Raw genomic sequence first — 56,492 nt, forward strand, 5'->3', positions numbered from 1 at the left:
GGGTCTAGGGAGTTGACAGTGCCTCTGTTGGGGAAAGGCGGGAGGCGCGGATGGCGGGGTAGAGGCCGGCCATGGCGCCGATGGCCAGGGTCGCCGCGAGGCCGCCGATGGTGGCCCAGGCGGGCACCACCGATGGCCAGCCACTGTAGAACGCGTACCCCATGGTGACGGCGGTGCCCAGGAGGATTCCGCCACCTCCGCCCATCGCGGACAGGAGCAGCGACTCCGCCAGGAACTGGGTGCGGATCTGGCCCCGGGTCGCCCCGAGCGAGCGGCGCAGGCCGATCTCCGCGCGGCGTTCCAGCACCGAGATGACCATGGTGTTGGCCACCCCGACGCCGCCCACGAGCAGGGCCACCGCGCCCACGCCCAGCAGCAGGTTGGCGAAGGCCTGGCTGGTCGCCTGCTTGGCGGCCAGGGCGTCGGACGGGCGGGAGACGTCCACCTCGTTCGGCGCCTCCGGGTTGGCGGTGCCGGCCAGGACCTGGCGTACCGCCTCCAGCTTGGGCTCCTCCGCGCGGGTGTAGAGGATGGTCGGGTGGCCGTCGAAGTCCAGCCGCTCCTCCGCCACCGGCCAGCCGACCATGACCCCGCTGTCCAGGTCCGTGGCGAGCGCGACCGGGTTCAGCACGCCGACGACGGTGAACCGCTGGCCACCCACGATGACCTGCGTGTCCGGGCCGGCCGAGCCGATGCCGAGCCGCTGGGCGGCGGCCGAGCCGAGCACGGCGGCCGGGTAGCGTTCGGTGGCCTGGTTGAGCCAGGTCCCGCTGCGCAGCGTGGCGCCGACGGTGGCGGGCAGATCGAGGCTGGCGGCGTAGGTGTTGATGCCGCCGGTCTGGGCCTCGGGGATCTCCTCGGACCGGTAGACCTTGGCCTCGGAGACCTTCCCGATCGACGAGACCTCCTCGACGGGGCCGATCCGCGCGATCATCGCCTCGGCGTCCCTCGGCATCTGCGCCGCCTCGCCCGTCAGCGTGGTGCCCGACGAGACGGTGAGCAGGTTGGTGCCGAGGGAGGAGAGCGTACGGTCGAGCTCGGCGCCCGAGGAGGACGACAGCCCGACCACGGCGACCATGGCCGCGATGCCGATGGCGATGCCGAGCGCGGACAGGAACGCGCGCAGCGGCCGGGTGCGCAGGCCGATCGCGCCGACCCGCATCACGTCGCGCGGCCGCATCCTGGCCGGGGCCGGCTTCGGCCGCCGCATCTCGACGGCGGCCATCACGCCACCCCGGATTCGGCCAGGGATTGGCTGGGCGTGGCGGAGTCCGCGATGATCTCGCCGTCGCGCATGCTCACCTGCCGGGGCAGGCTGGCGGCGATCTCCCGGTCGTGAGTGATGATCACGATCGTGGTGCCGCTCGCGTTCAGCTCGTGCAGCAGCTCCATCACCCCCGTTCCCGACACCGAGTCCAGCGCGCCGGTCGGCTCGTCGGCCAGGAGCAGCGGCGGGTCGCCCGCCACGGCCCTGGCGATGGCGACGCGCTGGCGCTCGCCGCCGGACAGCTCGTGCGGCTCGTGGTCCATCCGGTGCCCGAGCCCCACCCGCTCGAGCGCGACCGCCGCGCGGCGGCGCCGCTCGGCCCGGCTCAGGCCGGTGTAGACGAGGCCGTCGGCCACGTTGTCGAGTGCCGGTACCTTCGCGGCGAGGTGGAAGGACTGGAAGACGAAGCCGATCGTGGTGGCCCGCAGCGCGGAGAGCTGGTTGTCGGACAGCTTGGACACGTCGTACCCGTCGATGTGGATGGTCCCGGAGGACGGCCGGTCGAGGGTGCCGACGACGTGGAGCATCGTCGACTTCCCCGACCCGGACGGGCCGACGATGGCGACGAGCTCGCCGTGCTGGATCCGCAGCGACACCGACTTCAGCGCCGCCACGCCGCCGGGGTAGGTCCTGGACACGTCCGTCAGCTCGATCATGGGGTACGTCACTTCGGCATCCCCACCGTCATGCCCTCGGTGAGCCCGTCGCCCTTGACCTCGACCCGCCCACCTGCGAACAATCCCGTTTCAATTGCGATATATCGGGACTTGCCGCCTTCGATGACCTCCAGGCCGAACCCGCCCTCCTGCAGCGCCACCAGCGCCGCCACCGGCACCGTCAGCACGTTCTTACGCTGCGACGCCGTGAACGTCACGTCCACCGACGCCTTGTCGAGCCCCTTGGCGGACTTGGAATCGCCGATCGAGACCAGCGCCTCGACCCGCGTCTCGGGGTCGGCGTTCTGGCTCTCGCCCGGCACGATGACCGTGGCGACCTCCGTGACCTTGCCCTTGACACTCTTGCCGTCCGGCAGCGTCACCTCGACCTTGGCCCCTTTCTTGGCCATCCGCTGGTCCTCGGCCTCCAGCTGGACGGTGACGACCTTGGACGTGCCGGTGTAGGTGAGGATCTTCTGGCCCGGGGCGGTCGGCTGGCCCTTCTCGGCCTCCAGGCTCTCCACCCGTACCTTGCCGGGGGCGAAGACGATCCGGCCCAGCTCGACTACGCCGGTCTCCCCCAGGCCGCGGTCGTCCTGCCATTCCATGACGGCCTCGGCCGTGTCGTAGGTGTACTCGTCGTCGACCGTGAAGCCGTCGTAGCCGAGCTTGCTGAGGTTCCGCTCCAGGTTCTCGACGTCCTTGCCCTCCGCGCCGATCTTGAGGTCGCGGTAGGCGGGCGTGTCGCCGTACATGAGCATCACCGGCTCGTTGTCCACCCGGTACAGCGACTTCCCGCGCGTGATCGTCGCGCCGCTTTCGGGCAGCCAGGTGATCGTGCCGGGCTTCCTGCTCGTCGCCGTGGTCACCGGGCCGTAGCCGAGCTCGCCGTCGGCGTCCGTGGTGTCGTTCAGGGTCTGCCTTTCGACCGTGGCGGTGGCCGGAGGCAGGGCGGCGGCCGGCTGTGTGGGGCCGGAGCCGCCCTCCAGCAGGCCCGCGCTGTTCACCGCCACGAACCCGCCGCCCGCGGCGACCAGCACGATGAGGAGCACGGCGACCGCCTTGCCCCGCCCGCGGCGGCGGTTCCGAGAGGGCGTCGCGTCCGGCTCCGCCCTTCCGTCAAGGGTGACCCTCTCCGTTGCTGGGCCCATCAATTACCTCCCATCCCGGCCTCGGCCATCTCCTTCTGGCACTTCTCCTGAGCCGGCTTGAAGTCGGGGTCCTCGCCGACGTCGCCGGTGATGCGCATGTTGCCGCCCTCGGGGTCGGGGTAGCTCTCCACGCCGTTGTCGCGCATGCACTGCGCGACCTTGCGCAGGGCCTCGGCCCTCTTGGGGTCGCCGCCTCCCGCCCGCTGGCCGCTCGGGGCGTATTGCTTGCAGGCCTCCTGGGCCTTCTTCATCGTCTCCTGGGGCGTGTTCTTGTCGAGCCTGAGCATGACGCCCTTGCCCGGCTCGGGGTCGTCCATGTCGATGCCGTTCTCGCGCATGCACTGGGCGTACTTGAGCGCCTTCTCGTGCGGGTCTTCGCTCGGCTTCGCGCTGGCCGCCGCCTGGGGGCCGGTGCCGCTCACCGACGCCACGTCGGAGCCGCCGCCGTCGTCGGAGCCGCAACCGGCCAGGAGCAGGGTGGCCGCGGCGAGTGCGGTGAGGACTCGTCCTCGCATGAATGTCTCCTCCGTCGAATGAACATCGTTCGAGGAGAGATGCAATAGGGGCCGCTGTTTCCTCAGCGTTTCCGTCCGCGGCTTATTCTGACCAAATGCCACCTAGGCCACACTCAGCTCTGTAAGCGGATGAAAGGGCCTAGGTACGCCATGCGGGTGCTGGTGGTTGAGGACGAGCGCATGCTCGCCGACGCGATTGCCGAGTGGCTGCGTGAGGAGACCCACGCGGTCGATCTGGCACACGACGGCGAGGCCGCGCTGGAGCGGATCGCCGTGAACGACTACGACGTGGTCGTGCTGGACCGGGACCTGCCGCGCGTACACGGCGACGAGGTGTGCAGGGAGCTGGTCGCGTCGGACTCCGACGCGCGGGTGCTGATGCTGACGGCCGCCGCCCAGCTCGACGACCGAGTCATGGGGCTGTCGATGGGGGCCGACGACTACCTGTCGAAGCCGTTCGCGTTCCCGGAGCTGGCCGCCCGCGTCCTGGCGCTGGGGCGGCGCTCGCGGCCGGCGGCGCCGCCGGTGCTGCGCAGGGCCGGGATCACGCTGGACCCGGCGCGCAGGGAGGTGTTCAGGGACGGGCGCTTCGTGCCGCTGTCGAAGAAGGAGTTCGCGGTGCTGGCGGAGCTGATGCGCGCGGGCGGCAGTGTCGTCTCGGCCGAGCAGCTCCTGGAGAAGGCGTGGGACGAGCACGCCGACCCGTTCACGGGCGCGGTCCGGCTCACCGTTCTCAAGCTGCGCCGCAAGCTCGCCGACCCGCCGGTCGTGGAGACCGTGCCGGGGGTCGGGTACCGGATCACATGAGCCTGGCGCGGCCGTCCTTACTGACCCGGCTCGCGCCGCAGCCGACGCTGCGGCTGCGGCTCACCCTCGTGTACGGCGCCGTCTTCATGCTCGCCGGGCTGGCGCTGCTCGGCGTCACCTATCTGCTGTTCAACCAGCAGCTGACGCAGTCGTTCGAGAGCCGGTTCACGGCCGAGCCGGGCAAGACCAAGCAGCTGTTCCTGGTCAAGGACGGCGTCATGCTCAGGGGCGAGGACGCGCTCGAGTGGATGCGGCAGCAAGAGGCGGAGCTGCGCAGCGCCGCCGTCACCTCGCTGCTCACGCAGGGCGCGATCGCGCTGGTCGTGGTCGGCGGCGCGGCGGTGGGCGCCGGATGGGTGGTCGCGGGCCGGGTGCTGGCCCCGCTGCACCAGGTCACCGACACGGCGCGCAAGATCGCCGCCGCTCCCATGGCCGAGCGCGGCCTGCACGAGCGGATCGCTCTGGAAGGGCCGGAGGACGAGGTCAAGAACCTCGCGGACACGTTCGACACCATGGTGGAGCGGCTGGACCACTCCTTCGACGGGCAGCGCAGGTTCGTCGCGAACGCCTCGCACGAGCTGCGCACGCCGCTGACGCTCAACCGGGCGCTGGTCGAGCTGGCCATGTACCGCCGTACGGCCTCGCCCGACGTCAAGGAGCTGGGCGAGAGCCTGCTGGAGATCAACGCCCGGCACGAGCGGCTCATCTCCGGGCTGCTGCTGCTGGCCAGGTCGGAGCAGGAGATCGCGGACCGGTCGCCGGTCGACCTGGCCGACGTGGTGACGCACGTGGTCCGGCAGACCGCCCCGGCCGCCGCCGAGGCGAAGCTCACCGTGTACGAGGTGACCGCCCAGGCGCCCACCACCGGGGACGCGCTGCTGCTCGAACGGCTGGTGCACAACCTGGTCGAGAACGGTATCCGGTACAACGTGGACGACGGCACCGGGTGGGTGCGGGTGGTGAGCCGTACCGTGTCGGGGGGGAAGGTCGAGGTGGAGGTCAGCAACACCGGGCCGGACGTGCCGCCGTACGATGTGCCGCTGCTCTTCAAGCCCTTCCACCGGCACGGCGCCGAGCGCGTGGTCACCGCGCCGAGCGCGGGGCTGGGGCTGTCGATCGTGCGGTCGGTGGCGCTCGCGCACGGCGGCGACGTCAGGGCGCGGCCCCGCGAGGGCGGCGGCCTGGTGGTGACCGCCGCTCTCCCCCGCGCCCATCACTAGGCGATCGAGCCGGCAGCACGGTCGGCCCCGCGGGTGAGCATCCCGTCCATCAGCCTGAGACGCCGCCGATCCGGGCCCTGACCGGGCTCAGCTGACGCAGTCCTGCGTGTCGAGCCCGATGGACACCCCCTCGAGCTCACCCTTCGAGTTGGGGAAGAAAGCGTAGTAGGCCTTGGGGCTGCGAGGGACGGAGACGTAGGGGATCCCGCCCGCCGAGGTCTTCAGGCGGGGGTAGGCCCTCTTGACCTGCTTCATCGTGGAGCCGATGCCGATGCCCTCGGGCGTCTTGACGCTCTTCGGGGCGGCGATCACGGCCACGCCGCGTTTCTTGGAGATGTACAGGCCCACGCTGTTCTTGCCGGTGGGGTGCGCCTTCAGGTCCCAGCCTGAGCAGGAGCCCGTCCCGGCGGCCTGTTTGAGCACGATCTTCCCGGTGGCCTTGGCCTTCTTCGCGCTCATCCCGAGCTTGACCTTGCCGTAGCCGTACGGCCCCAACGTGGTCTTCGCGGTCTGGGCTAGCGCGGGCGTGCCGGCGAGGAGCAACGCCCCGCCTGCCAGGATCACAACGAGCGCATTTCTCATGACGGCCTTCCTTGTCGTCGCGAACCGGACCCCTGTTTCGAGTGCCGCTCGCGACGAGAAGTTCGACGCCATTCCGTATCCGTATCGGCCTCGCGCGTCGGCGTGCCACGGACGCGCCACACCGACGGCGCCAGCAGCGTGGCGGCCGTGATGAGGACGGCCGTCGCGGCGCCCGCGGCCAGGACGGGGCGGGTGCCGAGCAGCGCTGCCGCGGGGCCGGCCAGGCCCATGCCGAGCGGTGCGGCCACGAGCGAGCCGAGCATGGTCACAGAGGTCGCGCGGGCCACGAACCGTTCGGGGAGGTGCTGTTGCAGCGCGGTGGTCTGCAGGACGTTGTAGACCACGACCTGCGCGCCGGCCGCCATCGCCGCGAGCACGAGGTGCCAGACCTCGGCGGGCACCGCCAGCAGGGCCGGGAACGGCGCCATCAGGAGGAAGACCAGGATCGCCGCCACCATGGGACGTCCGGGCCTCCAGCGGGCGCTGAGCAACCCTCCGGCGAGGCCGCCGGCGGCGTACGCGATGCCGATCGCCGACCAGGCCGGAGCCCCGCCCAGGTGCTGCTCGGCGACGTACGGGCCGAGCACCAGGATCGGAGCGACCACGATCACGTTGGTGACCGCGACGTGGATCGTCCAGACCCACAGCCAGGTGTGCCGCCGCACCTCCGCGATCCCGCCGCCGATGCTGGCCAGCAACCCGCCCTGCTTCCCGGGGCGCTCGGCGGTGAGGGTCCGGGGAAGCCGGTAGAGGAAGGCCGCGCTCACCAGGAACGTCAGGGCGTCGGCCAGGATCGCCCAGCCCGGTCCGGCCAGCGCCACCAAGGCTCCGGCCGCGCCCAGCGCCAGGATCGAGGACGCGCTCCGGGAGATCGAGATGAGGGAGTTGGCCGCCTGCACGCGTTCCTTGCCGGCCAGCGAGGCGATCAGCCCCACGGCGGCCGGGTTGAAGAACGCCGATCCCGCGCCGGCGACGAGCTGCAGGACCACCAGCATCCAGATGTGCGCGGTGCCCGTCAGCAGCAGCGCCGCCGTCACGCCGTGCGCCGCGAAACGGGTCAGGTCGGCGATCAGCATGACGGCACGGCGTGAGAAGCGGTCGCCGACCGCGCCGCCCAGCAGGGTCAGCAGGACGATGGGCAGCCGGGTGCTCAGCACCACGATCCCCAGGTCGACCGGCGATCCGGTGAGGCCGAGCACGGCGAACGCGATCGCGATCGGCGTCAGCGAGTCGCCGAAGGCGGAGGCCGTCTGGCCCAGGTAGTAGCGGCGGAAGTCACGGACCGCCAGCGGCGCGAACATCGACCAGGCCGAGCTCACAGACCGCCGCCGGCATCCAGCGGCCCGGCCCCATGTCCGCCGCCGCCGGCATCCAGCGGTCCTGCCCCATGTCCGCCACCGCCGTCCAGCGGTCCGGCCTCATGGTCGCGGCCGAGTGGCCCATCCGCGTCGAGCACAGCGCACCTCATTCCAGCCGGTCCCCGCGACGTCGGCGCCCGGCCGTGGTGGCCGGGAAGATCCGTGGCCACCTTGCCAGGCCACACCGACAGAATCCGGCCGGTGCCGCACCGGCCGTGGTCAACGGCGCAGTACCGGCCGGTGGTCGATGTCGCGGCATCGGCAGCGGTGCTCGTTCCGGGGGCGGTTGCGGACGTCTCGTCCTACGGGCGGTCGCGTACGTAGTAGTGCCCGAGCGCGTCGTCGTACCTGCCGCTGGAACGGCAGCAGCGGCGGAAAGCGGCGTCCGGAGCCGCAGGGGCACAGGTCGTTGGCGCCGAGCTTCTCGATCAGCTCCTTGTCTCTGCCGACGCGCCGGTCGCCGCGCTTGACGTGGGTCTCGGTAAGGGGAACCCCCGGCGGCGCTTGCTGGTCGGCTCAAAAGGACATCTCGTCGCGGTCCATGGCGGGCCTCCTCGATCCGTGGTCGACGCCGCTCACGATAGGCCGCCTGTACGCTGCCGCGCGATCGTTTTTCCGACCGGGGCGTAGTGCGAGTCGACGGCGGGCTGGCCGGTGTAGTTGGGGCCGGCCTGGTCGTCGGCGCCCAGGTAGCGGTAGGGGAGGTCGATGCGGGCGCCTCCGGTGCGGCTGATCCTTCGGCTACGCCCGTCGTAGGCCAGGCCCGCTGCGCGGAGGGCCGTCGTCAGGCGGCGGCCGGCTGGGGCGCCGTCCGGTAGGCGGATGCTTCGGGCGTCGAAGTTCGCGACGAAGACGCCCTCGTCGGTGAGCCAGCCGGCGATCTTTGTGAGGAGGCCGAGCTTGTCGCCCACGTAGTGCAGGCCGTGGACGCAGGTGATGAGGTCGAAGCGGGTGCCGGGATGCCAGGTGGCCACAGAGGCGGTGATCAGGCGCAGCCTGGGGGTCTGGGTCGGCAGGTGAAGAGGTCGACCAGGTCCACGCCGACGATCTCGGCGTCGTCTCCGAGCAGGGCGGCGGCCTCGTTGAGGGCGTTCGCCGTGCCGCAGCACAGGTCCAGCCGGCGGGTCGGCCTGCCGGGCGCGGCGCTGAGGACGTTGACGATGTCGATGCCCAGCTCGCGGTTGTAGCTCCGGAGGCGGCGCTCGCGGTTCATCAGTGAGTTGGCCACCACTGATGAGTTCTCGAGTTCATCGTCCGTGGTCAGAGGCATGATCTCGACACTCTACGGGCGTTGCTGGCGATAGTGGAGATTTTCTCCAGCTAACTAACTTCACCACAAGTCCGAATATGAGTCGCTATCGTACGTAAAGATCCACCGCAACCGTCTCAGGAGTCACTTCTCTCATGGCGCATGTTGAACCGCTGCGGGGGGACGATCCGGCGGCGGTGGGGGCATATCGCCTGCTCGGCCGGCTCGGCGCGGGCGGGCAGGGGACCGTCTATCTCGGTCAGGCACCCGGCGGCCGGCCCGTTGCGGTCAAGGTGCTGCGTGACGGCGCCGGGTTCGACGACCGGTTCGCCAAGGAGATCGAGGCCGCGCGGCGGGTGGAGCCGTTCTGCATCGCGCAGGTGCTGGACGCGTCGCTGGGGCGGCAGCCGTACATCGTGACCGAGTACGTCGAGGGCCCCTCGCTGCAGCAGGCCGGTCGGCACACCGGGGCCGACCTGCAGCGGCTGGCCGTCGCCACCGCCACCGCGCTGGTCGCCATCCACGAGGCGGGCGTCGTGCACCGGGATTTCAAGCCGGCGAACGTGCTGCTCGGTCCCGGCGGACCCCGGGTCATCGACTTCGGCATCGCCCGGGCGGCGGATGCCGCGGCCACGGTCGCGAGCGGCATCGTCGGCACGCCCGCGTACATGGCGCCCGAGCAACTGGCGGGGCAGGCGGTCGGGGCGTCCGCGGATGTGTTCGCCTGGGCCTCCGTCATGGTGTACGCGGCCACGGGTACGCCGCCGTTCGGGCAGGACACGCTGCCTGCGATCATCAACCGGATCCTGCACAACGAGCCGCAGCTCGGCGATCTGCCGCATCCGCTGCGGTCGATCGTGTACGACTGCCTGGCCAAGGATCCACGAGCGCGCCCGGCCATGCGTGATGTGCTGCTGCGGCTGCTGGGCGAGCCCGCACAGGGGCATGCTCCAGTGCAGGGGCATGCTCCAGTGCAGGGGCATGCTCCAGTGCAGGGGCAGAGTCCTGCGCGGACCCCCATGCCCGGCCCCATTCCCTGGCATGGCGCCATGCCAGGGGGCGGCGCAGGGCCGGGCATGCGGGCTGGTGGGCGTAAGGGGGTCGGTCTTCCGGTGGCCATCGGCGTGTCGGGGGTCGTCGTGGCGGCGCTGGTCGGTGGGGTTGTTTGGCTGGCCCCGTGGACGAACGGGTGGCCGGGGTCGGCGTCCTTCGCCGTCGGTTCCCCCAGCCCGTCCACGCAGGTGACCCAACGCCCGGAAACGACACCGCCGCCGCGCAAGTCCACGCGCAAGCCCACACGCACCCCCACGGGGAAGGGCACAGGGCGGACCACGCCTAGGAACACGGCCACGTCCTCGCCGTCGTCCTCACCGACGCGGAAACGTACGACCACGCAGCCGACCCCCACTCCCACGCGGAGCACCAAGAAGCCTGTCACGAGCGCCAGGCTCAGCATCCTGGAGATCGAGATATCCGGCGGCCCCGGTCAGGGTAGTGCGGACGGCTGCTACATGCCGCCGGTGCACTTCCAGACCAACGTGGAGTCGTCCAAGCAGGGGATATGGGTCTCCTTCGTCTGGGAGGTGGACGGCAAGGCCATCCACCGCGGCAGGTCATGGGTTCCGGAGGACGGCTACACGGCGTTCGCGACCACCGGGCAGTACATGCTGAAGACCGGAAGCCACCGGGTCACCCTGCGGGTCACCTCGCCCTCCACGGTGAGCAAGAGCGTCTCGATCGACGTCTGTGCCTTGGAGACCTGGTGACGCCGGACGCGATCGGCCCGTACAAGGTCATCGGGCAGCTCGGCGAGGGCGGGCAGGGGGTGGTCTACCTGGCCGAGGCCCCCGATGGCGCCCGCGTCGCGGTCAAGGTGCTGCGGGAGGGCGTGAGCGGTGACGGCCGTTTCGCCAAGGAGATCGCGGCGGCGCGGCGGGTGGAGCCGTTCTGCATCGCGCAGGTGCTGGACGCGTCGCTGGGCGCCCGGCCGTACATCGTGACCGAGTACGTCGAAGGACCGTCCCTGCGGGAGGCAGGCCTGCACAGCGGGGCCGACCTGCAGCGGCTGGCCGTGGCCACCGCCACCGCGCTCGTCGCCATCCACCGGGCCGGCGTCGTCCACCGCGACTTCAAGCCCGCGAACGTCCTGCTCGGGCGGGACGGGCCGCGCGTCATCGACTTCGGCATCGCCCGTGCCATGGACGACGGGGTGACCCGTACCAGCAGTGTCCTGGGGACGCCCGCGTACATGGCGCCCGAGCAGTTCGCGGGCGCCGTCGTCGGACCGGCCGCGGACGTGTTCGCCTGGGCGTCCGTCATGGTGTACGCGGCCACCGGCGCCCCGCCGTTCGGCAACGACTCCCTGCCGGCGGTGCTCAGGCGGATCCAGTACGAGGAGCCGCGGCTGGACGGGGTGCCCGAGCCGCTGCGGTCGATCGTGTACGCCTGCCTGGCCAAGGACCCGCGCGCCCGTCCGGCCATGCAGGGCGTGCTCTTCCAGCTCATCGGCGGCCAGGCTCCAGCGGCACAGACCCCTGCGGCACAGGCGGGCTTTCCCGGAGACCTGGGGCGGGCGGGCTCCGGTGTTCCGGGATTCCGGCCCTCGCTCTCGCATGACCTGACCGGGCGGAGCGCCGGCTCCCGTCGCCCGCGCGGTCCCGCGCTCCTGGCCGCCGGGGCGGCGCTGGCCGTGACCGGGGCGCTGGTCGCCGCCTGGGCGTGGCTGCCCGGGTTCCCCGGCCGGACCAGCACGGCCGCGATCGCCACGGACTCCTCCGGCGCCTCCGCCTCCGCCACCTCCAGCCCGGTCACCGGGGCGAAGGAGTCCGCCAGAGCCCTGCGTCCGAGCGCTCGCCCGAGCCCCGCCAAGACGACCAAGCCGAGCACCACCGCCAAGCCCAGCGCCACCGCGCCGTCCGCCACCCGCACGACCGCCGATCCCACGGCGACGCGGAGCAGCAAGCCGGCCACGACCGCGACGAGCGGCGGAGGCGGTGTGACGTCGGTGGCGTTCAGGTACGAGGGCATCAAGGTGGGCGACTGCTGGCGCAACGACACGAACATCTGGGCCACCGTCTCGGCCACCGGCACCTACAGCTACCGGTGGCTGGTCAACGGCCAGAACCAGGGCAGGCAGCAGGGCACGCCGTCGTCGAAGCCCCTGCTCCCGTCCATCACGTGGAAGGGGGGCGGCAAGTACAGCATCGTTTTCGAGGTGATCACTCCTAGGAGCGTCCGGAAGAGCGCCGGTGTGAAGATCTGCAGCAACAGCGAAAGCTGGGGCGAAGGCTGGTAGGGCCGGCCTGATCTCCTGCAGCGCCCTCGGGTACGCGGATGCTAGCCGGCCGCGGCGGTGCGGAGCGCGCGGTACAGCAGGCGGGCGTCGCCCAGGTGGTGGCGCAGGAGTTTCTCCAGGCCGCCGATCGGGACCAGATTCTGTGGCGCGCGCGGGTCCTTGTAGTCCACTCCGGCCAGCGGCGGCAGGGCCAGGGTCACCGCGTCCGCCAGCCGTACGACCTGGGCCGGGTCCAGCTCCGCGCTGGCCTCGCAGCGCGCCACGCCCGCCCACGGGGCCGTCGACTGGACCGGGAGCCGCACGTACCAGGCGTGCCGGCGCCAGCTCGTGCCCATGAGGAAGACCGGCGTGCGCTGCCCGGGCGTGAGCGCGGCGACCACCGCCGACTGCGGCGCCGGCAGGTACGCGGTGTGGTGGGTCTTGATGTAGCCGACCGTCCGCGGCAGGTGCGTACGCCCCCGCAGCGGCCCGTCCACCAGCAGCAGGTCGTCGCTCCTCGACCGGTGCCGCACCGCCAGGTCCACCTCCAGCTGAGTGACCTGCCGCTGCAGCGCCAGGGACAGCTCCTCGAAGCTGGCGTCGGCGGCCTTGCCGGGGTGGTAGGTGGCGTGCCGGGTCTTGACCTCGGGCGCGTGCGGCGAGGCGGAGATCAGTGACCGGTTGACCTCGATCTCCGCCAGTTCGGCGCCGTCCGGGCCGCAGCTGACGATCCCGGCCGCGTACGAGGCCGCGATGCCGGGCACGGGCATGGGCGCGTCGGGGTCGTCGACCCAGACTCGGGCGTCGATCCTGCGTACGCCGTCGGCGACCAGCAGCGTCTCCGGGGCGGCGGCGTCGGGCCCGGGCGTGACGGGTTTCCAGTCGGCGGCCGGCCGCTCGATGTCCAGCACCAGCTCGGCACTGGTGGCTCCCAGCTCGGAGAGGGCCTCGACGGCGAGGGCGGCGGCGTAGCCGGGGTCCCACGGGTCAACGGTGAAGCCCGCCATCGGCCCCTCCGTTCTCGAACGATCCTGCCTTCCGCACGTGGGAGCCCTTGCCGTCACGCCTGACCTCGAAGCGTACCGGCACCCGCTCGGCCAGCGCGGGCACGTGGGTGACGACGCCGATCATGCGGTCCTGGCCGGCGGCGAGGCGTTCGAGCGTGGTGGCCACGGTGTCGAGCGTGGCGGGGTCCAGGGTGCCGAAGCCCTCGTCGAGGAAGATCGAGTCGAGCCCCCTCGCGACGGCGCCGGAAAGGGCCAGGGCAAGCGCGAGGGCGGCCTGGAAGGTCTCGCCGCCGGACAGCGTGCGGGCGCTGCGCCGCATGCCGGCATCGCCGTAGTCGATGACCTCGATGTCGCCGGTCTTGTCGCTGAGTGCGAGCTCGTACTGGCCGTCGGAGAGCTCGCGCAGCGTCTCGGAGGCCGCGGCGACCAGCACCGCGAGGGCCTCGGCGCACAGCCAGCGCTCGAAGGCGTTGGCGCGCAGGCGCAGGGCGAGCTCGTGGGCGACCTTGGCCTCGTGCTCCTTCAGGGCGATGCGGGTCTCCAGGTCGGCGGCGCGCTTGCGCTCCTCCTTGAGGCGTTCGAGCGCGCTGTCGGCACGGGCGACGGCTCCGGCGACGGCGGCGCCGAGCTGGTCGGGCGAGGCGTCGCCCGGGGTGACGACGCCGTGCTCGGCCAGGCGCTCGGTCAGCCTGCGGCGGTCGGCGGCGAGCCGGGTGCCGGCCTGGGCGAGCTGCTCCTCGCGCGCGGCCAGCGCGGTGCGAGCGGCCTGCGCGGCCCGGTCCCGCCAGCCGAGCAGCTCGGTCCAGGCTCGGTGCAGGTCTCCGCGGACCAGGGGCGGCGGCGGGTCTTCCTGTCCGCCGGAGACGAGGAGCCGGTCGCGGGCGGCCTCCAGGGTGCGCCAGGCGGTCTCGGCCTGGCGTTCGACCTGTTCGGCGTCGGCCCGGGCGCGCTCCAGCCGCCCGCGTGCGGCGCGTACCGCTTGTCGTGCCTGGGCGGCGAGCTCGTCGGCCTTGGCGATCGCGGCCAGCCGTCCTTCGATCTCGGCCCGGTCGCCCGGTGCGGGAAGCGCGGCCAGCTCGGAATCCAGCCGGGTGACCTGCGCGGCGAGCATCGACGCCGACGTCTCGGCCCTGGCGTGGGCGGATCTGGCGCGGTCGGCCCGCTCGCGGGCGTTCGCCAGGGCGCGGTCGGCGGTGCGGATGTCGGCGGGCGGTTCGTGGCGGGGCAGCTCGGCGATCGGGTGCCGGCAGACCGGGCACGGCTCGCCCACGGCCAGCCGCTGGACCAGGTGGGCGGCGGCGTGGGCGTCGCGCAGGCGTTCCCGCTGGGCCTCGGCGGCGGCCAGGGACTGCTCGGCCGTGGCCCGGTCGGCGGCGAGGCGCTCCAGCGACGCGGCCGCGGAGGCGGCGTCGGCGCGGACACGGGTGGCCTCGGCCGCCAGCCGTTCGCGGGCGTCCAGCGCGGCCAGCGCCGCCCGTGGCGCGCCCCGGTCGCCCAACGCGGCGAGCGCCTCGTAGGCCTCGTGGTCATCGGCCTCCAGCGCGGTCACCTCGGCGGCCAGCGTCTCGGCCGACTCGGCGGCGGCGCGGCGGGCCGAGGCGAGGGTGGGCACCGCGGCGGGCATGCGCAGCGCCGACAGCACCGACTGCCGTTCGGCCACGGCGGCCCGCTCCTGCTCGGCGCGCCGGATGTCGGCCTCGCGCGCCCGCAGCAGGTCCAGGTCGGCGCCGATGGTCTCGGCCAGCCGCCGCAGCGCCGTCAGCCGCTCCGCCAGCTCCCGCTCCGCCTCCGCCGTCGCGCCGGAGAGCTTGGCGAGCTGGTCGCGGGCGAAGGAGGCGGCCTGCTTGGCGGTCTCCTCCTCGCGGCCGGCCTGCTGCCTGATCCGCTCGTAGACGTCGGCGTCGAGCAGCTGCACCAGCAGGTCCTGCCGCTCGCGCGGCGCGGCGTGCAGGAACTCGGCGAAGCGGCCCTGGGGCAGCACCACGCACTGGGTGAAGAACCGGTACTCCAGCCCGGTCACCTGCTGCGCTTCGGGGGTGACGTTCTCGCCCTCGGCGAGGGGTTTGACCACCGCGTCGTACGCCTGCTCGAGCGGGGCGGCGGGATCCAGCTCGTCGAGCCGGGCCTCCTTGGTACGCACCGCGCCCTTGGCGTCGCGCACCATGGCGCGGACCACGCCGTAGCGCCGCCCGTCGGCCTCGAACACCATCGCCACCTTGCCGGCGCTGACGGAGGGAGCCAGGGCGTGGGCGATGGCGCCCTCCCTGCCCCAGCGCGGCACCGTGCCGTAGAGGGCGAAGCAGATCGCGTCGATGATCGTGCTCTTGCCCGCCCCGGTCGGCCCGATGAGCGCGAAGTAGTCGGTGTCGGAGAAGTCCACGGTCACCGGCTCGCGGAAGCTGCCGAAGTGGTCGAGGTGGAGCAGCAGGGGACGCATCAGCCGGTCACCTCGTCGTAGAGCCGGTCGAACAGCGCGGCCACCTGGTCGTCGTGGCGGCCGGTGGCGGCGAGGTAGTCGCGGAACAGCTCGCGCGGGCTGCGGCCGGCCGAGCTCGCCCGCCGCGTGGCGGTCACCGGCCGGAACTTCTCGTCCAGCATGACGTCGACGGCGCCGGACAGCAGGTCGCGTACGTCGTCGGCCAGGCCGACCCGGGGTTTCTCCTCCACGATCACCTTGAGCCAGTCGTCGCCCGGCTCGATGGCCTCCAACTGCTCCAGCGTGCCGCGCACGGTACGCAGCCGGCGGGCCGAGGAGAACGTCAGCTCCCGCACCACCGCGGGCCGCCCCGGCGAGAGCTCGACCAGCAGCGCGCCCGGGGTGTTGCCCTCCTCGCCGAAGTCGACGGCGAGGGGCGAGCCGCTGTACCAGATCGGGCAGGGGCCCGGGATCTGCTGGCGGCGGTGCAGGTGGCCGAGGGCGGCGTACTGGGTGGAGGTCGGGAAGGCGGTCGGCTCGAAGTAGTAGGAGAAGATCGACTGCGCCTCCCGCTCGCCGCCGCCGAACGCCCCGCCGGGCAGGGTGCCGTGGGTGGTGACGAGGTTGACGGTGTCGGCGTGGAAGCCGGCGGTGAGCGCGCCGATCAGCTCGCCGATGCGGGTGGCGTAGTCGCGGTTGTGGTCGGCGGCGGTGCCGGTGAGGACCTCGGCGGCGCGGACGACGTACCGGTGCGACAGGAAGGGCAGCACGGCCAGCCGCACCGGCTCGCCCGAGCGCGCGGTGAAAGCGAGCGTGCCGCCCGCGTCGGGGCGGCGGAAGGCGCCGATCACGTGCAGGCCCAGCTTGCCGAGCACCGGCCGGTAGACCTCCAGGAGCTGCGGGTTGTCGTGGTTGCCGGCCAGCACGATCACGTCCCTGCCGTCGCCGCGCAGCGCCATGAGCGCGTTCAGCACCAGCGACTGGGCCTCGGGCGTGGGCGCGGAGGTGTCGAAGAGGTCGCCGGCCACGATGACGGCGTCCACGTCGTGGGTGCGGGCGGCGGCGACCAGCTCGCGCAGCACGTCCCGGTGCTCGTCGAGGCGCAGACGGCCCTTGAGCACCTTGCCCACGTGCCAGTCCGCGGTGTGCAGGATCTTCACGAAACCACCTGGGGTCAGAAGGGCGGGATGTCGTCTTCGATGCCGGGCAGCCCCTTGAACGGGTCGGCCGAGACCTTCCCCGTCGCCGGCGCCGCCGCCTCGGAGGGCCGGGTCGCCCACGCCGGGAAGGGGAAGGCCACGGCCAGCGGGACGGGGATCTCCGGCTGGGCGACGAACATGGTGCCCGGCTTGGCGATCGTGGCGCGCTCCCGCATGGCCGTGGGCAGCCAGCCGTACTCGGACCTGGCCGCCTCGGCGGGGTCCAGGCGGCCGGCGACGCGTACGGCGCTGTTGGAGACGATGCGCCGCTCCACCTCCGAGGCGGTCTGCTGGGCGCCGATGAGGATGACGCCGAGCGAGCGGCCCCGCTCGGCCACGTCCAGCAGGATCTCCTTGATCGGGGAGTCGCCCTCGCGCGGTGCGTACTTGTTCAGCTCGTCCAGCACCACGAACAGCAGTGGCCGGGCCGTGCCGGAGGACTCCTTGCGGTGGAACTCGCCGCGCAGCACCACGCCCACCACGAACCGCTGCGCCCGCTCCGGCAGGTTGTGCAGGTCCACGATCGAGACCTGCGCGTCGGAGGTGCTGACCGAGTGGCTGCGGTAGAACGGCAGGTCGCCGCGGATGATCGGGGACAGCGGGCGCACGGCGCTGCGCAGCCGGCGCAGGAAGGCGTTGACGGTGCCGAGCGGGGTCTGCGCGCCGGTCCACTGCTGCCGGCTGGCGTCGTCCTGCAACTGGTCGGACAGCAGCTCCACCAGATCGGCGAAGGTACGGCAGGCCGTGCCCTGCACCATGACGGCGCCGCCGTCGCCCACCGGCTCGGCCCACGCCTTCAGCCGGGCGGCGATCTGCCCCACGAGCAGCGAGTATCCGGCCCGCTCGTCGTCGGCGTCGGCGAAGACGAACCGCAGCAGCTCCTCCTCACAGAACTCGACCAGCGTCCAGTAGAAGGCGCTCACCCCCTGGGTGCGGGCGGCGACGTGGGGCACGCCGTTGGGGTCGTTCGGCCGGGGCGGGGCGAAGACGTGGACGCTGCCGAACGGCCGGGCGGGCAGCCCGAGCCGGGCGTAGACGCCGCGGGCGCGCTCGTCGAGCCGGAGGTTGTCGTGGTCGAGGAAGAGCAGGTCCTCGCCCTTGACGGAGAAGATCAGCGCCTTGGTGTTGGCCGACTCCGCGTCCAGCACGCCGGAGTTGAAGATCGAGTAGAGGAGGAAGGTGGCGAAGGAGGTCTTGGTGGCCACGCCGGACACGCCGGAGATCGACACGTGGGCGCCGCGGGTGCCGTCGAGGAAGTCGAAGTTGACGTAGAGCGGCTGGCCGTCGCGGCCCATGCCCATGGGGATCCGGCGGTCCATCACGTCGAAGTACAGCGCCTGGTCGCGGTCGCCTGCGCCGGCCAGGTAGACCTTGGAGCCGGGCAGCGGCGGCACGAACACCTCCGGCTCGACCCTGGTCACCCGCACCTCGGCCACCTCGAACACGGCGGCCGGCAGCGCGCCGTCGGCGATCAGGAACACGTCGGAGTCGTAGGCGGCGCCCTCGTGCCTGGCCTCCACGGTCGTCACCACGCCCGCGACCAGCACCGTGCCGTATCCCGGCACCTCGCGCCTGGTCACCACCACGTCGTCGAGCTGGACAATCTTGCCCGGCTCCAGGCCGACCCAGAACGACAGCGGCGAGGCCGCCTGCGTGCCCAGGACCCGCCCGACCGCCTCGCCGGCCACCTGCGCCGCAGGAGTCGCCGGCGTCGCCTCCCGGCTCGCCGCCCCGTTGACCGTCACAAATCCCTCCGCCCCCATGAATGCCCTTCTATGGGAGCGTAGTCGGGCTCGGGGGGTGCGTCCGGTTCATTCTGCCGGAACCCGGAGGACGCGCAGCTCATGTGCGCCGTCCGCGCGGGTCATCTCGTAGTAGAACCACCAGTGGCCGTCGAGGATCAGCGCGTCGAGGTAGCGTACGGATCCGCTGCCGTGCGGGGAGGTCACCCAGGCGGATCTCTCATCGCGGCCTGGCGAGCAGCTCCTCGAAAGTGGTGGCGGGGTGCCCGGTCAGGGCCGGGATGTCGTCGCTGACCCCTTCCAGCTCTCCGGCGGCGATCGCGAGATACGTGGAAACCCACGCCTCGACCTGCCAGTCCGGCGCGCCGTACACCTGGCGGGAGGCGTACGCCTCTTCGAGGGTCTCGGGATGGTACGTGATCGCCCGCCCGGTCACCTCGCTCAGCGTGGCGGCGACCTCGTCAAGCGTCAGCGCCTTCGGCCCGGTGAGATGGTAGGTCGCCCCTTCGTGCGCGCCCGGGTCGAGCAGGACCCTGGCCGCCGCCTCGGCGATGTCGTCCTGGGCCACGGCCGCGACCCGCCCCTGCCCGGCCGGGCCGCGGATCACGCCGTCGTCGCCGGCCATCGCGGGCAGGAAGTCGGCGTACAGGTTGTCGCGCAGGAACGTGAAGGGCAGGCCGCTGTCGCGGATGTGCTGCTCGGTGGCCCAGTGGTCGCGCGCCAGCGTGAACGCGGCCGACGGCGAGGCGCCGTAGAAGGAGATGTAGACCAGGTGCGTGACGCCGGCGTCGCGGGCGGCGTCGACGAAGGTGCGATGCCGGTCGACGCGGTCGGCGCTCTCCGACGCCGACACGAACAGCACGGTGGACGCGCCCTCCAGTGCCTGCCTGACCGCCTCCGGGTCGCCGTAGTCGGCGCTGACTGCGGTCGTGCGATCGAGCGGCGGGACGCGGCCGGCGTTCCGGGCGACGAGCCGCTGCTCGGCTCCGGCCGCCGCGAGCAGGGCGGCGACCCGGCCGCCGAGCCGGCCGGTGGCGCCCGTGGTGACGATGAAGGCCATACCCGACAGCCTAAGGGTGGCCCTCATCTGCGCGGACGAGGCCCGTCTCGTACGCGACGACGACGGCTTGGGCGCGGTCGGCGGCGGCGAACCGCTCCACCAGCCGCCGGGTGATCGACGGCGCGAGCAGCGCGTCACCGGCGCTGATCAGCCGCGCGGAGGCGGCCAGGTGCTCGGGCGTGACGTCCTTCAGCAGGAAGCCGCTGGCGCCGAGGGCCCGCGCGGCCGAATGATCGAACCGCGCTGGCCGCCGGAGCGCAACGCAAAGCGCTGGTGCGGCTCTGAAGGCAAGTACAAGCAGTGCTTGCCGCCCCCGGGAGGTACAGCTGAACTTCAACCGGGGTGAGCACACCTGATCGTTGCGGAACAATTGAGGCCATGGCGCTCATCCAGATTGACGAGGAAACCGTGCGAAGCCAGGTCAGCGAGCCGGTGTTCGCTGAGGCTCTGGCGCTGGCCGATGACGGCAAGGTCGCGGGGTTGACCGAGAGTGGAGCGTCGGTCTCCGCGCTGGTGAGCGGGCATTCGGTGACGGTCACCTTCACCGCAAGCGGGATGTTCGCGGCCTGCGAGTGTCTGGATCCCGAGCTGTGCGCCCATGCGGCCGCCGCGGCGGTGTCCTGGGTCCGGATGGGGGATGTGCAGCCTGTGCCTGACCTGTACGCGCTGCTGCGGACCCAGGACTCCGGCTGGCTGGCCCGCCGCCTCGCCACTCTGGCCGCGGCGGACTCCGCACTCGCCGACCGGCTGCGGACCGAGCTCGCAGAGACCATCGTCGCCGAGGAGACGACCGACCTCCTCGCCGATCTGGAAGAGGTCATGGCGGACATGCTGGCGGAGGCAGAGGATGAGGACAACTCCTGGGACGAGGATGGGTGGTATCCCGATCTCGAGGACCTGGAGGAGATCCTCGACGAGATCGACGACCTGATCGAGCAGACACCGGACACTGCCCGCGAGCTGATCGTCCGCGCGGTCGACCTCATCGAGGAGGCGCTGGACACCGGGGAGATCTACGGCGGCCAGCTCGTCGACGACCTCGAACGCGTTCAGGGCATGCATCAGGAGGCTTGCCTGTCCGGCTCGCCCGACCCGGTGAAGCTGGCAGAGTGGCTGATGGGCAAGGTGCTGACCAGCAACTGGTGCACCTTCGAGAGCTCGCTGCCCACCTATGCTCCCGCGCTGGGTGACCTGGGCCTGCGCCGCTGCCACGAGTTGCTGGACGGGACCATCGCAGGCAGAGTCCCCGACTACAAGCTGAGCACGCTGCGCGAGTCGCTCGCCCGCGCCGAGGGCGGCACCGACGCCGTGGTCGCCATGCTCGCCCGGCGGGCCGCCAACAGCCGTGACATCGCGAAGATCGCTCGTCTCCTGATCGACGAGAAACGTCACGACGAAGCCCTGGGCTGGATCGATCAGGGGATGGGCCGCTACGGCCGCGATCAGCACCTCCTCACGCTCGCCCTGGACTGCCATCAGTACGCCGGACGGACCGAGCACGCGCTCGAGACCCGCTGGCAGCTCTTCACACTCTCACCGTCCATGCACACCTATCAAAGCCTGACCCGCTTGGCCGACGCGGACGCGGCACCGTGGAAGGCCAAGGCCATCACGCACCTCCGCTCGTCGGCCGCCATGGCCCACACACTGGCCGAGGTGCTGCTGATCAACGGGGACGTGGCGGGCGCCTGGGAGGTCCTCCAGACCTACGGACTCGGCTCTGACCTGCGCATGCGCGTGGTCAACGCCCGTGCCCGGACCCACCCCCAGGACGCCATCCCGGTCTACCAGGAACTGGCCGAATCCAGCGTCAGCCGGGCCAGCAGACCCGGCTACCAGGAGGCGATCCAATACCTCTTCACCCTGCGGACCCTGTTCGAGCGCGCCGGAAGTCAGGCCGAGTTCCCCTCCTACGTCGCCCGGCTCCGCGCCGCCCACCCCGGCAAGAAGGCCTTCCACACCCAACTGGACGGTGCCGGCCTGCTGTAACGCCATCACGCCCACGCCGGGCAGTGATCATCCATCCAGCCCTCGGGCACCATCAGATCGTTCTTGTCCAGAACCTTGAGGACACGATCAGCCTGATGGTCCACGACATCCGGCAGCGCGGCGTGGACCAGGGCCAGCTCGTTGTCCTTCTCCTCACGGCACGCGTACAGGCCCGCGACCAGACCCAGACCGATCTCCAGCGCAGCCGCATGGGCCCCGACCCGCGCCCGGCGGGCAAGGTCCGCCAGATACGGCTCCACCACCTCGTCGACCATCTTCCGGGCCGCGGCATGCGGCTCGACATAGCCGCCGCCTGGCCTCCGACCTTCTGCTCGGCCATCACACCCCCGAAAAGACGCTATGTCTCCTCGACCAGCACCCCGCCTACGTGACCAGATAAAGGGCAGCCGCGCTCACGGATCGACCGCGAGGACGCGATGCCGGACTGGGAGTTCGTCGCCTTGCAGCGCCGTTTCAACAACCGTGACGACGCAGGCCTCAAAGACGTCATACGAGAGAAGTTCTGGGACATGATGTGCGCATCAGACCGAGACACCATCTTCTACGTCGGCAATCAACAAGCCCATCCGAGGAGCTTCATCGTCCTCGGCGTGGCGTATCCCAGGCGACCTACACCCAAATCGCGCAGCTGAGCCGCTCCCGAACGGCCTCCAAGACCAGATCACGGTGGCAGCGGTGCTCATCGGCCTCGAAACACATGACTGCCACCCTCTCTTGCCGGGCCGCGCGAGCGATGCGTTCCAGACACTCGCGGGCGTCCTCACCGCCCAGAGACTGCGCATAGATGCCACGAGAGGTGCCCAGCTCAACTGGACTGCCAGCGAAGCCCGCTCGGTTCCACTTCGGGTTGCCCAGTTCCCGCATGTGCTCGTAGCCGATCCCAGCGTCGGCCAGCGCTGCGGAGAACGCAGTCTTGCTGAAGCCTCGTTTACGGGAGATCGGGTTGAGCCGTACGTCGATCAGCAGCGTGACGTGTTCCCGATGGAGACGCCGGATGAACCCGTCGAGGTCGCATCCTTCGTACCCAACACCGGTAACGCCAGCTCGCCGATCGGTTGTGAACATGATCTGTACCCTTTCACACCTGGTCGCAGCCATCATCCCGTTCCCTGAAGGCCTTGCCCGAGTTTGCTCAACTGTCAGCATTGGCGCCCCCAGAGCGCGACGCGGCGGGCCCTCTGTTGCCACCGAGCCCTCGTTCCCTCTTTGGCGGGAGCCGTTTTGCCGGGGCTACCGTGAGGGTGGATCTTGCACGCACGACGGTTCAGGAGGAGGCAGTCCTGAACGGTGAGTGGCATCTGGAGCCGAACAACCACCACATCGCCAGGTTCTCCTACAGGCTCGCCGCCGACGACGGCCACCCGCGCGCCAACGAACGTCTCCGGGCCCTGCGCGCCGTCCCGTTCGGCAAGCTGCTCCCCGCGCCCATCGGCACCGAGCAGCGGCCCGTATCTGGATGACCCGACCGTCGAAAGACCCCGGCCTTACGCCCGGACCAGCGATCGAATGGTCGCAGCCGTCCCGTCCTTGACCAGCCGGTCCGATGCCTCCTCCACCAGGCCGCGGAAGACGCCGTTCTCGAGCAGGTCCGCCCCGGACATCCCCCGCGGCCATCCTCTGAGCCGCCCGCCAGCGGGTTGTCCACCCGCAGGACTTCACCGTCGTCGGCCCGGCCGGCGGCCACTTACTCCTTCCCGGCCAGTCCGCCCAGGTAGGCCATCGCCGAGTGAGACGTTGAGCAGGCGCAGTTTCATTCGCTCGTACGGCCTGACATCGGCGACCAGCAGCGCGCACGCCGCGTCCCAGGCGGGCCCGACGCGGACCTCGACCTCGACGGCCGAGTGGCATTCCCGCCCTACTCGCCGCGCCACCCATGAACACTCCCGCGTCATCGACCACACTGGACGGATGAGCGAGCTCGTCATCATCCGCAACCCAGATCCGGATTCGCGGCTCCCTTACCTGGTCAGGCTGCCGCTCGGCCCCGACGGGCTGATCCTGCGGGCGGGTGGGACATGGCCGAGGGAGAAGGCGATCTACTGCTATCCCGCAGGCCCGGACGAGTGGCCGCCCGACCCCGAAGTGGTCGAGCAGGTCCCCGTACGCGCCTGCGTACGTCGAGGCGCGGCCATCGATCTGGTGCTCGACCGCGCCAGGGAGAGCCGCTCACAGATCGTGTTCACCAAGGCCCGTGGCAGGGACGCGATCTTCTGGCAGACGGCCCGCGTCCGCAAGCAGGCTCGCCCCAACGTGACCACCCCGACCGCCCGCGCCTCCGGCGTGGCCGCGCTGACGATCGTGGTCGACAGCGGCGAGCGCTACGCCTACCGCTTCGCCCGCCAGCAGGTCGAAACGGTGAAACGGCGCCTGACCTGCGGCGACTACGCCGTCGAGTCCAGCGGACGCCTCCAGGCCGCCGTGGAGCGCAAAAGCCTCCAGGATCTCGTCGCCAGCCTGCTCAACACCCGCCTGAAGTACCAGCTCACCGAGCTGGCCACCCTGCCGCATGCCGCCGTGGTGGTCGAGGACCGCTACTCCCAGATCTTCAAGCTCGACCACGTCCGCCCCGCCGTCGTGGCCGACGGGATCGCCGAACTCCAAGTGACCTTCCCCACGGTGCCCATCGTGTTCTGCGAGAGCCGTCAGCTCGCCGAGGAGTGGACCTACCGCTTCCTCGCCGCCGCCTACACCGCCGCCGGCCACGACGACCAGCCGGGGGCCGCGCCGGCACCCGAGCCCACCACCGCTGAGATCCGCAGTTGGGCCCGCGACCAGGGTCTCGACGTGCCCGACCGGGGACGGCTGCGTCCGCACGTGCTGGAGGCCTACCACCGCGCCCACGGATAGGCGTCCCCCATCCCCCTCCGGCAGCACGCCGCCTGCGGGTGTGCATCGCGCCTCTGCCCGCCTGAGCCGTATCCCGCCCAAGGACCTGCGAGTTGATTGCCAGCGCCGGGTGCGTGACCAATCTGTCCAGCCGGTCGCCCCGCGTCCGCCAGGTACCCCGCGCTCCTGGCGCTCATCGCCAACGAAGAGCTACATGCACCCGCTCTGCTGGATTTCGAGGTGATCAGCGCTCTGCGCGGACACTGCCTGGCGGGAAAGCTCGATCAGTTCCGGCTCGACGAGGCGGCAGAGGACTTCACCGCGCTGCGGATCCAGCGGTACCAGATGACGGACCTTCTCCGCCACATCCTCAATCTGAAGGATAATTTCACCACCTATGACGCTGCTTATATCGTCCTATCCCAGGCACTGGAAGCACCACTGATCACTTCGGATGCCAAGATGAAGGAAGCCGAGAAGATCGGGATCGACGTACGTGTCATGAGGTGACACGGCACGGCGACCTCTCCCGACCTCGCCCACACGGCTTCGCCGCCGACCTGGGGATCCCCGCCCTCCTGCCCGACCTGAGCAGCGATCGACAGCCCTCAGAACCGCCATCCTGTTCTCGCACAGCACGAACTCGCGCCAGGAGCTCCGGCTCTGTCCCTTGGGAGGACGCCATCGCCGACTCCCTCACCTTCCCCGGACTGGCTCACCGGTCGTCTCCACCATGGGCTGCCGCTCACGGAGTTGCCGCTGGCACTCCTCCGCCAGCATCGGGTACGCCCGGGCGATGGCCGCGTAGATCCGCCGTCGCAGCAGCCGCGATCCGTCTGCCCGGCCGACCCTCCCGAACAGCTCCTCCAACTCGGCGTCGTAGGCGGTCAGTGGCGAAGACCGCCTCCGAGCGCAGGCGTGGGGAGACCCTTGCCGCACCGAGGCGGCCAGGTGCTCCGGCGTGACGTCCTTCAGCAGGAATCCGCTCGCGCCGAGGGCCAGCGCGGCGTAGACGTAGCGGTCCAGATCGAAAGTGGTCAGCATGAGCACCCGGCAGCGCGAGTCCTGCGCCAAGACCTGCCGGGCCGCCTCCAGTCCGTCCATGTTCGGCATGCGGATGTCCATCCCTGGGATTCACCCCCAACCAGGTCGTCGCGGTATACCTGACGATGGTCCTGCTACCGGGGTTCGCCGGGTGCCTGATCGGCACCGTGCTCGGCGGCCTGGCCGCGCAGCCCCTGCTGCACCTGGTGCTCCAGGGCCTCGGGTCGGCCATCGGCCTGGGCGTCAGCGTCTGGGTCTACGTGGCGACGCTGCTCGGCGTGCCTGCCGTGGCGGTGCTGGCCGCGCTCGTCCCGGCCTCGCGGGCACACCGGCTGTCCGCCGCCCAGACGATCAGCGCCGGCAGCGCGTCCCGCTCGGGGCGCGGGCAGCGGGCGCAGCGCCTGCTGGCCGGCGCGCGGCTGCCGCGCGCGGTCGGCCTCGGGCTGGGCCTGCCACCGGTTGATCGTCGAGGCCATGTGCGGGGCGGCGGGCCTCACCGCGCCGGAATTCATGCTCGACGTGTGGCGGGCCGCGGGGGCTGGCCGCGCTCGTGCCGGCCGGGGTGGCGATCGCGATGCTCGGCGCGTTCCTCCCGGCCCGCTCGGCGGCCCGGCTGACCATCGCCGAGGCACTGCGTACCGAGTGATCGTCGAACTCGCCTGTTAACGCCAGCGGCGCGCTAGCGACAGGCGATCGACGGGCTATGGGGATGGGCAAGCATTGATGGCGTGTCATCTCGGCTGCCACGCATTCCGGCAACGGTCGAACGATGGCTTCCCTGGGGCGGGGCATGACGGAATCTGCGAGCCCGGAACCAATAATGCAGGAAGGCATAAGAACGCCATGAAAATCATCAGAGAACTCGGCGAGAAAGCAATGAAGGACCTCGTCGGAAAACTGGGCGACGGCATGCTGGCGATGATCGTCCCGCAGCGCAGCGCTGCGGCTGTGGAGTGCTACTACATCTATAAATGCGTTGCAGGAGTATTGCTCCGAGCACGCTGCTGCGACGGAAGCTGCGCGAAGTACGAAATCAGATGCAACAGCTGTTGCTGACAGGCTGAGCGGCTACCGCCGGTCGCCCGGAGAACGGAAAGCGAGGCCGGGTGCGTCGGTGCGTCCGGCCTCGCTTTCCCATGGCCGTCATCCCGTCGGACGGCGAGGCCCCGCGCCCGTTCCGGGCCGGCGGCGCCGGGACGCAGATCAAGTGGCGGCATAGGGTGGCGCCACGCGCCGGGGTGTGAAATGTGGAAGGCCGAGGCCAGGCAACCGGTGGCGGGCGGCAGCTCATACGGGCTGTCGGTGAAGATCGGGCGGTAGCGCCCATACCCGCGCTATACGCGGAACATACCGCCTTCGACCATGATGCCGGTCGGAGGTGTGGATCAATGTTCAAGTTGCTGGGACGCCTGGCGGTGGTGGATGACAGCGGCCGTGCGATCAACGTCCGGGCCGCCAGGCAGCAGGCGATTCTCGCCGTCCTCGTGCTGCGTCCGGGCGAGGTGGTCGCCATCGACCGGCTGATATCCGAGCTCTGGCAGGACGTGCCGCCGGCCACGGCGAAGGCGAGCCTGCAAACGTACGTGTATCGCCTGCGGCGCGCCCTGTCCCCGCTCGCCGTCAACGGCGTGGACCTGGCCACCATGGGAAACGGCTACATCTTGACCGTCCCGGATCGAGCGGTCGACATCAGAGCGTTCCAGGCGGCCGTCGCCGAGGGGTCGGACGCCCTGACCGAAGGCGAGGCGAAACTGGCGGCCAAGCTGCTGCGGGAGGCACTGGCGATGTGGCGCGGGCCGGTGGTACCGGAGATAGACGTCGAGCTCGTCCGCGATGAGCGCCGCCGCCTGGACGAGCTGCACCTGACCGCACGCGAGCTGTGCGTGGAGGCCGAGCTGCGGCTCGGCCACCACAACCGCGTCATTCCGGAACTGGAGCGGCTCGTCGAGGCCCACCCCTTCCGGGAGTCCTCGTGGGCGATGCTGTTGCACGCCCTCGCCCACCGTGGCCGCCGCGCCGAGGCCCTCGCCGCCTACCGCCGGATGCGCGACATCCTCAACGACGAACTCGGCATCGAGCCGGCCGACGAATTGCGCCGGCAGCATCAAGACATCCTCCGGGGCAACAACGCTCTCATCATGGAGTAGGCCGCGTTCGACCGAACACGGCCTGCCTCACCTCGGCCGGACCATCAGCACTTCTGCTTCTTGTAGAGCCGGCATTCGCGGCCCAAGTCGTCATTGCAGCACCGGAAGCCGCGGCGCGTGCCGAAGACGCAGGGAGTCTTCATGTGCCAGCAGGTGCCGGACGTGCTGGCGGCGCCCTACGCGCCACGAGCCGATCGCCGTCGGCCAGCGCGGGGACCATGCTGTTGCCGTCGACGCGGATCACCAATGACGTCGCGCGCAGCCGTACGATCAGCAGGACCAGTGCCGCGACGGCGAGGAGCACGCACCTCACAGGACCACCGTTTCCTCCGCCTCGCGATAGCCGCTGGCCTGTAGCCGGAACAACCTCGCATAGTTGCCGCCGACGGCCATGAGACTCTCGTGGGTCCCGGATTCGGTGATGGCGCCGTTCTCCAGGACGATGATCAGGTCCGCGTCGCGGACGGTGTTGAGCCGGTGGGAGATGAGCAGGCTGGTGGCGCCATGGCGCTGACGGCGGGTCCGGGCGTGCACGTCGGCCTCGGCCTCGGGATCCAGCCCGGCGGAGGGCTCATCGAGGATCATGAGGTCGCGGCGGCCGCGGAACATCGCCCGGGCCAGGGCCGTGCGCTGCCACTGGCCGCCTGAGAGCACCACACCGGTCTCCGGGTCGCCCTTGTCCTCCTCGCTGAAGAAGATCCGCGTGAGCAGGGTGTCGTAGCCGCGGGGCAGGGAGGAGAGCTTGTCGTCGATGCCGGCCTGCTGAGCCGCGGCCCGGATGCGGGCTTCGTCCTCGCGGGCGGCGACGAAGCCGATGGAGACGTTGTCGGCGGCGGACATGTCGTACTCCATGTGATCCTGGAAGACGCCGCTGGTGTGGTGCCGCAATTCGTCGGGGTGGACCTGGCGGATGTCGACGCCGTCCCAGGTGATGGTGCCGTGCTGCGGGTCGTAGAACCGGCAGAGCAACTTGACCAGCGTGCTCTTGCCGGCGCCGTTCAGGCCGACGACGGCGACCGCCGCTCCGGCCGGGATGAACAGGTTCAGGCCGCGCAGGATCCACGGATGGTCGTCGCTGTAGCGGAACCAGACATTGGTGAGCTGGATGCCGTGGCGCAGCCGCGGCAATGGCACGGGCTCGGCGGGGATCGGCAAGTCAGGATCGGCCTGGACCACCGTCACGTAGTGGCCGAACATGATCAGGTCCTGATGGAGCGCGGCGATGCCGGAGACCAGGCCGCCGAGTGCGCTCTGGACCGCGGCGATGGCGGCGATCAGCAGGGACACGTCGCCGATGCTCAACGTGCCGGAACGGGCCGCGATCACCGCCCAGACCAGCCCACCGCCGGCGACCAGCGCGCCTACGAGCGTCAGCGCGCCCTCGACGGAGAGCTCCCGGAGATCCATCCGGTGGTGGGCGGCGTTGGATGTCCGCAGCTCGGCCATCATGCGGCCGCGCAGGAACCGGCCGCTGTTGAAGAGCCTGATCTCCTTGGCCGCCTCGACCGTGCCCAGGAGATTGCCGTAGAACATCTGGCGCCGCTCGGCCGGGCCGATCTCCCACATCATCGACGCGCGGCGGCGGGACAGGCGCAGCTGCGCCACCAGTGCGGGCGCCCCGGTGGCCAGCACGATACCGGTCAGGACAGGGCTGATCACCAGGAGCGATCCGACCATCCCCACCAGGGTGATCGACGATTGGATGATGCCGAACGAACCGGTGACGATGCTGTGCCCCGTCTGCAGGCTGTTCTGCGCCAGCCGCAGCCGGTCATGAAAGTTCGGGTCCTCGAACGGGCGCAGGCCGGCGAACCGCAAGGTCGCGGTGAACAGCTGAGCGGTGGTGCGGGCGGTGAACAACCGGCCGATCTGGTTGCCGAGATACTGGCTGAACTGCGGCAGGGCCGCGATCAGAACCCCGGCGCCGGCCAGCCCCACCGCCAGGGTGGTCAGCTCCGCCGCCGAGCCGTGTCCCGCCAGATCGTCGACGACCATCTTGGTCAGCCAGGCCACGGCGATCGGCGCCACCGCCTGGACCAGCATCACCAGGACGTAGAGGAGCGTCAGGCCAGGGGCCGTCCGGATGGCGATCCCCGCGGCCACCCCAGCGATCCGGATCACACCATGCCTACCGTGGCGGGCATGGTGTGATCGCTGCTGACCACCGTTCCGTCCGTGTCAATCACGAGAACGGTCGGATAGCCGGCGACCTTGAACGCCGTCTGGACGGGGCCCTGTGGCTGCTCCGATACGACACGCGCCACCTGCGCGAGCCGTTCGACGTATGTCGCGGATTCTTCGCCGGAGTCGGCGACGACCACGGCGAGCACCGCGTCCGACGTCCCGCGTGCCCGCTCGACGAACCGGGGCAGCAGCTCCTCGCAGGGCGCGCAGCCCGGAGAGAAGAATCCGACCAGCGCGGGACCGCCCAGCAGCTCCTCGGAGATCGGCTCGCCGTCCGTGGTCGTGACGGCGAACTCCGGGATCCTCTCGCCGGGCGAAAGCCCCTCCGCCATCATCGGATGAGAAAGAGCCGGTTGCCCGGCCTGCTTACGGAGCCGGCGGATCACGCCCACGGTCAGCAGCAGATTCACCATGCACAGCAGACCGACCAGCACAACGGCGGCGACCAAGTATGGCATCACACACTCCCCGACGTTTCCATGAACACCTCAGCGATATCGTCGAAGGCGATCAACACGATCGCCACCGCCAGCCCGGCCGCGGCCGGTGGGCCGCTGGAGAGGTCAAGGACGCCGCGAACGACTGCACGGCCGCGCCGCTACGGAGCTTGGTGAACGCGGCCACCGTGAAGACGATCCCGATCAGCACCTGGCACGCGACGAGCAAGAGACCCACGGCAAGTGATGCTTCATGATCCTGCTAGCCCGTCCCTAGCGCGCCGCTAGCGCCGAGCCCGGCCAGGAGGCGGCATCCGCGGAAGCGGGGCGCCGGTCTATCCTCATCCGGGCCCGACCCCGTGGAGGACCATGATCAGTCGCCTCACCACAGGCTGAGCTCGTACGTCTTCACCGCCACCAGGACGGCGAGCACCACGAACAGCGCGCCCATCGCGGCGACGTGGAACCTGCGCGGCAGGTAGGCCAGCCCGAGCGCGGCCGCGCCACCCACGACCAGACCACCCAGGTGCCCCTGCCACGAGGTGAATCCGGCCGAGATGACCAGCCAGATCAGGAACATCACGATGAGCCGGCCACCGCCGAGCGGATCCCGGCGCAGGCGGCGGCTGAAGACGAAGTAGGCGGCGCCGAGCCCGAAGACCGCCCCGGAGGCGCCGACCACGGCCGTGCCGGGCGAGATCAGGAACGCGAACACCGCGCCGCCCACGGCCGCCAGCAGGTAGAGCGCGACGAAGCGCAGCATGCCCAGCATCTGCTCGACCACCCTGCCCAGGGTCCACAGCCAGTACATGTTGAAGGCGATGTGCAGGATGCTGAAGACGCCCGCGGTGGGCGGCAGGTGCAGGAAGCCGGCGGTGACGAGGCGATACCACTCCCCGGCCGCGACACCAGTGGTCTGGAGGCCGGTGCCGCTCTCGTACACGTAGTACTGACCGCCGGCGTCCACCAGCCCGATACCCAGGCCGTCCAGCCGGTCCACGATCGAGGGCATGGCCATTTCGCCGAGATAGGCCAGGACGTTGATGCCGATCAGGACATAGGTCACCAGCGGGACGGCAGCCACCTTGCCCCCGAAGATGGTCCTGGCCTGCCGCATCGACTTGTTGCCCGCGCGTACGCACTCGACGCACTGGTGACCCACGGCCGCGTCCCGCATGCAGTCGGGGCAGATGTACCGGTCACAGCGCGTGCAGCGGACGTACGTCTCGCTCTTGGGATGCCGGTAGCAAGTGGGCGCCTCGGCGATCTGCTCGTCCACGTCTCTCTTCACCTCGTGTATGGCAGGGGCAGCGAGATTACCGAACCACCGGCATTCGCGGGCCTTCCTGATCAAATCGATCGCCTGCGTCCTGCCGCCCGCGGCTCGGTGAGGCCGTACGTCGCTCCTTCGTGCGCGCCCGGAGGACTGCCGCGTGAGGCGTCGGCCCGGCGTTCCGAGCGGACGGTCATGAGCGGCGTTCGCGCAGTGGCGACACGTGGCCGTGGGTGCCGGGGAGGAGCGACTGCAGCGCCGCGAGGCGACCAGATCCGACCGGTGACGGTGGTGCGCTCTCCGGCGCGGTGCCGCGGAACGTGGTCGGCGCCATCCCGTAGATCGCGCGGAATCGGCGGGAGAAGTGGTACGCGTCGGTGAAGCCGCACTGCACGGCGATCGCGTGCATCGACAGGTTGCTCTGCCACAACAGCGGTTCGGCTCTGGTCAGGCGCAGCAGCTCGACGGCGGCGACAGGACCGACGCCGAACCGCCGGCGGAACGTGCGGCACAGCGTGCTCGGCGAGACCTGGGCGGCCGCGGCGAGCTGTCGCATCGAGATCGGCCGCGCCACCCCGTCGGACCAGTGCTCGCGCACCGCGCGCATCATCGCGACGACCGGCTCCGGCAGGACCGCAGGTGTGCGATCCGCCGGTGCGGGCCCGGCCAGGAAGGTCAGCACCAGCAGGCGGAGCGTCTCACCGGCCTGGGTCTGCCATCCAGGCGGGCACTCGGTACCCAGCCAGAGCAGGTACTGGCACAGGGCGCCCATCGGATCGCGCCGGCCGGTCAGGTCCCGCACCAGCGGCCAGTCGGCCCCCGAGTGCCCGGTGAGCGTGAAGTGCACGTACGCGTGCCGGGTCGGGGTGTGCGGATCCCAGCGGAACGAGTCGCACATCCCCGGCCGGACGAGAAGCAGTTTTCCCGGGGTCAGCGGTAGCAGGACGTCGTCCCACAGCCAGGTGGCGCTGCCCCGAAGGAGCCAGACGAACTGGTATGACCTGGCCTCCCGCGGGCCGAAGGTCGAGCCCGGCGGGTAGTCGGCGACGGTGGGCCCAAGGCGTGGCACCAGGTCGATGGAGATCATGTGGCAGCCGTCATCTGTCACAGCCGCCGTCCCGGTTCGGGCGAATCCGTGGTCGGCGCACCTCCTGGAGACCTTTGTACGCGTACGGGTCGGCGCCCGAGACAAGAACGATGTCCCGGAAGTCGGCCTGTGCCATGGTCGTCCCCGCCGGCGGGGCATCCCACGGGAGCAGGGACTCGGCGCTCATGTAGTGGTTGACCAGCGCCCGCCGGTAGCCGTGCCGGCCGGTGTTGGGCAGCGACTTGTGCAGCAGGTAGCCGTTGAACACGAGCACGGAGCCGGCCGCGATCTCGACGGGCACCGCGTCGGAGTCGTCGAACGGGAAGCCGTAGGACTCCACCGTGCAGTCGTAGCGCGGGTCGTCGTGCTCGCGGTTCGGGTAAAGCACGCCGGCCCGGTGCGATCCCGGCAGCACCCAGAGGCACCCGTTGTCGACTGTGGCGTCGTCGAGCGCGAGCCACGCCGCCGCGAGCGAACGGTCCCGGGTCGGGATGAACATCTCGTCCTGGTGCCAGGCCTGCCCGGGCTCCCCCTCGGACTTGATGAACAGCATCGACTGCATCGCCTTGACGTTCGGGCCGATGAGTGAGGTGAGCGCCGAAACGATCGCAGCATGGCGCATCGTGGCGAGCACCAGATCGGAGAGCTTGTGCGGATAGTGGATGCACAGGAACCTGCGCAGCACGTCGTCGTCGGTGTCGGCGGCTCCGGCGGGGAGTGCGCCCTGGATGTCGCCGAGCTCGCCACGGCAGATGCGCACGGCCTCCTCGACCAGTTCGCCGACCTCACCGGGGTCGAAGGCATGCTCGAGGACGACATAGCCGTCGCGCTCGTACCGGGACTTCATGTCGGGGTTCGTCACCACCCCACTATCGCCGTCACGGCCGTGTTACGGCCATGGTGCGAGCACGCACCAGGATGGCGAATCGAGTCATCTATTGACTGGCGCCGAAATCGGCGATTAACATTTGGCACACTTCTTAATACGTATTAATAGGGGTTGATGTGGCTCCTCCCCAACGACAACGGCGGGCTACCCAGGTGGACATCGCCAGGCGCGCCGGTGTCTCGCAAGCGACGGTCTCGCTCGTCCTCAGCGGCGGCGCGGTCAGCGACAAGATCGCCGAGTCGACACGGCAGGCGGTCCTCGCGGCGGCCACCGAGCTGGGCTACACAGTCAATGTCGCCGCCCGCAGTCTCAAGGGTGGCCGCAACCATCTGCTGGGCCTGTACACGTTCGAGCCGGTCTTCCCGACCGACCAGCGCGACTTCTACTTCCCGTTCCTGCTGGGCGTCGAGGAGGAGACCGCGCGGCAGGGCTACGACCTGCTGCTGTTCAGCTCAGTCAGCTCGGGCGACCGCGCCATCTACACCGGCGGGGTGAACCGCCTGAAGCTGGCCGACGGTTGCGTCCTGCTCGGTCGCAACGTGCGCCGCGAAGAGCTGGCGGAGCTGGTACGCGAGGACTTCCCGTTCGTCTTCATCGGCCGCCGCGAGCTCGAGGGCGCCGAGCTCTCCTATGTCGGGGCCGACTATGTGACGGCCACCAGCGGCCTCGTCACGGAGCTGGTCCGCCTGGGACACCGGCGAATCCTCTACCTGCGTGCGGTCGAGGACACCGAGCCCACCCGCGACCGCGAGACGGGTTACCGGCAGGGCCTCGCCGCGGCCGGGATCGCGGTGGACGAGTCGCTGATCTGCGGGCTCATCGACCCTGCCGACCTGTCGCCCGAGTTCGTCGAGCACTGGACGGGCACGGCCGGCGTCACCGCGATCCTCGTCGAGCCGAGCGAGGACCACCGGCTGACCACCGCCCTTGACGCGACCAGCGCGGCGGCCAGGACGAGCTTCCCCGGCGACTGCTCGATCGCGTTGCTCGGCGACCCTCCGTCGTGGACGCCGGACCTGCGGGACTGGACCCGCTTCTCCCTGCCGCGCGCGGAGATGGCCCGCACGGCGGTACAGATCCTGGTCGACCTGCTCGCCGAGCCGTTCGGCGCGCCCCGCCAGGTCACCGTGCCGTGCAGCTTCGTCCCCGGCGACTCCATCGGTCCCGCTCCCGGGCGGAGGCAGCCGCGGTGACCCGCATGGTCGTGCGCAGGTTGCTGATCGGCGTGTTCGTGATGTGGGGCGCGGCATCGGTGATCTTCGTCATCGTGCGCGCCACCCCGGGCGACCCGGCGACGGTGTTCCTCGGCCCGGACGCGAGCAAGGACCAGATCGCCCGGCTCACCGCCGCCCTCGGGCTGGACCGGCCGCTGTACGAGCAGTACTTCAGCTACCTCGGCGACGTGCTGCGGCTGGACTTCGGCCAGTCCTACCGGCTCGGCCGCCCGGCGATGGAGGCGGTGCTCGAGCGGCTGCCGGCGACGATCGACCTCACGCTCACCGCGACGGCCATCGCCGTCGTCGCCGGTCTGGCACTCGGGCTCGTCGCAGGCAGCCGGCCGGGCGGCGTGGTGGACCGGGTGGTGTCCGCGGCGACGATCGCGCTGCAATCCTTCCCGACGTTCTGGGTGGGGATCATGCTGGTCCTGACCCTCGCGCTCGGCCTGCGACTGCTGCCGAGTGCCGGGGTCGGGACGCCCGCGCACCTGGTGCTGCCCGCGGTGACGCTGGCCTTCCCGTTCACCGCCATCGTCGCCCGGCTCACCAGGAGCAGCGTCACGGAGGCGATGCGCGAGCCGTACGTCCAGACGGCGCGGTCCAAGGGGCTCACCGACCGGCAGGTCCTGCTGGGCCACGCGCTGCGCAACTCACTCATCCCGGTCGTGACGATCGTCGGGCTGCAGATGGGCGCTCTCATGGGCGGTGCGGTGATCGTGGAGAACGTCTTCGCCTGGCCGGGGCTCGGATCACTGGTCGTCGGCGCGGTCGCCAACCGCGACTACGCCGTGGTGCAGGCGGTGACCCTGCTGATCGCCGGCATCGTGATGGCGCTCAACATCGTCGCCGACCTGCTCTACACCCGGTTGGATCCGCGCATCCGCACGGAGGCCGCGTCATGAGCAGCGAGGCAGGGGTCCTCCCCCAGCAGGTCGCGATGCGCAGGTGGCGCCGGGGCATGCCCGCCCTCGTGCCGTACGCGGTGATCGCCCTGTACGCGCTCGTGGCGGCGATCGGGCCGCTCCTCATCGACTACGACCCGGTGCACACCCCGCTGCCGGACCGCCTGCTCGCCCCCGGCACGCCGACCGCGTCCGGCGAGGTCGCCTGGCTCGGCACCGACGCGCTCGGCCGGGACATCCTCGCGCAGATCGTCTACGGCGCCCGCACGTCGCTGACGATCGGGCTCGCGACGGTGCTGGTCGCATCCCTGGTCGGGGTCGCCGTCGGCATCGTCGCCGGCTACGCCCGCGGCTGGCTGGACGCGGTGCTGGCCCGGATCATCGACGTGCTCCAGGCGTTCCCGGCGATCCTGCTCGCCATCGTGATCGCCGGCGTGTTCGCCCGCAGCGTCCTGGTGGTGGTCCTCGCGCTGTCCGTGACGGCCTGGATCTCCTTCGCCCGGGTCACCCGCGGCGTCGCCCTGTCGCTGCGCGAGCGGGCGTGGGTCGACGCGGCCCGGGTGATGGGCGTGCCGGTCCGGTCGATCGTCGCCCGGCACGTGCTGCCGTTCACCATCGGCCCGGTCGTCGCGCTGGCCACGCTCGAGTTCGCCCTCGTCGTGCTGGCCGAGGCAGGCCTGAGCTTCCTCGGCATCGGGCTGCCGAACACGGCCGTGTCATGGGGACAGACGATCGCGAACGGACAGCAGTACCTGGAGACCGCCTGGTGGATCTCGACGCTGCCGGGCATCGCGCTGTCCCTGCTGATCGTCAGCATCGGCATTCTCGGCGATCAGCTCACCGCCCGCTACGGACACCGTCGCAGCCGGACCTGACCCCCCTTTTCCTGACGGGAGAACTCAATGACCGAGTTCCGCAAGAGAGCCGCGATCGCGGCCGTGGCACTGCTCCTGCTCACCGGCTGCTCCACCACCACCGGGGGCGCCGGACCCGGCGACGCCGCCGCAGGCAAGGGCCTGACGGCCGCGGGCACCTATCCGATCGAGAGCCTGGACCCGCACGGGGCGCAGGGCGCGACGACCGGCACGCAGCTCGCCGCACAGGCGATCTTCAGCCGGCTCGTACGCCCGGACGCCGATGGCAAGGTCACCGGCGACCTCGCCGACAAGTGGGAGCCCGGCGCCACCGCGGCGGAGTGGACGTTCCACCTCCGCGACGGCGTCACGTTCTCCGACGGCAAACCGGTGACCGCCGCAGACGTGGTCGCCTCGTTCGACCGGATGGTGAAGATCGACGGCCCGAACGCCGCCAACTTCCCCGACTACAAGATGACCGCCTCTGCCGGCGGCGAGGTGAAGCTGACCGCGCCGGCCCCGGACGCGTCGATCCCGCGCAAACTCGGCCTGTTCTATGTCATTCCGGGCACCATCAAGGCCGAGGACACCGCGTTCTTCGAGCGCCCGGTCGGCTCGGGCCCGTTCGTCGTGAACCGGTTCGCGCCGAGCGAGGTGCTGGCGCTGGCCCCGAACAAGACGTACTGGGATGCCGCGCCGCAGGTCGGAAAGCTGGAGATCCGCAACATCCCCGACCTCTCGGCCCGGCTGACCGCGCTGCGCACCGGCGAGGTGGACGTGGTCTGGGGCATCCCTGATGACCAGCTTCCCGTGCTGCGCGGCGAGAGCGGCGTGACCGTCGAGACGGTGCCGAGCACCGCGGTGTTCACGATGTGGTTCAACTCCTCGACCCCCGCGCTGAAGAGTTCGAAGGTGCGCCGCGCTCTGTGGCAGGCGGTCGACTTCGCCACGATCATCAAGCAGCTCTACCCGGAGACCGGCGCCCTGGCCGACGCCCCGGTGGCACCCGCGGTGCTCGGGTACGCCAAGCAGCAGCCGGTCGGCCACGATGCGAAGGCCGCCAAGGCCGCGCTGGAGGAGGCCGGTTTCGACTTCGGCGGCAAGCTGCGGCTGCAGTTCTCCGACGCCGAGTTCCGCCCGTTCGTCCAGGCGGTGGCATCCGGGCTCGCCGAGATCGGCGTGCACGCGGACGTGCTGGAGAAGGAGAAGGCCGTCTTCACCAAGGACCTGCTCGCGCTCAACTGGGACATCAACTTCCAGCAGCTCGCGACGCCCACCTACGACGCGGCGAGCAACCTCGGCCGGCTCTACCCGTGCGCGGCCGGCCGTACCGGGTACTGCAATCCCGAGCTGGACAAGCTGCTCGCCAAGGCGGGCGCGAACGCCGTCGAGGCCGAGCGCGCCGGGCTCTACGGCCAGGCGAGCGAGATCATCTGGCGGGACGCGGTCGGCATGTACCCGATGGCGGTGAAGCTGGCATACGCCTGGAACAAGAGGGTCGGCGGGTTCACGCCGGAACCCAGCGGGCTGCCCGACTTCTCAAGCGTCCGGCTCAACGGCGCGTGATGGGCGAGAGAGTGACCGCCCGGTCGCACGATGCCGGCCCCGCGAGCCCGGAGCCCGACGGCTCCCTGCTGCGGATCGGCGGCCTCGTCGTCGAGCTGCCCGCCCAGGACGGCGCGGGCGGCACGGTCCGCGTCGTGGACGGCGTGTCGTTCGACGTGCCCGCGGGCAGCACGGTCGGCCTGATCGGCGAGTCCGGCAGCGGCAAGACGATGACCGCGCTCGCGGTCATCGGCCTGCTGCCCGAAGGTGCCGTGACCGGTGGCGAGCTGGTGTGGCGCGGCGAGGATCTGCTGCGGCCCGGCGCCGACCGGCGGCGGGTCCGGGGCCACGAGATCTCGATGATCTTCCAGGATCCGCTCGCCGCGCTGAACCCGAGCCTGACCATCGGCCGGCAGGTCGGCGAGATCCTGCGGCGCGACGGGCGGCCGCGCGCCGAGGTCCGGCGCGCGGTGATCGACCTGCTCGACCGGGCCGGAGTGCCGGACCCGGCCGGGCGGATGCGGAGTTACCCCCACGAGCTCTCCGGCGGGCTGCGGCAGCGCGCCATGATCGCCCTCGCCCTGGCCGGCGACCCGTCACTGCTGCTCGCCGACGAGCCGACCACCGCGCTCGACGTCACCGTGCAGGCCAGGATCCTGCGACTGCTCCGCTCGATCCAGCAGGAGCGAGGGCTGGCGATGCTGCTGGTCAGCCACGACCTCCGGGTGGTCGCCCACGTCGCGGACCAGGTCGTGGTCATGTACGCGGGGCGCGTCGCCGAGCGCGGCCCGGCCAGCGAGACTCTGCGGCGGCCGGCGCATCCCTACACGCGGGCGCTGGTCGCGAGCGTCCCCGCGGTGCGCACCCGCACCGCGCTCGCCGCCCCCCTGCCCGGAGCTCCCGCGACCCCGGCCAACCGGCCGGCCGCGTGCGCGTTCCATCCCCGATGCCCGCTCGCCAGGGACCGGTGCCGTGTGGAGGCACCGGTCGCCCGCGAGGTCGAGCCGGGCCGGTGGAGCGCCTGCCACTTCGCCGAGGAGGTGCTCGACCGGTGAGCGACATGCTCGAAGTTTCCGACCTGCGGGTCACCTTCGGTGGCCGTGGCCGCCGTCGCCGGGACGGCCTGATCGCCGTCGACGGGGTGAACCTGCGGGTCGCGCCGGAGGAGACGCTGGCGGTGGTCGGCGAGTCCGGCTCGGGGAAGACCACGGTCGCCCGCTGCGTCGTCGGGCTGCAGCGGCCGGACTCCGGGTCGGTGACCTTCGACGGGCAGCCGCTCGGCCCGGCCGGCCGGCGCCCGCCCGAGCTGCAGCGCGCGATCCAGATAGTGTTCCAGGACCCGCGCTCGTCGCTCAACCCGCGGATGTCCGTGGCCGCGCTGATCGGCGAGGCCTGGCGCACGCATCCGGCCGCGGCACCGCCGGGCGACCCGGCCCAGGCACTGGGGCGGGTGCTGGCCGACGTCGGCCTCGACGTCGACGTGGCCGGCCGCCGCGCCGGCGACCTGTCCGGCGGCCAGTGCCAGCGGGTCAGCATCGCCCGCGCGCTCGCCGTCCGGCCACGGCTGCTGGTGTGCGACGAGGCGGTCTCGGCCCTCGACGTGTCCGTGCAGGCGCAGATCCTGCGGCTGCTCGTGGATCTGCGGCGCAGCCACCGGCTCGCGCTGCTGTTCATCTCGCACGACCTGGGCGTGGTCCACCAGATCGCCGACCGGGTCGCGGTGATGCGGCGCGGAGTCGTCGTCGAGGAGGGCCCCGCCGGCGAGGTGCTCGGCGCACCCAGGCACGAGTACACGCAGACCTTGCTGGACGCCGCACTCGACCTGGGAGTCGAAGCATGACCGCAGGCTGGAACACCTGGGACGTCACGACCCACACCGGCATGGTCCACCTCCCGTCCGGGCTGCGGATCCGGTTCGGCGTGCCCGGCGCCCCCCTCGACGGGTTCACCTGGCGCGACGGGCTGGTCCGGCTCGGGCATCACACCGTCGACGGGAGCTACGCGGAGGTCACCGTCGAGGCGGGCGGCGGCCGGCTGCATCTGGTCATGGCCGGCGGACCCACGGATGCGCTGTATGTCCGGGCCCAGGGGACCGCGGGCGTGCTCGTGGTCCTCGACGGGTGGCGTGACACCGGCGTGGCCGCCGACGGCAGGCTCGTCCGGGTCGGCGGTGAGCCTTGGCGGGTCGCCACCTCGGTGCCGGCGGAAGGCCTGGAGCTGGAGTTCGCCGACGAGGTCGACCTGTACGTGGCTCCGGATGGCATGCCCGGCGATGTCCGCGACGTACCCGCGGTGCTGCGGCGCCGGCTGGCCGAGGCCGAGCGCACCACGCCGCGCTCCGGCGGCTGGCTCGGCGACGCCGCCGCGGCCGCGACGCGCGCCGTCACCTGGAACACGATCTACGCGCCGGATCTCGGCCGGGTCCTCACGCCAACCTCCAGGGACTTCGTCTCCGCCCAGCGCAAGGGCTTCTACGGGAGCTGGGCGCTGCACGCCTGGGACACGTTCTTCACCGGCCTGGTCGCCGCCACCGTCGACCGCGACCACGCCCGCGAGATCTTCGGCCAGATCCTCCCCTTCGCCAATGAGCAGGGCATGGTCCCGAACCGCGTGTCCGACGACAGGGGCACCACCGCCGATCGCTCGCAACCCCCGGTGGGAGCACTGACCGTGCGCAAGGCCTACCTCGCCGGCGGGCTGTCCGACGACACCCGCGACCGGGCACTGCTCACCAGCACCTTCCCGGCGCTGCTGGCCTGGCACGACTGGTGGCCCCGAGCCCGCCGCGGCCCGCACGGCCTGCTCGCCTGGGGCTCGGACCCCATCGCCGGCGACCTCGAGTCGGCGACCCTGGACCGGACGAAACGGGAGTCCGGCCTGGACGACTCGCCCATGTACGACGAGGCGGCCTACGACCCGGACACGCACACGATGGACCTCGCCGACGTCGGGCTCGTCGCGCTGCACATCGCCGACGCCGACGCGCTGGCCGACATCGCCGGCGTGCTCGGCGAAACCGAGGTGGCGCGACGGTTGCGTACTGAGGCGACGGCGGCACGGGCAGCCGCCGGCCCGCTGCTGTGGGACGCCGCCTTGGGCGGCTATCAGAATCTGCGGGCCGACGGGAAGCACGACCCGCACGTGTCGCCGACCATGCTGTACCCGCTGCTGGCCGGGATGCCGGACCCCGAGCGGGCCGCCGCCCTCGTCTCCCGGCTGCTGCGACCGGAGACACTCGGCGGCGATCCGCCGCTACCGAGCGCCGCCCGCGACGATCCCGGCTACGAGGCGACCTACTGGCGCGGGCGCATCTGGGCGCCGATGGCTTTCCTCGCGATCGAGGGCCTGCGCCGCTACGAGCTCACCGAAGCCGGGCGCCCGCTGGTCGCCGCGCTGCTGCGGCTCTTCCTCGCCGAATGGGACACGCACAGCCACGTCCGCGAGAACTACCCGGCCACCTTCGGGGAGGACGTACGGGCCCTGCAGGCGCGCTCGGACGGGCTGATGGCCTGGGGCGGCCTGCTGGCCTACCTCGCGTACGGCGAGCTCGCCGACGCCCGGCAGGACGGCTGGCGTTTCGCCCATCCCGGAGAGCCCGCCGAACTGGCCAACCTGCCGCTCGGCGACGGCCGGCTCTCTGTGGTAGCCGGCGACCGGCTGACCGTGGCGCTGGACGGGCATGCGCTGCTCGACGCCGCACCGGACGTCGTGGTCACCGCCTACCGGCGTACCGCCCACGAGGTCACCGGGATCGCCCGCGGCAGCGGCGATCTCTTCGTCAGCCCACCGGGAGCCGGTGACCCGGTCCGGGTGGCGGTCACCGAGGACCCGAAGCGCTTCCACATAACCGACAACGATGGGGGAATGCCCGCGTGACAAGGGAATCCGAGACCACGGCCGACATCCTGGTCGCCGGCGGCGGGCTCGGCGGGGTCGCCGCCGCGCTGGCCGCGCTGCGCCGGGGCCGGTCAGTGGTGCTCGTGGAGGAGACCGACTGGATCGGCGGCCAGCTCACCAGCCAGGGAGTGCCGCCGGACGAGCACACCTGGATCGAGCAGTTCGGGTGCACCCGCAGCTATCGGCGGCTGCGCGAGGCGATCCGTGACCACTACCGGACGTGGTACCCGCTCACCGACGAGGCGCTCGCTCGCCCGGACCTCAACCCCGGCGAGGGGCGGGTCTCACGGCTGTGCCACGAGCCCAAGGTCGCCGCCGCCGTGCTCGCCGCCATGGTCATGCCGTACGTGTCGGCCGGTCGGCTGCGCATCCTGTACGGCCACAAGGTCGTCGGCGCCGTCGTGGACGGCGATCGGGTCCGCACCGTCACCGTCGAGGGGGCCGACGGGCATCGGCTCGATGTGACCGCCCCGTACGTCCTGGACGCCACCGAGCTCGGCGACCTGCTGCCGCTCACCGGCGCCGAGCACGTCACCGGTTTCGAGTCCCAGCGCGACACCGGTGAGCCGAGCGCGCCCGGCGAGGCCCAGCCGGCGAACATGCAGGCGTTCTCGTGGGTGTTCGCGATCGACCATCGGGCGGGGGAGAACCACACGATCGACCGCCCCGCCGGCTACTCCGAGTGGGTGCGCTACCAGCCGCCGAAGTGGCCCAACCCACTGCTCAGCCTGAGCGCGCCCGACCCGAGGACGCTGGAGGTCGTACGGCGCGAGTTCATCCCGAACGCCGCCTCCGGCCCGGTCGTCGCCGACCAGCGCGCCGATCCCGGCGACAAAGAGCTGTGGGCGTTCCGCAGGGTGCTGTCCCGCAACGTGTTCCGGCCGGGGTTCGCCGACAGCGACGTGACCGTCGTGAACTGGCCGATGATCGACTACCTGCCCGGCCCGCTGATCGGAGTGAGCGACGAGGAGCGGGACAAGCACCTGGCCGGCGCCCGCGAGCTGAGCATGAGCATGCTCTACTGGCTGCAGACCGAGGCGCCGCGCCAGGACGGCGGCACCGGCTGGCCAGGACTCCGGCTCCGCGGCGACGTGATGGGCACCGCCGACGGGCTGGCCAAGGCGCCCTATATCCGGGAGTCCCGGCGCATCACCGCCCGCTACCGGATCGTCGAGCAGGACCTGTCGATCGCGGTGCGCGGCGAGGCCGGCGCGGTGAGCTACCCCGACTCGGTCGGGATCGGCATGTACCGCATCGACCTGCACCCCTCGACCGGCGGAGACACCTACATCGACGTCGCCGGCTGTCCCTTCCAGATCCCGCTCGGCGCGCTGCTCCCCGTCCGGCTGCGCAACCTGCTGCCGGCGGCCAAGAACATCGGCACCACCCACATCACCAACGGCTGTTACCGCCTGCATCCGGTGGAGTGGAACATCGGCGAGGTGGCCGGCGCGCTCGCCGCACACTGCCTCGAACACAGGCTGGAGCCCGAGCAGGTGCACGCCGATGGGGCGCGGCTGCGGGCGTTCCAGGACGAGCTGGTCGCCGACGGCGTCGAGCTCGCCTGGCCCGAGATCAAGGGGTACTGATGCCGACCGGCGGCCGACGGCTCCTCAGTGGCGTGATGATCCCGCTGGTCACCCCGATGAGCGCGCCGGGAACACCGTCGGCCGAGGCGGCGGCGGGACTGCTCGAGGCGCTCGCCACGGCAGGTGCGCGCAGCCTGATGTTGTTCGGCAGCAACGGCGAGGGCCCGTTGCTGCCGGTCTCCGCGCTCGGCGAGTTCGCCGAACGCGTGGCGAAGCGGTGGCGCGAGCTCACCGGCGGGCCGGTGCTGTGCAACGTCACCGCGGCCGGCACCGCGGAGGCGCTCGAGCGCGCGGCGGCGGTCGCGCCGGCCAGGCCCGACGCGATCGTGCTCAGCCCGCCCATCTACTTCCGGCATCGCGACGACGAGATCGCCGCTCACTACGCGGCCCTGGCCGGTCTCGACGTCCCGGTGGTCGCCTACAACGCGCCGCGCTACAGCAACCCGCTCGGCCCGGCGCTGATCGACGCGCTGGTGGCGATGCCGCACGTGGTCGGCGTCAAGGACAGCTCAGGCGACCTGGAGCTGCTGGGCCACATCGTCTCCGCTGCCGGGCGCCGCCCCGACTTCGGCGTGAGCCAGGGGGCGGAGCCCCAACTGCTCGCGGCGCTGCGGCTCGGCGCCGACGGCATCGTCCCCGGCATCGCGAACCTGGCGGCCCGGCCGGCCGTCGAGCTCGTCGCCGCCCACGAGGCCGGGCGAGACGACGACTCCGAGGAAGCGCAGCGGGTGATCGACCGGTTGCTCGCCCTGCACTCCGTGCGGCCGGGGGTGCCCGCGGTCAAGGCCGTGCTCGACGAGCGCGGGCTGTGCCCACCGCACGTGGCCGCGCCACTCGCGCCGTGCACCGAGGCCGAACGGCGCGCCCTGATCGACCTGCTCAGCAACGACGAAGCACATCTCTTACCTCGGAGGTAGAACGTGCAGCACCCCCCCATCGGCCGTCGGACCTTCGGCCTCGGAATGGCCGCGGCGTCACTGGCCGCCGCCATCGGCACGGCCGCACCCGCGAGTGCGGCGACCGCCAGGCGGCGCCCGGACCTCTTCGACGAGACCACGCTGTGGGACAACACCGTGGACCCGCTGAAGAGCTACCACGTCCACGGGCTGGCCGTGCTGCCGGACGACACGATCCTCGTCGCCACCGAAGGACGGCACGAGGTGTGCGACGCGGGCCCCCGGGACCTGCTGGTACGTCGCAGCAATGACGGCGGCGACACCTGGGAGCAGACGCAGACGCTGGTCGCGTCGGTCGACGGCCAGTCGTGGGGCAATCCGGCATTCGTCGTCGACCGGACCACCGGCAAGATCTTCCTGTTCTACATGCTGTCCATCCTGCTGCCGGAGAACACCGGCTGCTCCGGCGACATCGGCGACCTCTACATGATCTCCAGCGCCGACGGCGGCCGCACGTGGAGCGAACCGCGCGAGATGTCCGGCCTGTTCGACCACTTCCCCTATGACTGGGCCCTGCACGGCCCGGGGCCCGGCCACGGCATCCAGCTGGACGACGGCCGGCTGCTGCTCAACTGCTCCCACCGCCGAGTGATCATCGGCAACACCGTCGAGCAGAGGTTCTACGGCGTGGCATCCATCTACAGCGACGATCATGGCGAGACCTGGCAGAGCACCGCGGAGGTGCCGGTCTCCGTCGCCTACCCGATCAACGAGGCCAGGGTGGTCCAGCGATCCGACGGCACGGTGCTGGTCAACGGCCGCGCCGCGGCGGGCGGCAACCGGCAGCGGATCGTGTCGGTCAGCGCCGACCGCGGGCTGACCTGGTCGCCGCCACGGCTGGACGGGTCCACCGGCACGTTCAACGCCGTGGACGCCAGCCTGCTGCGTTACACCGGCGGGCCCGGCACGTCCGATGTGAGCCGGGTGCTGTTCAGCCGCCCCGACTCTCCGGTGCGGACGAACATGACCGTCTCGATCAGCTATGACGAGGCGCACGCGTTCCGCTACAGCCGGGTGATCAACGAGGGCCGGTCATACTACTCCGAGCTCGCCCGGCTCTCCGACGGCACGATCCTGCTGGTCTACGGCTGCGACGGCGACAACCCGAGCTTCCCGCGCCGGGTGGCCATCTGCCGCTTCTCCCTCGAATGGCTGACCAGCGGCAGGGACAGCCTGCGAAAGGGCCCCCGCTACGACGAGCACCTCGTCGACCTCGCGACCGGCGCGCACGTCTCTGGTGGCACCGTGTCGATCGTCGCGGACCCGGTGGCCCGCAACGGCAGCCGCGCCGTCTTCGCCCCGGACACGACCGGCGCCTACGTCGAATACACCCTGGACGTCGCCCGGCAGGGCTCCTATGAGCTGCTGCTGCGCTACTTCCGAGCGGCTGCCGGCGGTCTGGTCACCGTCACGGTCGACGGCCGCCACCCCCGTACCGCGATGCTGGACACCACGGCGGACCGGGCCGACGGCTACGACGTCGCGCAACTCGGCACCGTCGGCCTCAGGGCCGGCCGGCACAAGATCCGGTTCACCGCGTCCGGGACGGGGCGCGGGGGCGGCACGCTGATCTCGCTCGACGCGCTGAGCCTGATCGACGCGCCGTCGCAGGCTGACGCGCGCGACGAGGTGGTGGTCGACAACGACGAGCTCGGCTACGCGGTGGTCAGCGGCACCTGGTCGGCGGGCACGGGCGTGGCCGGCTACCGGGGCGGCAACTACCGCTCGGCGCCCGCCGGCACGGGGGAGCGGGTCGTCCGGTGGCGCCTGGTGGTCCCGCGGACCGGCGACTACGAGGTCCAGGCCTCCCATACCGCGCACGAGAACCGCGCGAGCAACGCGCCGTTCACGATCACCCACGCGGGCGGAACCAGCGTCGTGCGGGTCGACCAGCGCGCACCCGGGGTGACCGAGCCGCGCGGCGGCTCATGGGTGTCGCTCGGCATGTACCGCATGACCGCGGGGGTGACCACGATCGAGCTGAGCAACGCCGCCGACGGCGTCGTCATCGCCGACGCCGTCCGCTTGCTCCCCAAGGCATCGACTGGAATTTGACACCCGCCGCCGCTGAGCGGTTCCCCGGTTGCCCAAATATGAACAATCCCGCCAAAGCGGACGGATCGAGCCCGGGCCGGGAGGGGAGAGACCGTACGGGACTGGTGGTGATCATGCGGCACGCCCTAAGATCAGCGTCTTAGCTCTTTGGGGAGATACAGACGCCTGTGTTCCTCCTTGCGACCTGGCAGGTGCATATGGGCCCGCTGTCGAAATCCGATCCCCAGCAGATCGGCGGGTTCCTGTTACGGGGACGGCTCGGCGCCGGCGGGATGGGCCGGGTCTACTTCGGCGTGTCCTCCGCGGGAGAGCCGGTCGCGGTCAAGGTGATCAATGACGGGCTGCTGGACGACCGCCACATCAGGGAGCGCTTCGCGGCCGAGGTGCAGGCACTGAAGACGGTGTTCGGGCCGAGGGTGGCCGCCCTCGTGGCCGCCGATCCGCTGGCGGAGCGGCCCTGGCTGGCCGTGGAGTTCGTCCCCGGTGACACCCTCCAGCAGCACGTCGCCGCCAAAGGACCGTTCGAACCGCGGCTGGCCGCCATCCTCGGAGCCACGCTGGCCGAGGGACTGTCCACGATCCACGCCGCCGGGCTGCTCCACCGCGACATGAAGCCGCACAACATCATCATGGCCCCCGACGGGCCCATGGTCATCGACTTCGGCCTCGCCGTGCTCGCCGAGCGGAAACAGGTGCTGACCGAGACGGGAACCATGATCGGCACGCTGGTGTGCATGTCGCCCGAGCAGGCGAAGGGGGCGCGGGAGCTCACCGCGGCCAGCGACGTGTGGGCCCTCGGCGCCACGCTCGCCTACGCGCTCACCGGGCGGTATCCGTTCGAGGCGGCCAACGCCGCCGCGCTGGTCTACCGCATCATCGCGCCGGACGTGGCACCGGACCTCGAGGGCGTGCCCGCCGACCTCAAGAGCCTGCTGGAGGCCATGCTCACCGTCGAACCGGCGGTCCGTCCAGGGCTGGCGGAGGTGACCAGGCACCTGGTCGGGATCGTCACCGCCGCCGGCCTCACAGCGACACAGGCGCGCGAGATGCTGGCCGCCGCGACGTTCTCCGGCACCCAGGTGCCCCGGCAGGAGCCTCTGGTCGAGCGCGTCACCGCGCCCATGGCCGTGGAGCGCTCCAATCCGGCGGTGTTCTGGCCGTTCGTGGGGCGGCGCGGGGAGCTGGAGCGGCTCGACGACGTCCTCGCCTCGGGGGCCTGCGCCGCCGTGCTCGTGACCGGGCCGTCGGGCGTGGGCAAGACCCGGCTGGCGGAGGAGTTCGTCGCCCAGGCCAGGTCGCTGGGGCACGGCGCCGCGCACATCGCCGCCACGGTGAGCGCCTCGGTCGTGCCGCTGTCGGCACTCGGGCCGATCATGCCGCCGGGGACCGACCTCGCCGATCCGCACGCGCTGTTCGACGCCGTACGGTCGAGGATCGCGGCACTCGCCGGGAACGGCCGCTTCGTCCTGGCCGTCGATGACATCGACCTGCTCGACCCCACCTCGCTCGCCCTCCTGGCGTACCTGCTGGCGGACGCGCGGCTGTTCCTGATCGCGACGAAGCGCAGCGAGGCGGGAACGCCCGACGCGCTGGAGGCGCTGTGGCGCAAGGGCAGCGCCCTGCACGTCGAGCTGCGGAATCTCGACAGGGAGGGCACGGAGACCCTGCTGCACCTGGCGCTTGGCGCGCCCGTCGCCGCCGCGGCGGCCCACGCCCTGTGGGAGGCCAGCCAGGGCAACGTGCTCTACCTGCGGGAACTGGTTCTCAGCGGGCAGGCGGACGGGACCCTGGACGACGCCGACGGGGTGTGGCGGCTGCGCGGCCCCCTGCGGCTCGGCTCGGGGGTGAGCGGCCTCGTCTCCGACCGGCTCCGCCGGCTGTCCCCGCAGGAGCGCCGCGTCGTCGATCTGCTCGGGCTGTGCCAGCCGCTCGGCCTGGACGACCTGCTCGCCCACACCACCCTGGACGTACTGACGCGCCTGGAGGACCTGGGCCTGATCACCCTGCGGGAGGACGGCCGGCGGCAGGAGATCACCCTGGCCCATCCGCTGCACGCCAAGGTGCTGCGTGAGTCGCAGTCGCGGCTCGCGGCGCGTTCACTGCTGCTCGACGAGGTGGCCAGGGTGGAGGCGTACGGCGCGCGGCGGCGCGCCGACCCGCTGCTGCTCGCCTCGTGGCGGCTGGACGCCACCGGCACCGCCGACCCCGAGCTGCTGACCCGCGCCGCGCGGCTGGCCAGGTACTCCCATGACATGGCCAGGGTGGAGCGCCTGGCCAGGGCGGCGCTGGTACACGGAGCCGACGCCCGCGCCGCGCTCTATCTGGGCGAGTCCCTCGGCGAGCAGGGTCGCTACGCCGAGGGCGAGCAGGTGCTGCGAGCCGCGTTCGAGCACGCCCGCGGCGACGACCTGGAGTCCGTCGCCGGCTCCCTCGCGCTGAACCTGTTCTACGGGCAGGGCCGCGCCGAGCACGCGATGGCCGTGGTGAACGCCGCCGCGCGGGAGGCCGGCGGGACGCCCGGGCTCGCGGCGATCCGGGCGCTGCTGCTGGCCGCCGACGGCAGGCCGGCCGAGGCGCTGGCCGAGGCGGGGAAACGCGAGCCGGAGTCGCCGCGGCAGCGGGTGCTGTGGCTGCGCGCCCGCGCACAGGCCTTGCTGGACGGCGGCAGCGTCGTGGAGGCCGCCGAGCTGGCCCGCCGGGTGTACGAGGAGCACCGCAGGATCGACGACCGCACGAACGTGTCGCACCCCGCGGGCGCGCTGCTCGCCCTCGCCGGCGCGCTGCTGGAACAGGGCGCGTTCGACGAGGCGGAGCAGACCGTACGGCAGGCGCAGGAGATGGCGCTCGCCGACGACGTGAGCTCGCTCGACATGTGGCTGCCGTGGCAGCTCGGCCGGATCCTGCTCGCACGGGGCCGCCCGGCGAGCGCGGCGCGGCAGTTCCGCGAAGGGCTGGCCCAGGCGCGGTCGAGCGGTCATCCGGTCGCCGAGCGCGTGCATCTCGCCGGCCTGGTGCTCGCCGATGCCTGGTTGGGGCGGCCGGCGGAGCCGGAGCTGGCGGGACGGCTGACGGAGCTGGACGCCCTGCCGTTCCGGCATCAGGACGTCGACAGGGCCGGGGCGTGGGCGCTGGCCGCCGCGGGGCGCCTCCCCGAGGCGCGTGCCCACCTGCACGCCGCCGCGCGGAGCCACCTCGCCGCCGGCCGGCTCACCGCCGCGACGACGCTGCTCTACGACGTGGTACGGCTCGGCGAGACGGTCACCTCCCTGCCCCCGATGCAGGGCGAGTACGCCGCCGCCAGGGCCGCACACGCCGAGGCCTTCGCCCGGCGCGACCCGGCCGGCATGGCCGCCGCGGCAGGACGGCTGCGCACGCTCGGCGCCGGCCTGCTCGCGGCGGAGGCCCTGTCCGCGGCGGCGGGACTGGCCGGCCACCGCACCGCGGCGCGATATCTGATCGCCGCGGACGAGCTAAGGGAGCAGTGCGAGGGCGCGCGGACGCCCGGGCTGGCGGACCCGGAGGGCGCCGCCATACTGACCGGACACGAACGGGACGTGGCCCTGCTGGCGGCCAGAGGGCGGACGCAGCCACAGATCGCCGGCAGCCTCGTCATGCCGGTCCACACGGTGGGAGATCACTTGCGCAGCGTTTACCGCAAGCTCGGGGTGGAGACCCAGGCCGAGCTGGCCGCGCTGGTGGTCGAGGAGGCCTGCCCGTGATACCGGAGCAGGTCACGATCGTGACCAGGGGAATCGCCGAGCTGCGGCCGCGGCTGGAGGAGATCGCCGACGACTTCTACAGGCGCCTGTTCGACCGGCATCCGGAGCTGTGGCCGCTGTTCCCCACCGACATCTCCGTCCAGCGGCGCAAGTTCGCCGACGAGCTGGAGATGATCGTCCGTGCGATTCCCGACTTCGGGTCGTTCGCCGAGCGGGCCCGCCACCTCGGCGCCCGGCACGCCGGGTACGGGGTGCGCGTCGCCCACTACGCGCACGTCCGCGCGGTGCTGTTCGAGGTGATCGCCGCCGCTCTCGGCGACGGCTGGACGGAGGAGGCGGAGGCCGCCTGGCGCAGCGCCTACAACCTGATCACCGAGGCCATGCTGCTCGGCGGCGCGCCACCCGCCGGCCGGAGGAGACTGCGCGGGGTCAGGTAGCCGGCCGCGGCGATCTCGCCGCCGGCCTTTTCAGTGCCACCTTGTCCAGATGTGGATATTCGTGTCAATCTAGCGCCCTCATCCCCGTCTCGTCCTCTGCACCATCCGCCGCAAGGGGAGCCGCCGTGCGCGTCCAATTAGTCGTCCCAGTCGCCGCCCTGCTGTTCTCGCACGTCTCCGCGGCACAGGCCGCCGACGTCGTGGAGTACGAGTGCACCACCACCGCCTCCAACGACAGGCAGAACATCAAGGTCGACGTCGAACTGACGGTCCCCGCCGGCGTCGGGGTGGACGAGAACCTGACGATCGGCTGGAAGGGCTCCTACTCCGGGGGAACCGAGCTGCTCGCGCCCACGACGGGCCTGGAAGACGGACTCAACCTGTACGCCTACGCCGGCATCCGCGGGATCGACAAGCTGACCTCGGCCACCGGCGTGGCCCAGCTCGGCACGATCACCCCGGGAGCGCGCATCCCCCTCCCCACGACGACCGTCAATCTGACGACGACGCCCCAGGAGGAGGGCGAGGGCACGGTGCACGCGGCCGCCATCAACTTCGGCCCCAGCCCTCAAGAGCCCGTGATCGAGTGCGAGGTCCTCAACAAGAGCGCTTTGACGGAATACCCCCTCAAGGTCGGCACAGGCGACGGCACGACCACTCCCAGCTCCACGCCCAGCCCCAGCACCACCGAAACGGACGACGGGGACAACGAGGACAACGGGGACGACACCACGACCCCCGAGGTGACCACCACCGTCACCACGACCACAACTCCGGAGGGAGGGGTCGATACCGGAGGTGGCGGCGAGGCCGGGCCGGACGGGCGAGCGGTGATGCTGGCCGGCTCCCTGCTGATCCTGGCCGCCGGCGCCGGTCTGTGGCTACGCAGGCCCAGGCCCGCCCCGTGAACGGAGGGCCGGCCCCGCGCGGCCGGCCCTCCGCTGACGCTGCCCCTGCCTTCAGCGAGGTCAAGGGTGACCCCGCTGTCGCATTTCGGGCAAGGTTAGCCTAACCTAATCCCCATGACCGAGGAGATCTCCCTCCGCGGCGCGGAATTACGCCTCAGCTACCACGGGACCACCGTGGTGGAGGACGGCCACATCGCCCTGCGGCCCGGCCACGTCACCGCCCTGGTGGGCCCGAACGGCAGCGGCAAGTCCACGCTGCTGCGCGCGCTGGCCAGGCTGCACCGCCCCGACAGCGGCGCCGTGACGCTGGCCGACGGCACGGCCGCGCTGGATCTTTCCGCGCGCGACTTCGCCCGGCGGGTGACGCTCCTGTCGCAGAGCCGCCCCACGCCGGGCGGGCACCTCCTCGGTCGGCGCGCTCGACCTGCTGGCGCTGCCGTTCGGCGGCAGCGACGAGGCCGCCCGCGTCCTGTTGGCCTCCCGGCTGCCCCGGCTGCTGGCGTTCGTCGCCGTCGGCGTCGCGCTGGGAGTGGCGGGCTCGCTGCTGCAGTCGGTCGCCCGCAACCCGATGGCCTCGCCGGACACGCTGGCCATCAGCTCCGGCGCCCACCTTGCGGTCGCCTCGGTCGCCGTGTTCGGTCTGGCGCTGCCGGTGGCGCTGTCGGGCGGGCTCGCGCTGATCGGCGGCCTGGGCGCGGCCGGCCTGGTGATGGCGCTGTCGGCGGGCGGGCGCTCCGGCACGACCCGGCTGATCCTGGCGGGCTCGGCCACCGCGCTGGCGTTCCAGTCGCTGACCAACCTGCTCATGATCCTTTTCGAGGAGGAGACCACCGGGCTGTTCGCCTGGGGCAGCGGGTCCCTGGTGCAGAGCGACTTCGGCGCCGTCGCCCAGTTCGGCCCGGTGATCGCGGTGGTGCTGGTGGCGGCGATGCTGGCCGGGCCGCGGCTGGACATCCTCGGCCTGGGCGACGACACCGCCTCGGTGCTCGGGGTGAACGTGCACCGGCTGCGGCGGTGGCTCACCCTGCTCGCCGTCCTCCTGTCGGCCGCCGCCGTGACCATCGCGGGGCCGATCGGGTTCGTCGGGCTGTGCGCGCCGGTGATCGTACGCCTGCTGCCCAGGTCCATTCCCGGTTTGCACCGCAACCGTACGCTGCTGCCCCTGTCGGGGCTGGCCGGCGTGCTCATCGTGCTCGGCTCCGACATCGCGCTGCGGGCCGCGCTGGGCGCGCAGGCCGGGGTGGAGGTGCCGCCCGGCGTGGTCACCACGCTGCTCGGCGCGGCGGTCATGATCTGGCTGGCCCGCCGCTACCGCGACGCGGGACCGACCCGCCGCCCGCCGGCCGTGCGCACCGGCGCCACTCGCTCCCGCACGGTCTTCCTCGTCGTGGCCGTCACGTGCGCCGCCCTGCTGACCGGGGCCCTGATTCTCGGCCTGCTGGGCGGCGACCGGTGGCTGCTGGCCGGAGACGTCATGAACTGGCTCCAGGGCCGCACCGGCCGCGCCCTGACCTTCGTCCTCGACCAGCGCTGGCCGCGCGTCCTCGCCGCCGCCCTGGCCGGGACCGCATTGGCCGTCGTACAGGCCGTGTGCCGCAACCCGCTCGCCGAGCCCGGCGTGCTGGGCGTCACCGCCGGTGCCGGCGTCGGCGCGATCTCACTGCTGGCCCTGGCCCCGGTGGCGGGCATCTGGGCGATGTCCGCCGCGGCCGGCGGGGGCGCGCTGATCGCCTTCGCCCTCGTGTACGTGCTGTCCTGGCGCGGCGGCGGCCTCAGCTCCGACCGGCTCGTCCTGATCGGCATCGGCGTCCAGGCCGCCTGCACCGCCATCACCATCCTGATCATCGTCAAGTCCGACCCGTGGAACACCGCCATGGCCCTGACCTGGCTGTCCGGCTCCACCTACGGCCGCATCCCGGCCCAGCTCATCCCCGTCACGCTGGCCCTCCTGCTGGTCACCCCGTTCCTGACCTGGCTCCGCCGCGACCTGGACCTGCTGTCCCTGGACGAGGACACGCCCCGCATCCTGGGCGTCCCCTTGGAGCCGGTCCGCCTGGCCGCCCTGTCCGGCGCCGTGCTCCTCACCTCCACGGCGGTGTCGGCGGTCGGGGTGGTCGGCTTCGTCGGCCTGATCGCCCCGCACGCCGCCCGCGCCATGGTCGGCGCCCGCCACTCCAGGGTGCTCCCGGTCTCGGCCCTCCTCGGCGGCCTGCTGGTCAGCCTCGCCGACACCCTGGGCCGCACGGTCATCGCCCCGGCCCAAGTCCCCGCCGGCCTGGTCACGGCATTGATCGGCACGCCGTACTTCGTCTACCTCCTGTGGCGCGCCCGCGCCCACACCGCGTAGCGGCCCGCCGTACGGCCTGCTCGAACGCGAGCAGGTCGAGAAGGCCAGAACAGCACCGCGGCCCACCATCACGAATCAGGCAAACTGGTCGAATGATGTCGACTGATCATCGACCGGCCACGCCGTTCGAGGAGCAGCTGTGGGCGGCCCACCAGGACGGGCAGGAGGCCCTGTGCCTGAGCCTGCTCCGCGATGCGGATCTGGCACTGCCGATCACCGCCGCCGCGGCGGCCGGGACCGAGGCCCCCGCCTGGGCGACGGCCATCGACGCCGAGCGGACCTGGCTGCTCGCGTACACCTCCGTCGAGGCGATGCGGCTGGCCACCGGCGGTGTCGCCGCGTACTGCCGGGTCGTCTCGCTGGTCGAGTTGGCGGCAGGCTGGCCGGACCCGAGGTGGGGCCTGGCGATCAATCCGGGGTTGGCGGCCGCCTTCACACTGGAGTCCGGAGCGGTGGCCAGGCTGGCGGTGCCCACGCTGGCCCAGGACCTTCTGCTTGATCCCGCGTCAGGGGTGCCGGCGGTCCAGAAGCTGCTCTCCCCCGCCGACGTCCGGGACGTCCTGGCCGAGGGCGAGCCGAGGATCTCCGGCTACTGCCATCACGCCCTGGACGTCTCGCACATCGCGACGCCTGCCGTGCTCGCCGCGGCGCTGGGGCAGCCGGACATGGTGACCGACAAGGGCTCGCTGAACATCCTGCGCTGGCGCCCCGCCGGCCTCGCCCTCTACCGCACCGCCTTCGGCGGGACCGACGAAGAGAGCAGGGCCGCGGTGGCCGGCTGGGTGATCGAGGAGCCGCCGTTCGTGGGGATGGGCCTGGTGCCGAGCGTCGATCACGTGATCCGCGAGTACAAGGTGTACGGCGTGGGCCTGCCGCACGGCGCGGAGATCTGGGAGCTCACCTCCAGGGGGACCGAGCACCGCCGCGCGATGTACCACGGCGACCTGCGGCGGTGGCTGCTGGTCGGGACGCGAGCGCGATGAGCTGGCACTTCTACCGGGCCCGCTGGCGGGGCATGGACTACGTGGCCAGCCCCGAACCGCACTCGCTGGAACTGTGGGTACGGCTGCGCAGCCCGGTGCCGGCGGACGGTTTCGACGAGATCGAGCCCGGCTGCCACGTACGCACGGTGCCCGCGGCGGAGTGCGCGGCCCTGCACTTCGTGACGACGGTGTGCCGCTGGCGGGGGGAGCAGTTCCACGTGCACGACGAGCGGGACGGGCGCCTGCTGCTCGAATACCTGGGCGGATCCGCGCTCGCCGCGCGCGAGCTGGGAATGGAACGGATCGAGCGGGGGGTGTACCGCCTCTGGGTGCCCCGCGAAGAGGTCACCGACCTGAGCGAGCACGCCGCGCCACTGAATGTCGGGAATCAACACTTTTGATAGCGCTCTTGTCTTTTGATGTTCATGTGACGGAAACTAACGGGTAACGCAAGAGCGTCGGCGGGGACGCATATGGCTTCAGGGGGTGTTCATGGAGTCTGGCTTCAGGGGGTGTTCATGGAGTCGTCCGGCCAACCGGATGCGGCGGCGATGAGGGCCTATGCCGACGAGCTGCGCGACATGTTCCAGCGGATCAACGACGCGGGCCTGGAGCTGCATGCCGAAGCCAGAGCGGTCCAGATCACCGAGAAATCGCGTGATGGCCTGGTGTCGGTGACGGTCGGCGCGCGCGGCCAAATCGTCGGGCTCGACCTCGACCCGCGCATCTACCGGCGGACCGACGCGCGGCACCTGGCCGACACGATCATCGACACGGTTCATCGGGCGGCCGCCAGGGCTCAGGAGCGCATCGCGGAGATCTTCGACCCGGTGATCCCCCGTGCGGAGCTCATGGCGCACCTCGACGGCGATCTCGAAACCGCCATGACGCGGCTCGCCGACCGGATGGAGGGCATGAAGTGAGGCTCTGGGACGGCACGGAGATCGTCAAGCCCATCGTGGACCGGGGCATCTTCCTGTGGTCGACGATGGCCGGGGACCTCGAACGGGAGTCGTCGCGCGTGATCACCCAGGTCGAGGAGGCCCTTGCCGCCGCTCCGTGGGGCTCCGGCGCCGAGGGCCGGGCATTCCAGGCCGCCCACTTCCGCGACGACGGCCCGAACCGGATGCTCACCCAGTGCGCCCAGCTCACCAAGGAGATCGCCGACATGGGGAGCAGGGCGCGTATAACCGTCGACAACACCCTGCAGACAGACGCCGCCATCAAGCAGGACCTGGCGGCCGGGCTGACGATGGTGATCTGAGACCCGAGACGTGGCGATCAACGGCGATATCGGAGTCCATGGCACCGGCAGCCAGGACGCCGGCGGCCAGGCGACCGTGCAGCCTGCAGTCCCCATCGACAGGGACGTCCTCCCGGCATGGGAGACCGAAGCGCTGCCCGGCTGGGTCGTCTACTGGCTGATCCCCATGCTGTCGGCCGGGCAGAAATGGCCGGAAGCCAGCGAGAGCGGCCTGTCGAAGCTGGCTCAGGCGTACGACGGCCTGGCCGAGGGGGCCATCGGCTCCATGCCTGGCGCCGGCACCGCCGCGCGCGTCCTCGTGACCGGCTGGGCCTCACCCGCCACTGCGGACTTCGTCTACAGAGCCAAGTTCCTGTACGGCCACGAGGCCGGAATGGCGGGGGTGTCCGGGAACGCGCGGGCTTACTCGCAGCAGGCCA

General features: G+C 71.5%; 57 protein-coding genes and 1 pseudogene (1 of these 58 running past the window's edge). 32 read left to right on the plus strand and 26 right to left on the minus strand.

Annotated features, from left to right (window positions below; translation table 11 throughout):
• Positions 1-4 precede the first annotated feature (4 nt).
• From EJK15_RS05990 to EJK15_RS06005, 4 genes are all read right to left on the minus strand, one after another.
• A complete protein-coding gene (locus tag EJK15_RS05990; protein ID WP_240776799.1) occupies positions 5-1,225 on the minus strand; it encodes an ABC transporter permease in 1,221 nt (406 codons plus the stop codon).
• Entirely contained in the window at positions 1,225-1,923 is a 699-nt protein-coding gene (locus tag EJK15_RS05995) for an ABC transporter ATP-binding protein (RefSeq protein WP_138709444.1), read from the minus strand. Before EJK15_RS05995 ends, EJK15_RS05990 begins: the two co-directional genes overlap by 1 nt.
• Positions 1,924-1,931: 8 nt before the next feature.
• Positions 1,932-2,975, minus strand: a complete 1,044-nt coding sequence (locus EJK15_RS06000; protein ID WP_240776800.1) for an efflux RND transporter periplasmic adaptor subunit — start codon at positions 2,973-2,975, stop codon at positions 1,932-1,934.
• A gap of 98 nt (positions 2,976-3,073) precedes the next feature.
• Entirely contained in the window at positions 3,074-3,589 is a 516-nt protein-coding gene (locus EJK15_RS06005) for a hypothetical protein (protein WP_138709367.1), read from the minus strand.
• 150 nt (positions 3,590-3,739) lie between these two features.
• Here EJK15_RS06005 and EJK15_RS06010 point away from each other — a divergent pair, with 150 nt between their 5' ends.
• The gene (locus EJK15_RS06010) at positions 3,740-4,396 is read left to right on the plus strand and encodes a response regulator transcription factor (protein ID WP_138709446.1); all 657 of its coding nucleotides are present in this window, start codon (positions 3,740-3,742) and stop codon (positions 4,394-4,396) included.
• A complete protein-coding gene (locus tag EJK15_RS06015) occupies positions 4,393-5,616 on the plus strand; it encodes a sensor histidine kinase (RefSeq protein WP_138709368.1) in 1,224 nt (407 codons plus the stop codon). Before EJK15_RS06010 ends, EJK15_RS06015 begins: the two co-directional genes overlap by 4 nt.
• An 87-nt stretch (positions 5,617-5,703) precedes the next feature.
• Here EJK15_RS06015 and EJK15_RS06020 read toward each other — a convergent pair whose 3' ends face one another.
• The 5 genes from EJK15_RS06020 to EJK15_RS72620 form a co-directional block, all read right to left on the minus strand.
• Positions 5,704-6,198: a hypothetical protein gene (locus tag EJK15_RS06020; protein WP_138709369.1), complete on the minus strand. Its 495-nt coding sequence runs from the start codon at positions 6,196-6,198 to the stop codon at positions 5,704-5,706.
• Complete coding sequence (locus EJK15_RS06025) at positions 6,195-7,517, minus strand: MFS transporter (RefSeq protein ID WP_138709370.1); 1,323 nt, start codon at positions 7,515-7,517, stop codon at positions 6,195-6,197. The genes EJK15_RS06020 and EJK15_RS06025 overlap by 4 nt, the downstream gene beginning before the upstream one ends.
• Before the next feature lie 258 nt (positions 7,518-7,775).
• A complete protein-coding gene (locus tag EJK15_RS77425; protein ID WP_206060691.1) occupies positions 7,776-7,988 on the minus strand; it encodes an SEC-C metal-binding domain-containing protein in 213 nt (70 codons plus the stop codon).
• Positions 7,989-8,131: 143 nt separating this feature from the next.
• Positions 8,132-8,530, minus strand: coding sequence for a class I SAM-dependent methyltransferase (locus EJK15_RS72615; RefSeq protein ID WP_206060676.1), 399 nt, complete (start codon positions 8,528-8,530; stop codon positions 8,132-8,134).
• 11 nt (positions 8,531-8,541) lie between these two features.
• Positions 8,542-8,826 (minus strand): hypothetical protein, encoded by a 285-nt coding sequence (locus EJK15_RS72620; protein ID WP_206060677.1) that lies wholly within the window; start codon positions 8,824-8,826, stop codon positions 8,542-8,544.
• A gap of 134 nt (positions 8,827-8,960) precedes the next feature.
• Here EJK15_RS72620 and EJK15_RS72625 point away from each other — a divergent pair, with 134 nt between their 5' ends.
• Positions 8,961-10,571, plus strand: coding sequence for a serine/threonine protein kinase (locus tag EJK15_RS72625; protein WP_206060678.1), 1,611 nt, complete (start codon positions 8,961-8,963; stop codon positions 10,569-10,571).
• Positions 10,568-12,100 carry a serine/threonine protein kinase gene (locus EJK15_RS76185; RefSeq protein ID WP_206060693.1) on the plus strand — a complete coding sequence of 511 codons (1,533 nt, stop codon included), beginning with the start codon at positions 10,568-10,570 and terminating at the stop codon, positions 12,098-12,100. Before EJK15_RS72625 ends, EJK15_RS76185 begins: the two co-directional genes overlap by 4 nt.
• A gap of 41 nt (positions 12,101-12,141) precedes the next feature.
• Here EJK15_RS76185 and EJK15_RS06050 read toward each other — a convergent pair whose 3' ends face one another.
• The 7 genes from EJK15_RS06050 to EJK15_RS77105 all read right to left on the minus strand — a co-directional run bounded on the left by EJK15_RS06050 (position 12,142) and on the right by EJK15_RS77105 (position 19,840).
• The gene (locus EJK15_RS06050; RefSeq protein ID WP_138709372.1) at positions 12,142-13,086 is read right to left on the minus strand and encodes a hypothetical protein; all 945 of its coding nucleotides are present in this window, start codon (positions 13,084-13,086) and stop codon (positions 12,142-12,144) included.
• Positions 13,067-15,523, minus strand: coding sequence for an AAA family ATPase (locus tag EJK15_RS06055; RefSeq protein WP_138709373.1), 2,457 nt, complete (start codon positions 15,521-15,523; stop codon positions 13,067-13,069). The genes EJK15_RS06050 and EJK15_RS06055 overlap by 20 nt, the downstream gene beginning before the upstream one ends.
• Entirely contained in the window at positions 15,523-16,662 is a 1,140-nt protein-coding gene (locus tag EJK15_RS06060; protein WP_138709374.1) for an exonuclease SbcCD subunit D, read from the minus strand. The genes EJK15_RS06055 and EJK15_RS06060 overlap by 1 nt, the downstream gene beginning before the upstream one ends.
• A gap of 14 nt (positions 16,663-16,676) precedes the next feature.
• Positions 16,677-18,446: an ATP-binding protein gene (locus tag EJK15_RS06065; RefSeq protein ID WP_138709375.1), complete on the minus strand. Its 1,770-nt coding sequence runs from the start codon at positions 18,444-18,446 to the stop codon at positions 16,677-16,679.
• Positions 18,447-18,512: 66 nt separating this feature from the next.
• On the minus strand, positions 18,513-18,650 hold the full coding sequence (locus EJK15_RS70240) for a hypothetical protein (protein ID WP_171074138.1): 138 nt from the start codon (positions 18,648-18,650) through the stop codon (positions 18,513-18,515).
• Between the two features lie 13 nt (positions 18,651-18,663).
• Entirely contained in the window at positions 18,664-19,503 is an 840-nt protein-coding gene (locus EJK15_RS06070; RefSeq protein ID WP_206060679.1) for an SDR family oxidoreductase, read from the minus strand.
• 10 nt (positions 19,504-19,513) lie between these two features.
• A complete protein-coding gene (locus EJK15_RS77105; RefSeq protein WP_206060680.1) occupies positions 19,514-19,840 on the minus strand; it encodes a response regulator transcription factor in 327 nt (108 codons plus the stop codon).
• A 41-nt stretch (positions 19,841-19,881) separates the two neighbouring features.
• On the opposite strand from EJK15_RS77105, the gene EJK15_RS06080 reads away from it, so the two are divergent.
• Positions 19,882-21,492, plus strand: a complete 1,611-nt coding sequence (locus EJK15_RS06080; RefSeq protein WP_138709377.1) for a DUF6880 family protein — start codon at positions 19,882-19,884, stop codon at positions 21,490-21,492.
• 5 nt (positions 21,493-21,497) lie between these two features.
• Here EJK15_RS06080 and EJK15_RS06085 read toward each other — a convergent pair whose 3' ends face one another.
• Entirely contained in the window at positions 21,498-21,767 is a 270-nt protein-coding gene (locus EJK15_RS06085) for a hypothetical protein (RefSeq protein WP_138709378.1), read from the minus strand.
• Positions 21,768-21,929: 162 nt separating this feature from the next.
• Here EJK15_RS06085 and EJK15_RS06090 point away from each other — a divergent pair, with 162 nt between their 5' ends.
• Entirely contained in the window at positions 21,930-22,145 is a 216-nt protein-coding gene (locus tag EJK15_RS06090; RefSeq protein ID WP_138709379.1) for a hypothetical protein, read from the plus strand.
• On the opposite strand, the gene EJK15_RS06095 is transcribed toward EJK15_RS06090, so the two are convergent.
• The gene (locus EJK15_RS06095; protein ID WP_138709447.1) at positions 22,123-22,578 is read right to left on the minus strand and encodes a DUF488 domain-containing protein; all 456 of its coding nucleotides are present in this window, start codon (positions 22,576-22,578) and stop codon (positions 22,123-22,125) included. The two genes, EJK15_RS06090 and EJK15_RS06095, sit on opposite strands and share 23 nt — an antisense overlap.
• Before the next feature lie 176 nt (positions 22,579-22,754).
• Between EJK15_RS06095 and EJK15_RS06100 the strand changes: the two genes are divergently transcribed.
• The 3 genes from EJK15_RS06100 to EJK15_RS06115 all read left to right on the plus strand — a co-directional run bounded on the left by EJK15_RS06100 (position 22,755) and on the right by EJK15_RS06115 (position 24,849).
• Positions 22,755-22,973 (plus strand): hypothetical protein, encoded by a 219-nt coding sequence (locus tag EJK15_RS06100; protein ID WP_138709380.1) that lies wholly within the window; start codon positions 22,755-22,757, stop codon positions 22,971-22,973.
• 448 nt (positions 22,974-23,421) lie between these two features.
• Positions 23,422-24,360: an ERCC4 domain-containing protein gene (locus EJK15_RS06110; RefSeq protein WP_138709381.1), complete on the plus strand. Its 939-nt coding sequence runs from the start codon at positions 23,422-23,424 to the stop codon at positions 24,358-24,360.
• A 120-nt stretch (positions 24,361-24,480) separates the two neighbouring features.
• A complete protein-coding gene (locus tag EJK15_RS06115; protein ID WP_338089848.1) occupies positions 24,481-24,849 on the plus strand; it encodes a type II toxin-antitoxin system VapC family toxin in 369 nt (122 codons plus the stop codon).
• A 186-nt stretch (positions 24,850-25,035) separates the two neighbouring features.
• Here the strand turns inward: EJK15_RS06115 and EJK15_RS77430 are convergent, their stop codons facing one another.
• Positions 25,036-25,452: a response regulator gene (locus tag EJK15_RS77430; protein WP_420847021.1), complete on the minus strand. Its 417-nt coding sequence runs from the start codon at positions 25,450-25,452 to the stop codon at positions 25,036-25,038.
• A gap of 56 nt (positions 25,453-25,508) precedes the next feature.
• Between EJK15_RS77430 and EJK15_RS06125 the strand changes: the two genes are divergently transcribed.
• The 3 genes from EJK15_RS06125 to EJK15_RS06140 all read left to right on the plus strand — a co-directional run bounded on the left by EJK15_RS06125 (position 25,509) and on the right by EJK15_RS06140 (position 27,530).
• Entirely contained in the window at positions 25,509-26,000 is a 492-nt protein-coding gene (locus tag EJK15_RS06125) for an ABC transporter permease family protein (RefSeq protein ID WP_138709384.1), read from the plus strand.
• Positions 26,001-26,226: 226 nt separating this feature from the next.
• A complete protein-coding gene (locus EJK15_RS06135; RefSeq protein WP_138709385.1) occupies positions 26,227-26,439 on the plus strand; it encodes a hypothetical protein in 213 nt (70 codons plus the stop codon).
• Positions 26,440-26,771: 332 nt separating this feature from the next.
• Complete coding sequence (locus EJK15_RS06140) at positions 26,772-27,530, plus strand: AfsR/SARP family transcriptional regulator (protein ID WP_138709386.1); 759 nt, start codon at positions 26,772-26,774, stop codon at positions 27,528-27,530.
• 139 nt (positions 27,531-27,669) lie between these two features.
• Here EJK15_RS06140 and EJK15_RS70245 read toward each other — a convergent pair whose 3' ends face one another.
• The 7 genes from EJK15_RS70245 to EJK15_RS06165 form a co-directional block, all read right to left on the minus strand.
• Positions 27,670-27,843 (minus strand): S24/S26 family peptidase, encoded by a 174-nt coding sequence (locus tag EJK15_RS70245; RefSeq protein WP_171074139.1) that lies wholly within the window; start codon positions 27,841-27,843, stop codon positions 27,670-27,672.
• Positions 27,840-29,651 carry an ABC transporter ATP-binding protein gene (locus EJK15_RS06145; RefSeq protein ID WP_240776801.1) on the minus strand — a complete coding sequence of 604 codons (1,812 nt, stop codon included), beginning with the start codon at positions 29,649-29,651 and terminating at the stop codon, positions 27,840-27,842. The genes EJK15_RS70245 and EJK15_RS06145 overlap by 4 nt, the downstream gene beginning before the upstream one ends.
• Positions 29,648-30,172, minus strand: a complete 525-nt coding sequence (locus EJK15_RS06150) for a TlpA family protein disulfide reductase (RefSeq protein ID WP_138709387.1) — start codon at positions 30,170-30,172, stop codon at positions 29,648-29,650. Before EJK15_RS06150 ends, EJK15_RS06145 begins: the two co-directional genes overlap by 4 nt.
• Before the next feature lie 52 nt (positions 30,173-30,224).
• Positions 30,225-30,389, minus strand: coding sequence for a hypothetical protein (locus EJK15_RS70250; protein WP_171074140.1), 165 nt, complete (start codon positions 30,387-30,389; stop codon positions 30,225-30,227).
• A gap of 144 nt (positions 30,390-30,533) precedes the next feature.
• Positions 30,534-31,442 (minus strand): rhomboid family intramembrane serine protease, encoded by a 909-nt coding sequence (locus EJK15_RS06155; RefSeq protein WP_240776802.1) that lies wholly within the window; start codon positions 31,440-31,442, stop codon positions 30,534-30,536.
• Between the two features lie 175 nt (positions 31,443-31,617).
• A complete protein-coding gene (locus tag EJK15_RS06160; RefSeq protein WP_138709388.1) occupies positions 31,618-32,511 on the minus strand; it encodes an AraC family transcriptional regulator in 894 nt (297 codons plus the stop codon).
• 10 nt (positions 32,512-32,521) lie between these two features.
• Positions 32,522-33,373 carry a phytanoyl-CoA dioxygenase family protein gene (locus EJK15_RS06165; RefSeq protein WP_206060681.1) on the minus strand — a complete coding sequence of 284 codons (852 nt, stop codon included), beginning with the start codon at positions 33,371-33,373 and terminating at the stop codon, positions 32,522-32,524.
• Positions 33,374-33,552: 179 nt separating this feature from the next.
• Between EJK15_RS06165 and EJK15_RS06170 the strand changes: the two genes are divergently transcribed.
• From EJK15_RS06170 to EJK15_RS06265, 20 genes and pseudogenes are all read left to right on the plus strand, one after another.
• Positions 33,553-34,593 carry a LacI family DNA-binding transcriptional regulator gene (locus EJK15_RS06170; protein ID WP_206060682.1) on the plus strand — a complete coding sequence of 347 codons (1,041 nt, stop codon included), beginning with the start codon at positions 33,553-33,555 and terminating at the stop codon, positions 34,591-34,593.
• Between the two features lie 5 nt (positions 34,594-34,598).
• Entirely contained in the window at positions 34,599-35,519 is a 921-nt protein-coding gene (locus EJK15_RS06175) for an ABC transporter permease (protein WP_240776804.1), read from the plus strand.
• Positions 35,516-36,394 carry an ABC transporter permease gene (locus EJK15_RS06180; RefSeq protein WP_138709391.1) on the plus strand — a complete coding sequence of 293 codons (879 nt, stop codon included), beginning with the start codon at positions 35,516-35,518 and terminating at the stop codon, positions 36,392-36,394. The genes EJK15_RS06175 and EJK15_RS06180 overlap by 4 nt, the downstream gene beginning before the upstream one ends.
• Before the next feature lie 27 nt (positions 36,395-36,421).
• Positions 36,422-37,939, plus strand: coding sequence for an ABC transporter substrate-binding protein (locus EJK15_RS06185; RefSeq protein ID WP_138709392.1), 1,518 nt, complete (start codon positions 36,422-36,424; stop codon positions 37,937-37,939).
• Entirely contained in the window at positions 37,939-38,973 is a 1,035-nt protein-coding gene (locus EJK15_RS06190; protein ID WP_138709393.1) for an ABC transporter ATP-binding protein, read from the plus strand. The genes EJK15_RS06185 and EJK15_RS06190 overlap by 1 nt, the downstream gene beginning before the upstream one ends.
• 5 nt (positions 38,974-38,978) lie before the next feature.
• Positions 38,979-39,758 carry an ABC transporter ATP-binding protein gene (locus tag EJK15_RS06195; RefSeq protein WP_138709451.1) on the plus strand — a complete coding sequence of 260 codons (780 nt, stop codon included), beginning with the start codon at positions 38,979-38,981 and terminating at the stop codon, positions 39,756-39,758.
• Positions 39,755-41,794, plus strand: coding sequence for an MGH1-like glycoside hydrolase domain-containing protein (locus tag EJK15_RS06200; RefSeq protein WP_138709394.1), 2,040 nt, complete (start codon positions 39,755-39,757; stop codon positions 41,792-41,794). Before EJK15_RS06195 ends, EJK15_RS06200 begins: the two co-directional genes overlap by 4 nt.
• Positions 41,791-43,404, plus strand: a complete 1,614-nt coding sequence (locus EJK15_RS06205) for an FAD-dependent oxidoreductase (protein WP_138709395.1) — start codon at positions 41,791-41,793, stop codon at positions 43,402-43,404. The genes EJK15_RS06200 and EJK15_RS06205 overlap by 4 nt, the downstream gene beginning before the upstream one ends.
• On the plus strand, positions 43,404-44,321 hold the full coding sequence (locus tag EJK15_RS06210; RefSeq protein WP_138709396.1) for a dihydrodipicolinate synthase family protein: 918 nt from the start codon (positions 43,404-43,406) through the stop codon (positions 44,319-44,321). Before EJK15_RS06205 ends, EJK15_RS06210 begins: the two co-directional genes overlap by 1 nt.
• Before the next feature lie 3 nt (positions 44,322-44,324).
• Positions 44,325-46,415 carry a golvesin C-terminal-like domain-containing protein gene (locus EJK15_RS06215; RefSeq protein ID WP_138709397.1) on the plus strand — a complete coding sequence of 697 codons (2,091 nt, stop codon included), beginning with the start codon at positions 44,325-44,327 and terminating at the stop codon, positions 46,413-46,415.
• Between the two features lie 167 nt (positions 46,416-46,582).
• Positions 46,583-50,134, plus strand: coding sequence for a serine/threonine-protein kinase (locus tag EJK15_RS06220; protein ID WP_138709398.1), 3,552 nt, complete (start codon positions 46,583-46,585; stop codon positions 50,132-50,134).
• Positions 50,131-50,571 carry a globin domain-containing protein gene (locus EJK15_RS06225; RefSeq protein ID WP_171074142.1) on the plus strand — a complete coding sequence of 147 codons (441 nt, stop codon included), beginning with the start codon at positions 50,131-50,133 and terminating at the stop codon, positions 50,569-50,571. Before EJK15_RS06220 ends, EJK15_RS06225 begins: the two co-directional genes overlap by 4 nt.
• Before the next feature lie 125 nt (positions 50,572-50,696).
• Positions 50,697-51,479 (plus strand): hypothetical protein, encoded by a 783-nt coding sequence (locus tag EJK15_RS06230; protein WP_138709400.1) that lies wholly within the window; start codon positions 50,697-50,699, stop codon positions 51,477-51,479.
• Between the two features lie 114 nt (positions 51,480-51,593).
• A pseudogene (locus tag EJK15_RS06235) lies at positions 51,594-51,800 on the plus strand (ATP-binding cassette domain-containing protein); the annotation flags it as partial.
• A 112-nt stretch (positions 51,801-51,912) separates the two neighbouring features.
• Positions 51,913-53,826 (plus strand): iron ABC transporter permease, encoded by a 1,914-nt coding sequence (locus tag EJK15_RS06240; RefSeq protein ID WP_240776805.1) that lies wholly within the window; start codon positions 51,913-51,915, stop codon positions 53,824-53,826.
• Between the two features lie 92 nt (positions 53,827-53,918).
• Positions 53,919-54,809, plus strand: coding sequence for an SseB family protein (locus tag EJK15_RS06245; protein ID WP_138709452.1), 891 nt, complete (start codon positions 53,919-53,921; stop codon positions 54,807-54,809).
• On the plus strand, positions 54,806-55,210 hold the full coding sequence (locus tag EJK15_RS06250; RefSeq protein WP_138709453.1) for a hypothetical protein: 405 nt from the start codon (positions 54,806-54,808) through the stop codon (positions 55,208-55,210). The genes EJK15_RS06245 and EJK15_RS06250 overlap by 4 nt, the downstream gene beginning before the upstream one ends.
• 117 nt (positions 55,211-55,327) lie before the next feature.
• Entirely contained in the window at positions 55,328-55,732 is a 405-nt protein-coding gene (locus EJK15_RS06255; RefSeq protein WP_138709402.1) for a YbaB/EbfC family nucleoid-associated protein, read from the plus strand.
• Positions 55,729-56,073 (plus strand): hypothetical protein, encoded by a 345-nt coding sequence (locus EJK15_RS06260; protein ID WP_138709403.1) that lies wholly within the window; start codon positions 55,729-55,731, stop codon positions 56,071-56,073. Before EJK15_RS06255 ends, EJK15_RS06260 begins: the two co-directional genes overlap by 4 nt.
• Positions 56,074-56,083: 10 nt before the next feature.
• Positions 56,084-56,492: the start of a WXG100-like domain-containing protein gene (locus EJK15_RS06265; RefSeq protein WP_138709404.1), read on the plus strand. 9,905 nt of this gene lie beyond the right edge of the window; the window shows 409 of its 10,314 coding nt (coding positions 1-409); its start codon is at positions 56,084-56,086; its stop codon lies beyond the right edge, outside the window.

Origin of the sequence: Nonomuraea basaltis (assembly GCF_005893125.1) — a bacterium.
Lineage (GTDB): Bacteria > Actinomycetota > Actinomycetes > Streptosporangiales > Streptosporangiaceae > Nonomuraea > Nonomuraea basaltis.

Excerpts from the sequence above, each read along its gene's own strand:
- EJK15_RS05990 (WP_240776799.1), bottom strand. The coding sequence starts at position 1,225 with ATGGCCGCCGTCGAGATGCGGCGGCCGAAGCCGGCCCCGGCCAGGATG.
- EJK15_RS05995 (WP_138709444.1), bottom strand. The coding sequence starts at position 1,923 with ATGATCGAGCTGACGGACGTGTCCAGGACCTACCCCGGCGGCGTGGCG.
- EJK15_RS06005 (WP_138709367.1), bottom strand. The coding sequence starts at position 3,589 with ATGCGAGGACGAGTCCTCACCGCACTCGCCGCGGCCACCCTGCTCCTG.
- EJK15_RS06010 (WP_138709446.1), top strand. The coding sequence starts at position 3,740 with ATGCGGGTGCTGGTGGTTGAGGACGAGCGCATGCTCGCCGACGCGATT.
- EJK15_RS06015 (WP_138709368.1), top strand. The coding sequence starts at position 4,393 with ATGAGCCTGGCGCGGCCGTCCTTACTGACCCGGCTCGCGCCGCAGCCG.
- EJK15_RS06020 (WP_138709369.1), bottom strand. The coding sequence starts at position 6,198 with ATGAGAAATGCGCTCGTTGTGATCCTGGCAGGCGGGGCGTTGCTCCTC.
- EJK15_RS72620 (WP_206060677.1), bottom strand. The coding sequence starts at position 8,826 with ATGCCTCTGACCACGGACGATGAACTCGAGAACTCATCAGTGGTGGCC.
- EJK15_RS72625 (WP_206060678.1), top strand. The coding sequence starts at position 8,961 with ATGGCGCATGTTGAACCGCTGCGGGGGGACGATCCGGCGGCGGTGGGG.
- EJK15_RS06050 (WP_138709372.1), bottom strand. The coding sequence starts at position 13,086 with ATGGCGGGCTTCACCGTTGACCCGTGGGACCCCGGCTACGCCGCCGCC.
- EJK15_RS06055 (WP_138709373.1), bottom strand. The coding sequence starts at position 15,523 with ATGCGTCCCCTGCTGCTCCACCTCGACCACTTCGGCAGCTTCCGCGAG.
- EJK15_RS06070 (WP_206060679.1), bottom strand. The coding sequence starts at position 19,503 with ATGGCCTTCATCGTCACCACGGGCGCCACCGGCCGGCTCGGCGGCCGG.
- EJK15_RS06080 (WP_138709377.1), top strand. The coding sequence starts at position 19,882 with ATGGCGCTCATCCAGATTGACGAGGAAACCGTGCGAAGCCAGGTCAGC.
- EJK15_RS06085 (WP_138709378.1), bottom strand. The coding sequence starts at position 21,767 with ATGGTCGACGAGGTGGTGGAGCCGTATCTGGCGGACCTTGCCCGCCGG.
- EJK15_RS06090 (WP_138709379.1), top strand. The coding sequence starts at position 21,930 with ATGCCGGACTGGGAGTTCGTCGCCTTGCAGCGCCGTTTCAACAACCGT.
- EJK15_RS06095 (WP_138709447.1), bottom strand. The coding sequence starts at position 22,578 with ATGTTCACAACCGATCGGCGAGCTGGCGTTACCGGTGTTGGGTACGAA.
- EJK15_RS06110 (WP_138709381.1), top strand. The coding sequence starts at position 23,422 with ATGAGCGAGCTCGTCATCATCCGCAACCCAGATCCGGATTCGCGGCTC.
- EJK15_RS77430 (WP_420847021.1), bottom strand. The coding sequence starts at position 25,452 with ATGCCGAACATGGACGGACTGGAGGCGGCCCGGCAGGTCTTGGCGCAG.
- EJK15_RS06125 (WP_138709384.1), top strand. The coding sequence starts at position 25,509 with ATGGTCCTGCTACCGGGGTTCGCCGGGTGCCTGATCGGCACCGTGCTC.
- EJK15_RS06135 (WP_138709385.1), top strand. The coding sequence starts at position 26,227 with ATGAAAATCATCAGAGAACTCGGCGAGAAAGCAATGAAGGACCTCGTC.
- EJK15_RS06140 (WP_138709386.1), top strand. The coding sequence starts at position 26,772 with ATGTTCAAGTTGCTGGGACGCCTGGCGGTGGTGGATGACAGCGGCCGT.
- EJK15_RS06150 (WP_138709387.1), bottom strand. The coding sequence starts at position 30,172 with ATGCCATACTTGGTCGCCGCCGTTGTGCTGGTCGGTCTGCTGTGCATG.
- EJK15_RS06160 (WP_138709388.1), bottom strand. The coding sequence starts at position 32,511 with ATGATCTCCATCGACCTGGTGCCACGCCTTGGGCCCACCGTCGCCGAC.
- EJK15_RS06175 (WP_240776804.1), top strand. The coding sequence starts at position 34,599 with ATGGTCGTGCGCAGGTTGCTGATCGGCGTGTTCGTGATGTGGGGCGCG.
- EJK15_RS06180 (WP_138709391.1), top strand. The coding sequence starts at position 35,516 with ATGAGCAGCGAGGCAGGGGTCCTCCCCCAGCAGGTCGCGATGCGCAGG.
- EJK15_RS06185 (WP_138709392.1), top strand. The coding sequence starts at position 36,422 with ATGACCGAGTTCCGCAAGAGAGCCGCGATCGCGGCCGTGGCACTGCTC.
- EJK15_RS06190 (WP_138709393.1), top strand. The coding sequence starts at position 37,939 with ATGGGCGAGAGAGTGACCGCCCGGTCGCACGATGCCGGCCCCGCGAGC.
- EJK15_RS06195 (WP_138709451.1), top strand. The coding sequence starts at position 38,979 with ATGCTCGAAGTTTCCGACCTGCGGGTCACCTTCGGTGGCCGTGGCCGC.
- EJK15_RS06200 (WP_138709394.1), top strand. The coding sequence starts at position 39,755 with ATGACCGCAGGCTGGAACACCTGGGACGTCACGACCCACACCGGCATG.
- EJK15_RS06210 (WP_138709396.1), top strand. The coding sequence starts at position 43,404 with ATGCCGACCGGCGGCCGACGGCTCCTCAGTGGCGTGATGATCCCGCTG.
- EJK15_RS06245 (WP_138709452.1), top strand. The coding sequence starts at position 53,919 with ATGATGTCGACTGATCATCGACCGGCCACGCCGTTCGAGGAGCAGCTG.
- EJK15_RS06250 (WP_138709453.1), top strand. The coding sequence starts at position 54,806 with ATGAGCTGGCACTTCTACCGGGCCCGCTGGCGGGGCATGGACTACGTG.
- EJK15_RS06255 (WP_138709402.1), top strand. The coding sequence starts at position 55,328 with ATGGAGTCGTCCGGCCAACCGGATGCGGCGGCGATGAGGGCCTATGCC.